The 57,671-nt window shown below is 30.1% G+C and carries 51 protein-coding genes (2 of these 51 cut by a window edge); 17 read left to right on the forward strand and 34 right to left on the reverse strand.

Annotated elements, in window-relative coordinates:
* Together JEY78_RS10720 and JEY78_RS10725 are read left to right on the forward strand one after the other, a co-directional pair.
* A protein-coding gene (locus JEY78_RS10720) for an acetyl/propionyl/methylcrotonyl-CoA carboxylase subunit alpha (protein ID WP_291850836.1) crosses the window boundary here: on the forward strand, window positions 1-362 show its end. It extends 1,081 nt beyond the left edge of the window; the window shows 362 of its 1,443 coding nt (coding positions 1,082-1,443); its start codon lies beyond the left edge, outside the window; the stop codon is at window positions 360-362.
* A gap of 18 nt (window positions 363-380) precedes the next feature.
* On the forward strand, window positions 381-1,922 hold the full coding sequence (locus tag JEY78_RS10725; protein WP_291850839.1) for an acyl-CoA carboxylase subunit beta: 1,542 nt from the start codon (window positions 381-383) through the stop codon (window positions 1,920-1,922).
* 175 nt (window positions 1,923-2,097) lie between these two features.
* Here the strand turns inward: JEY78_RS10725 and JEY78_RS10730 are convergent, their stop codons facing one another.
* The 4 genes from JEY78_RS10730 to JEY78_RS10745 all read right to left on the reverse strand — a co-directional run bounded on the left by JEY78_RS10730 (window position 2,098) and on the right by JEY78_RS10745 (window position 5,160).
* Window positions 2,098-2,373, reverse strand: coding sequence for an ATP-dependent Clp protease adaptor ClpS (locus JEY78_RS10730; RefSeq protein WP_291850842.1), 276 nt, complete (start codon window positions 2,371-2,373; stop codon window positions 2,098-2,100).
* A 16-nt stretch (window positions 2,374-2,389) separates the two neighbouring features.
* Window positions 2,390-3,223 carry a 50S ribosomal protein L11 methyltransferase gene (gene prmA / locus JEY78_RS10735; RefSeq protein WP_291850845.1) on the reverse strand — a complete coding sequence of 278 codons (834 nt, stop codon included), beginning with the start codon at window positions 3,221-3,223 and terminating at the stop codon, window positions 2,390-2,392.
* On the reverse strand, window positions 3,223-3,981 hold the full coding sequence (gene tpiA, locus JEY78_RS10740) for a triose-phosphate isomerase (protein WP_291850847.1): 759 nt from the start codon (window positions 3,979-3,981) through the stop codon (window positions 3,223-3,225). Before tpiA ends, prmA begins: the two co-directional genes overlap by 1 nt.
* A 102-nt stretch (window positions 3,982-4,083) precedes the next feature.
* Window positions 4,084-5,160, reverse strand: a complete 1,077-nt coding sequence (locus tag JEY78_RS10745; protein ID WP_291850850.1) for an ABC transporter permease — start codon at window positions 5,158-5,160, stop codon at window positions 4,084-4,086.
* A 75-nt stretch (window positions 5,161-5,235) separates the two neighbouring features.
* On the opposite strand from JEY78_RS10745, the gene pyrF reads away from it, so the two are divergent.
* Window positions 5,236-6,057 (forward strand): orotidine-5'-phosphate decarboxylase, encoded by an 822-nt coding sequence (pyrF, locus tag JEY78_RS10750; RefSeq protein WP_291850852.1) that lies wholly within the window; start codon window positions 5,236-5,238, stop codon window positions 6,055-6,057.
* A complete protein-coding gene (locus tag JEY78_RS10755; RefSeq protein WP_291850855.1) occupies window positions 6,044-6,850 on the forward strand; it encodes an ABC transporter substrate-binding protein in 807 nt (268 codons plus the stop codon). Before pyrF ends, JEY78_RS10755 begins: the two co-directional genes overlap by 14 nt.
* 153 nt (window positions 6,851-7,003) lie before the next feature.
* Here JEY78_RS10755 and JEY78_RS10760 read toward each other — a convergent pair whose 3' ends face one another.
* The 5 genes from JEY78_RS10760 to purU all read right to left on the reverse strand — a co-directional run bounded on the left by JEY78_RS10760 (window position 7,004) and on the right by purU (window position 11,869).
* Window positions 7,004-7,705 carry a DUF4197 domain-containing protein gene (locus tag JEY78_RS10760; protein WP_291850858.1) on the reverse strand — a complete coding sequence of 234 codons (702 nt, stop codon included), beginning with the start codon at window positions 7,703-7,705 and terminating at the stop codon, window positions 7,004-7,006.
* 10 nt (window positions 7,706-7,715) lie between these two features.
* Complete coding sequence (locus tag JEY78_RS10765; protein ID WP_291851003.1) at window positions 7,716-7,883, reverse strand: DUF5522 domain-containing protein; 168 nt, start codon at window positions 7,881-7,883, stop codon at window positions 7,716-7,718.
* Window positions 7,884-7,949: 66 nt separating this feature from the next.
* Window positions 7,950-8,480, reverse strand: a complete 531-nt coding sequence (locus tag JEY78_RS10770; protein WP_291850861.1) for a DUF4136 domain-containing protein — start codon at window positions 8,478-8,480, stop codon at window positions 7,950-7,952.
* Between the two features lie 15 nt (window positions 8,481-8,495).
* Window positions 8,496-10,499 (reverse strand): urocanate hydratase, encoded by a 2,004-nt coding sequence (locus JEY78_RS10775; protein WP_291850864.1) that lies wholly within the window; start codon window positions 10,497-10,499, stop codon window positions 8,496-8,498.
* Between the two features lie 515 nt (window positions 10,500-11,014).
* Window positions 11,015-11,869, reverse strand: coding sequence for a formyltetrahydrofolate deformylase (gene purU, locus JEY78_RS10785; RefSeq protein WP_291850869.1), 855 nt, complete (start codon window positions 11,867-11,869; stop codon window positions 11,015-11,017).
* Between the two features lie 143 nt (window positions 11,870-12,012).
* Here purU and JEY78_RS10790 point away from each other — a divergent pair, with 143 nt between their 5' ends.
* Window positions 12,013-15,447: a methylmalonyl-CoA mutase family protein gene (locus tag JEY78_RS10790; RefSeq protein WP_291850872.1), complete on the forward strand. Its 3,435-nt coding sequence runs from the start codon at window positions 12,013-12,015 to the stop codon at window positions 15,445-15,447.
* 3 nt (window positions 15,448-15,450) lie between these two features.
* On the opposite strand, the gene JEY78_RS10795 is transcribed toward JEY78_RS10790, so the two are convergent.
* Entirely contained in the window at window positions 15,451-15,849 is a 399-nt protein-coding gene (locus JEY78_RS10795) for a hypothetical protein (protein WP_291850875.1), read from the reverse strand.
* 119 nt (window positions 15,850-15,968) lie between these two features.
* On the opposite strand from JEY78_RS10795, the gene JEY78_RS10800 reads away from it, so the two are divergent.
* Window positions 15,969-16,424 (forward strand): Lrp/AsnC family transcriptional regulator, encoded by a 456-nt coding sequence (locus JEY78_RS10800; RefSeq protein ID WP_291850879.1) that lies wholly within the window; start codon window positions 15,969-15,971, stop codon window positions 16,422-16,424.
* On the opposite strand, the gene recQ is transcribed toward JEY78_RS10800, so the two are convergent.
* Window positions 16,425-18,539, reverse strand: a complete 2,115-nt coding sequence (gene recQ / locus JEY78_RS10805) for a DNA helicase RecQ (RefSeq protein WP_291850882.1) — start codon at window positions 18,537-18,539, stop codon at window positions 16,425-16,427.
* 257 nt (window positions 18,540-18,796) lie between these two features.
* Here recQ and JEY78_RS10810 point away from each other — a divergent pair, with 257 nt between their 5' ends.
* From JEY78_RS10810 to gatB/aspS, 3 genes are read left to right on the forward strand one after another with little or no spacing between them, the layout of a single operon-like run.
* Window positions 18,797-19,063: a hypothetical protein gene (locus JEY78_RS10810; RefSeq protein WP_291850884.1), complete on the forward strand. Its 267-nt coding sequence runs from the start codon at window positions 18,797-18,799 to the stop codon at window positions 19,061-19,063.
* 2 nt (window positions 19,064-19,065) lie between these two features.
* Window positions 19,066-20,463, forward strand: coding sequence for an amidase (locus JEY78_RS10815; RefSeq protein ID WP_291850887.1), 1,398 nt, complete (start codon window positions 19,066-19,068; stop codon window positions 20,461-20,463).
* The gene (gene gatB/aspS / locus JEY78_RS10820; RefSeq protein ID WP_291850889.1) at window positions 20,463-23,795 is read left to right on the forward strand and encodes a bifunctional amidotransferase subunit GatB/aspartate--tRNA ligase AspS; all 3,333 of its coding nucleotides are present in this window, start codon (window positions 20,463-20,465) and stop codon (window positions 23,793-23,795) included. Before JEY78_RS10815 ends, gatB/aspS begins: the two co-directional genes overlap by 1 nt.
* Window positions 23,796-23,944: 149 nt before the next feature.
* On the opposite strand, the gene JEY78_RS10825 is transcribed toward gatB/aspS, so the two are convergent.
* From JEY78_RS10825 to JEY78_RS10870, 10 genes are all read right to left on the reverse strand, one after another.
* Window positions 23,945-26,608 carry a carboxypeptidase-like regulatory domain-containing protein gene (locus JEY78_RS10825; RefSeq protein ID WP_291850892.1) on the reverse strand — a complete coding sequence of 888 codons (2,664 nt, stop codon included), beginning with the start codon at window positions 26,606-26,608 and terminating at the stop codon, window positions 23,945-23,947.
* A gap of 57 nt (window positions 26,609-26,665) precedes the next feature.
* Window positions 26,666-27,418 carry a GLPGLI family protein gene (locus JEY78_RS10830; RefSeq protein WP_291850895.1) on the reverse strand — a complete coding sequence of 251 codons (753 nt, stop codon included), beginning with the start codon at window positions 27,416-27,418 and terminating at the stop codon, window positions 26,666-26,668.
* A 12-nt stretch (window positions 27,419-27,430) separates the two neighbouring features.
* Window positions 27,431-28,159: a GLPGLI family protein gene (locus JEY78_RS10835; RefSeq protein ID WP_291850897.1), complete on the reverse strand. Its 729-nt coding sequence runs from the start codon at window positions 28,157-28,159 to the stop codon at window positions 27,431-27,433.
* An 85-nt stretch (window positions 28,160-28,244) separates the two neighbouring features.
* A complete protein-coding gene (locus JEY78_RS10840) occupies window positions 28,245-28,568 on the reverse strand; it encodes a hypothetical protein (RefSeq protein ID WP_291850900.1) in 324 nt (107 codons plus the stop codon).
* Between the two features lie 213 nt (window positions 28,569-28,781).
* Entirely contained in the window at window positions 28,782-29,525 is a 744-nt protein-coding gene (locus tag JEY78_RS10845; protein ID WP_291850903.1) for a GLPGLI family protein, read from the reverse strand.
* 24 nt (window positions 29,526-29,549) lie between these two features.
* Window positions 29,550-29,846, reverse strand: coding sequence for a hypothetical protein (locus JEY78_RS10850; RefSeq protein WP_291850906.1), 297 nt, complete (start codon window positions 29,844-29,846; stop codon window positions 29,550-29,552).
* Between the two features lie 478 nt (window positions 29,847-30,324).
* A complete protein-coding gene (locus JEY78_RS10855; protein ID WP_291850909.1) occupies window positions 30,325-31,071 on the reverse strand; it encodes a GLPGLI family protein in 747 nt (248 codons plus the stop codon).
* Between the two features lie 69 nt (window positions 31,072-31,140).
* The gene (locus tag JEY78_RS10860) at window positions 31,141-31,440 is read right to left on the reverse strand and encodes a hypothetical protein (RefSeq protein WP_291850914.1); all 300 of its coding nucleotides are present in this window, start codon (window positions 31,438-31,440) and stop codon (window positions 31,141-31,143) included.
* A gap of 227 nt (window positions 31,441-31,667) precedes the next feature.
* Complete coding sequence (locus JEY78_RS10865) at window positions 31,668-32,402, reverse strand: GLPGLI family protein (RefSeq protein WP_291850917.1); 735 nt, start codon at window positions 32,400-32,402, stop codon at window positions 31,668-31,670.
* A gap of 79 nt (window positions 32,403-32,481) precedes the next feature.
* Window positions 32,482-32,691 (reverse strand): hypothetical protein, encoded by a 210-nt coding sequence (locus JEY78_RS10870; RefSeq protein ID WP_291850920.1) that lies wholly within the window; start codon window positions 32,689-32,691, stop codon window positions 32,482-32,484.
* A gap of 491 nt (window positions 32,692-33,182) precedes the next feature.
* Between JEY78_RS10870 and JEY78_RS10875 the strand changes: the two genes are divergently transcribed.
* On the forward strand, window positions 33,183-33,563 hold the full coding sequence (locus JEY78_RS10875) for a DUF423 domain-containing protein (protein ID WP_291850923.1): 381 nt from the start codon (window positions 33,183-33,185) through the stop codon (window positions 33,561-33,563).
* Window positions 33,564-33,738: 175 nt separating this feature from the next.
* On the opposite strand, the gene JEY78_RS10880 is transcribed toward JEY78_RS10875, so the two are convergent.
* The 11 genes from JEY78_RS10880 to JEY78_RS10930 all read right to left on the reverse strand — a co-directional run bounded on the left by JEY78_RS10880 (window position 33,739) and on the right by JEY78_RS10930 (window position 44,187).
* The gene (locus tag JEY78_RS10880) at window positions 33,739-34,989 is read right to left on the reverse strand and encodes an alginate export family protein (protein WP_291850926.1); all 1,251 of its coding nucleotides are present in this window, start codon (window positions 34,987-34,989) and stop codon (window positions 33,739-33,741) included.
* Window positions 34,990-35,099: 110 nt separating this feature from the next.
* On the reverse strand, window positions 35,100-35,348 hold the full coding sequence (locus JEY78_RS10885; RefSeq protein ID WP_291850929.1) for a cytochrome C oxidase subunit IV family protein: 249 nt from the start codon (window positions 35,346-35,348) through the stop codon (window positions 35,100-35,102).
* 1 nt (window position 35,349) lies between these two features.
* The gene (locus tag JEY78_RS10890) at window positions 35,350-35,928 is read right to left on the reverse strand and encodes a cytochrome c oxidase subunit 3 (protein ID WP_291850932.1); all 579 of its coding nucleotides are present in this window, start codon (window positions 35,926-35,928) and stop codon (window positions 35,350-35,352) included.
* Window positions 35,929-35,931: 3 nt separating this feature from the next.
* Window positions 35,932-36,909: a PAS domain-containing protein gene (locus JEY78_RS10895; RefSeq protein ID WP_291850936.1), complete on the reverse strand. Its 978-nt coding sequence runs from the start codon at window positions 36,907-36,909 to the stop codon at window positions 35,932-35,934.
* An 18-nt stretch (window positions 36,910-36,927) separates the two neighbouring features.
* A complete protein-coding gene (locus tag JEY78_RS10900) occupies window positions 36,928-37,638 on the reverse strand; it encodes a DUF542 domain-containing protein (RefSeq protein WP_291850938.1) in 711 nt (236 codons plus the stop codon).
* A gap of 10 nt (window positions 37,639-37,648) precedes the next feature.
* Window positions 37,649-39,418, reverse strand: coding sequence for a VWA domain-containing protein (locus JEY78_RS10905; protein ID WP_291850941.1), 1,770 nt, complete (start codon window positions 39,416-39,418; stop codon window positions 37,649-37,651).
* Between the two features lie 27 nt (window positions 39,419-39,445).
* Window positions 39,446-40,225 (reverse strand): CbbQ/NirQ/NorQ/GpvN family protein, encoded by a 780-nt coding sequence (locus JEY78_RS10910; RefSeq protein ID WP_291850944.1) that lies wholly within the window; start codon window positions 40,223-40,225, stop codon window positions 39,446-39,448.
* 132 nt (window positions 40,226-40,357) lie between these two features.
* A complete protein-coding gene (locus JEY78_RS10915) occupies window positions 40,358-41,695 on the reverse strand; it encodes a cbb3-type cytochrome c oxidase subunit I (protein WP_291850947.1) in 1,338 nt (445 codons plus the stop codon).
* An 11-nt stretch (window positions 41,696-41,706) separates the two neighbouring features.
* Window positions 41,707-42,168: a cytochrome c gene (locus JEY78_RS10920; RefSeq protein WP_291850950.1), complete on the reverse strand. Its 462-nt coding sequence runs from the start codon at window positions 42,166-42,168 to the stop codon at window positions 41,707-41,709.
* A 116-nt stretch (window positions 42,169-42,284) separates the two neighbouring features.
* On the reverse strand, window positions 42,285-42,749 hold the full coding sequence (locus tag JEY78_RS10925; RefSeq protein ID WP_291850952.1) for an Rrf2 family transcriptional regulator: 465 nt from the start codon (window positions 42,747-42,749) through the stop codon (window positions 42,285-42,287).
* 61 nt (window positions 42,750-42,810) lie between these two features.
* Entirely contained in the window at window positions 42,811-44,187 is a 1,377-nt protein-coding gene (locus JEY78_RS10930; protein ID WP_291850954.1) for a tryptophanase, read from the reverse strand.
* Between the two features lie 382 nt (window positions 44,188-44,569).
* Between JEY78_RS10930 and ccsA the strand changes: the two genes are divergently transcribed.
* Both ccsA and JEY78_RS10940 read left to right on the forward strand, forming a co-directional pair.
* Window positions 44,570-47,689 carry a cytochrome c biogenesis protein gene (gene ccsA, locus JEY78_RS10935; RefSeq protein WP_291850956.1) on the forward strand — a complete coding sequence of 1,040 codons (3,120 nt, stop codon included), beginning with the start codon at window positions 44,570-44,572 and terminating at the stop codon, window positions 47,687-47,689.
* Between the two features lie 51 nt (window positions 47,690-47,740).
* Complete coding sequence (locus JEY78_RS10940; RefSeq protein ID WP_291850958.1) at window positions 47,741-48,256, forward strand: DUF2892 domain-containing protein; 516 nt, start codon at window positions 47,741-47,743, stop codon at window positions 48,254-48,256.
* A gap of 64 nt (window positions 48,257-48,320) precedes the next feature.
* Here JEY78_RS10940 and JEY78_RS10945 read toward each other — a convergent pair whose 3' ends face one another.
* Window positions 48,321-50,075 carry a LysM peptidoglycan-binding domain-containing protein gene (locus tag JEY78_RS10945; RefSeq protein WP_291850960.1) on the reverse strand — a complete coding sequence of 585 codons (1,755 nt, stop codon included), beginning with the start codon at window positions 50,073-50,075 and terminating at the stop codon, window positions 48,321-48,323.
* Window positions 50,076-50,102: 27 nt separating this feature from the next.
* Complete coding sequence (gene guaA, locus JEY78_RS10950; protein ID WP_291850962.1) at window positions 50,103-51,635, reverse strand: glutamine-hydrolyzing GMP synthase; 1,533 nt, start codon at window positions 51,633-51,635, stop codon at window positions 50,103-50,105.
* Window positions 51,636-52,022: 387 nt separating this feature from the next.
* Between guaA and gyrB the strand changes: the two genes are divergently transcribed.
* The 5 genes from gyrB to JEY78_RS10975 form a co-directional block, all read left to right on the forward strand.
* Complete coding sequence (gene gyrB, locus JEY78_RS10955) at window positions 52,023-53,963, forward strand: DNA topoisomerase (ATP-hydrolyzing) subunit B (protein WP_291850963.1); 1,941 nt, start codon at window positions 52,023-52,025, stop codon at window positions 53,961-53,963.
* Between the two features lie 110 nt (window positions 53,964-54,073).
* Window positions 54,074-55,102 (forward strand): DUF6588 family protein, encoded by a 1,029-nt coding sequence (locus JEY78_RS10960; protein ID WP_291850964.1) that lies wholly within the window; start codon window positions 54,074-54,076, stop codon window positions 55,100-55,102.
* Window positions 55,103-55,232: 130 nt separating this feature from the next.
* Window positions 55,233-56,153 (forward strand): malate dehydrogenase, encoded by a 921-nt coding sequence (locus JEY78_RS10965; RefSeq protein ID WP_291850966.1) that lies wholly within the window; start codon window positions 55,233-55,235, stop codon window positions 56,151-56,153.
* 293 nt (window positions 56,154-56,446) lie between these two features.
* Window positions 56,447-56,875: a hypothetical protein gene (locus tag JEY78_RS10970; protein WP_291850967.1), complete on the forward strand. Its 429-nt coding sequence runs from the start codon at window positions 56,447-56,449 to the stop codon at window positions 56,873-56,875.
* Between the two features lie 27 nt (window positions 56,876-56,902).
* Window positions 56,903-57,671, forward strand: the 5' portion of a protein-coding gene (locus JEY78_RS10975) for a sulfurtransferase (RefSeq protein ID WP_291850969.1). The gene runs 71 nt beyond the window's last position; only the first 769 of its 840 coding nucleotides appear in the window; it begins with the start codon at window positions 56,903-56,905; its stop codon lies beyond the right edge, outside the window.

The following is a 57,671-nucleotide window of genomic DNA, read 5'->3' on the forward strand; positions in this document are numbered from 1 at the left end:
TTGGCAAAGGAATTAGAGTAGATAATGGGTTTGAAGCAGGAATGGACATTCCTATTTATTACGATCCAATGCTTTCAAAATTAATAACATACGGAAAAACAAGAAAGGAAGCAATTGAACTAATGATTGATGCAATTGATAATTACAAAATTGTTGGTGCTAAAACTACACTTCCGTTTGGAAAATTTGTATGCAACCATGAAGCTTTTAGATCTGGAAATTTTGATACTCATTTTGTTAAAAATTATTATTCAGCAGCTAAACTTCAAAAAGAAATTGAAGCAGAAGCTAAAATTGCAGCATCTGTTGCTCTTAAACTATACCTTGATGAGCAAAAATTACTAAAAACACCATTAACCTAATTAAAAAATTGCAGTAATATGGAATCAAAAATTGATAAATTAAACAATAAAATTGCATTGGCATATTTAGGCGGTGGAGAAGAAAGAATAAAAAAACAACACGCAAAATATAAATTAACTGCCAGAGAACGTATCAATTATTTATTAGATGAAAATTCGTTTGAAGAAATGGGTGCTTTAGCAACTCATAGATGTACTGATTTTGGTATGGAGAATCAACTTTTTTTTGGTGACGGTGTTGTAACTGGTTATGGCACAATTAATGGCCGATTAATTTATGTATTTGCACAAGATTTTACTGTATTTGGTGGCGCATTATCAAAATCTCATGCTGAAAAAATTTGCAACATTATGGACCAAGCAGTTAAAGTAGGAGCTCCCGTAATTGGCTTGAACGATTCGGGTGGTGCAAGAATTCAAGAAGGTGTGAGTTCTCTTGGTGGTTATGCAGATATTTTCTTTAGAAATGTACAAGCTTCAGGTGTAATTCCACAACTTTCAGCAATAATGGGACCTTGTGCCGGCGGTGCAGTTTATTCACCAGCTATGACCGATTTTACCATTATGGTTGAAGAAACAAGCTATATGTTTGTCACGGGGCCGAACGTTGTAAAAACAGTAACAAATGAAGAAGTTACATCAGAAGAATTAGGCGGGGCAAGTACACATTCAACAAAATCTGGAGTAACCCATTTAACAGCTGCTAACGATATAGAATGTTTAAATGATTTAAAAAAACTACTTAGTTATATTCCTCAAAATAATAAAGAAACTACACGTAAAATTCCTTATCAATTAAATGAAGAACTTCGTGAAGGACTGGAAAATATAGTTCCAGAAGACACTCATAAACCTTATGATATGCATCTTGTTATTAAAGGAATTATTGATGAAGATTCCCTTTTTGAAATTCATAAAGATTTTGCGGAAAATATAATTGTTGGATTTGCAAGGCTTGCTGGAAGAAGTATTGGAATAGTCGCAAATCAACCATTACAATTGGCAGGATGTTTAGATGTAAACAGTTCTATTAAAGCTGCGCGTTTTACTCGTTTTTGCGATTGTTTTAATATTCCTCTTTTAGTTTTAGTTGATGTTCCTGGATTTTTACCTGGAACAGACCAAGAATGGAATGGCATTATAAAAAATGGCGCAAAATTATTATATGCATTAAGTGAAGCAACTGTGCCAAGAATTACTGTTATAACCAGAAAAGCTTATGGTGGTGCTTATGATGTTATGAATTCTAAACACATTGGTGCAGACATGAATTTTGCTTGGCCAACTGCTGAAATTGCAGTAATGGGAGCTAAAGGAGCCGCTGAAATTATCTTTAAAAAAGAAATAAAAGAAGCAGAAAATCCTGAAGAAAAATTGAAAGAAAAAGAAGCAGAATATGCGGATAAATTTGCTGATCCTTACAGGGCGGCACGACGTGGTTTTATTGATGAAGTAATTCATCCAAAAAATACTCGAAGAAAATTAATAAAAGCCTTTCAGATGCTGGAAGGTAAAGATATTGTTCGCCCAAACAGAAAACACGGAAATATTCCTTTATAAATTATGTTTAAAACAAAAAAATCTCAAATTAAATTTGAGATTTTTTTTGTTTGTAAGTATTATTACCTTTTTTCGTCTAAAATTGAAAGAGTTACATCTTTTTCATTTTTAATTTACAATGTTCTTTTGGTTAGGTAACTCTTTGGAAAAGTCGGTATGTAAATACTGACTTTTTTTATACTATTTCCGCTGATAATCCTTTTGTTAAAAGCTGGGAACAACGTGGTTTTAAATCGTTATATTCACCTGTTTTAACAGTACATTTACCTTTATAATGAACCAATATAGCGCATTGTTCTGCTTGTTCTAAAGTATGATCACAAATTTCTATTAACGAATCTATCACGTGGTCAAATGTATTCACGTCATCATTAAACAAAACAATTTCATTTTGATTTGTTTCTTGTTCTAAAACATCAACCTCTTCCTGTATTTTTCTTTGTGTACTCATTTTGCTAAGCTAAAAATTATTTTTGATACTTCAAAGCAACCCAATTATTTCGCTCAATAATTTTATCTATTTTAAATTGATATTTTGATACTTCTGCGTCAATAATTGGAATATCTTCTTGGTAAAAACCACTTAATAATAATGTACCATCATCGTTTAAACAGTTCATATATGCTTGCATATCATTCAATAAAATATTTCTATTGATGTTAGCAATAATTACATCGTACTTTTTGTTTATTAACAATGAAGCATCACCTTCATAAACATCAATATTTGAGCAATTATTACGCTCTACATTTTCAACAGAATTTTGGTAACACCAATTGTCAATATCAATAGCATCAATTGGTTTAGCGCCTTTCATTTCAGCAAAAATGGCTAAAATTCCGGTTCCACAACCCATATCTAACACTTTTTTATTTGTTAAATCTAAGTCTAACAAATGTTGAACCATCATATGAGTTGTTTCGTGGTGCCCAGTTCCAAAACTCATTTTTGGCTCAATTACAATATCATATTTTAAATTTGGATTTTCGTGAAATGGTGCTCGAATACTCACCAAATCATCAACCTGAATTGGATTGAAATTTTTCTCCCACTCACTATTCCAATTGGTTTGTTCAATAACTTCCATTTCAAAAGAAATAGAAAATTCATCAGAATTTAAAATAAAAACATCGGCTAAAATATTTTCATTCCAATCTGTCTGTTGAATATAAGCAACCAAACCGTCTTCATTTTCAACAAAACTTTCGAAACCAATTTCACCCAACTCAGCAACTAAAATTTCAGTTGCTGGTTCTTTTGGGTGTATTTTAAAAGTATATGATATGTAAATATTATCCATTAAATTGCGTCAATTATCGCTTTAAAATCATCTTTATTAAGTGCAGCTCCACCTATTAATCCTCCATCAACATCTGGCTTTCCAAAAATTTCTTGTGCGTTGTTTGGCTTCACACTTCCACCGTATAAAATAGATACGTTTTCAGAAACATCATCATTGTATTCATCAGCTACAATTTTTCTAATAAAAGCGTGCATTTCTTGTGCTTGTTCAGGCGAAGCAGTTTCACCAGTTCCAATTGCCCAAACTGGCTCGTATGCTAAAATAATGTTTTTCCAATCTTTAGCTTCTAAATGGTACAAACCGTTTTTAATTTGACTTTCAACAACATTAAAATGATTTCCAGATTTTCTATCTTCTAAAACTTCTCCAAAACAGAAAATTACTTCCATTTTATTTTCTAATGCTGCGTCCACTTTTTTAGCTAACATTTCATCTGTTTCTCCAAAGTATTCTCTTCTTTCTGAGTGTCCTAAAATAACAATTTCGACACCAACAGATTTCAACATTTCTGCAGAAATTTCACCTGTAAAAGCACCGTTTTTAGCAAAATGCATATTTTGTGCAGCAACTTCAACCTTCGTTCCTTTTGCTTTATTAGCCACTTTTTCTAAACTTACAAAGGTAGGAGCAACTATTACTCTAGTATTTTTAAGTTTATTCTTTTTAATACTTTTTGCTACTTTTTTAACTAACGATTTAGATTCATCTAAATTATTATTCATTTTCCAGTTTCCTGCTACTATTTTTTGTCTCATTTTTACTATTATATTAAATTATAACTACAAAATTAATCAATAATGCAGTCCTTAAAAAACTTCCTTTCAATATACTACGAATTCGTTTTCGATTTCAATTATTTATTTTAATCTGATTTTAGGATCTAACATTCCGTAAATAATATCTACAAAAATATTAATTAAAATAAACAATGTTGCAATGATTAACACGCTCCCCATTATTATTGGCAAATCTAAGGTATTTAACGCATTTACAATTTCTCTGCCTAAACCATTCCAATTAAAAATATATTCTACAAACACCGCACCTGCTAACATAGATGCAAACCAACCAGAAACTGCAGTTACAACAGGGTTCAATGCGTTTTTTAACGCATGAGTTTTAATTACTTTATAGGTTGAAAGACCTTTTGCTTTGGCAGTTCTTATGTAATCTTGCGTTAAAACTTCTAACAAAGAATTTCGCATTAATTGAATTACAACCGCTAATGGTCTAATTCCTAAAACAACTGCTGGAAGCAATAAATTTTTCCATTGAATGTAAATCTTTTCACCAAAATCATCTACTTCAAATAAACTTCCTGTCATATTTAAATGGGTGTATTTATGCCATACAAAACCAAATAACCATGCAAATAAAATGGCGCTAAAAAATGACGGAACGCTCATTCCTAAAGTGCTAATTATGGATATAATTCTGTCAAATAGTGAATCTTTAAAAAGTGCCGATAAAATACCAAAAAACACGCCCACCAAAATTGCAATTGTAATAGCTGAAACTGCTAAAATTGCTGTATTAGGCATTGTTTCACTAATAACATCAGATACATTTTTATCATTTTTTTGAAACGATTTTCGCAAATATGGATATTTTAAAACTACTGATTTTTGACCAAACGCAAACAATTGAACATACGAATATTTATTTTTGCTCAAAAAAGTATAATCATCACTATTTTTTGAATGCACAGAAATTGGAGATAAATCGTTCAAATAATAAAAATATTGTGTACTTAACGGCTGGTCAAAACCATATTTTTTTCTAATATTTTGAAGCTGCTCTGTATCTTCTCGTTGATCTAACATCATACGAGCAGGATCGCCCGGAAGCACATTAAACAAAAAGAAAATAACAGTAATCACTCCTAAAAGTGTTACTATTCCGTATCCTATTTTATTTAAAATATAATTAAACAAATTGTATTATTTGGTGAACAAATATAACTTAAAGTATTAAAATTACTACTTTTGCACAACTCTTTATTTGAACTTATGAACAAACAAGAACTCATTTCACAAATTCAACAAAAAAAATCATTTTTATGTATTGGATTAGATGTTGATATTACTAAAATTCCAAAACATTTATTAACTTGTGAAGATCCTATTTTTGAATTCAACAAACAAATTATTGATGCCACGCATCATTTAGCTATAGCCTACAAACCAAATACAGCTTTTTACGAAGCTTACGGAATAAAAGGTTGGCAAGCTTTGGAAAAAACCATTAATTATATAAATAAAAATTATCCGGAACTTTTTACCATTGCAGATGCTAAACGTGGCGACATTGGAAATACTTCCACCATGTATGCCAAAGCTTTTTTTGAAGATTTAAATTTTGATTCTGTAACTGTTGCGCCTTATATGGGAAGCGATTCTGTAGAACCTTTTTTAGCTTTTAAAAATAAAATAACCATTTTATTAGCATTAACATCTAACAAAGGAGGTTTAGATTTCCAAGGTTTGAAAACTGAAAATAATGAATTATATAAAGAGGTTTTAAAAACCGCGTTGACTTGGCAAAATGCTGAAAATTTAATGTTTGTAGTTGGAGCAACAAAAGCTGAATATTTTTCTGAAATACGAAAAATTGTACCAAATCATTTTTTATTAGTTCCTGGAGTTGGTGCTCAAGGGGGAAATTTACAAGATGTTTGCAAATATGGATTAACTAAAAATTGTGGCTTGTTAATTAACTCATCCCGTGGAATTATTTACGCTGGAAACGATAAAAACTTTGCTGAAACTGCAAAAAAAGAAGCGTTTAAATTACAACAGGAAATGGAACAAATTTTAAATGAAAACAATTAAAGATCAAATTGGTAGAGAAATTACCTTAAAAAATACTCCAATAAGAATTGTATCACTAGTTCCGTCACAAACCGAATTACTATGCGATTTAGCTTTGGAAAATGAATTGGTTGGGATCACTAAATTTTGTGTTCATCCATATCATTTAAAATCTACAAAAGAAATAGTTGGAGGAACCAAAAAAGTGGATTACGAAAAAATTAAAGCATTAAATCCTGATTTTATTTTGTGCAACAAAGAGGAAAACGCTTATGATATGTTGCCTGATTTGGAAAAAATTGCTCCAACATATTTTTCTGATGTTAATACACTGAATGATTCTATAGATTTAATTTTACACTTAGGCTCCATTTTTAACAGACGCACAGAAGCAGATAATTTAGCGCACAAAATAGAATACAAACTAGCAGATTTTAAGCAATTTACAAAAGATAAACCCATTAGAAAAGTGGCCTATTTTATTTGGGCAAAACCTTGGATGGTGGCCGGAAATGATACTTATATAAATGAAATGTTGCAACTAAATAAGTTTGAAAACATTTATGATACAATGAGTCGTTACCCGAAAGTTGAAATAAATAAAATTAGATATGATGGCGACCCAGATGTGGTAATTTTATCATCTGAACCATTTCCTTTTAAAGATGAACATGCAATGGAAATTGCATCCTTTACTAACAGATCTATTACTGTTTTTGGTGATGGAGAAATGTTTAGTTGGGCAGGCTCTAGAACACTTTTAGCTTTTGATTATTTTAAAAAACTACACGAAAAACTAGAAAGTCATTTTTAAATGTGAATCATGTTGAACTTGTTTCAGCATCTCATATTACATTCGCAAAATATGGATAAGATGCTGAAACAAGTTCAGCATAACGGAAAACAAACTAAAAAAGCCTTTCAAAAATTTTGAAAGGCTTTTTAAATTAAATTATTTACAACTATTTTATTTATCCTGCAAAGCAAAAACTTTCTTTAATAAATCTGAAGTTCTGCTACTTATTTTAGTTCTAATATCGTTTTCTTCAACTGCTACCATTGTAAAAACTCCTTTTAAAGCTTCTTCAGTAACATAATTGGTTAAATCAGGATTTACTTTATTAACCAAAGGAATATTGTTGTATTTAGTAATTAAATCTGACCAAATTTTATCAGCACCTACTTTTTGAAAAGAATTGGCTATAATTGGATTAAATTTTTGATACAAAGCATCTGAAGTAGTATTTTGTAAATACATGGTTGCTGCATTATTTTCTCCTAACAAAATATTCTTTGCATCGCTAAAAGACATTCCTTTTATAGCATCAACAAAAATTGGAGTAGCCTCACCTACTGCATCTTCTGCCGCTCTGTTTAAAACTTTTAAACCTTCATCAGCTAATTTTGATAAACCAATTTTACGCAATGTATTGTCAACTTTTTGTAATTCCTCAGGTAATAAAATTCTGGTCAATTCATTTTTAAAAAAACCGTCTTCAACAGCTAATTTACTCACCTGATTTGTAATTCCGTTGTTTAATGCTTCTTTTAATCCGTTTCCAATTTGATCATTTGTAATCATTCCGTTAGGTAATTGATTCACAACTTGCTGTAATTCAGCACAAGCTGATAATTGAAACACTACAATTAATAGTAGTAATTTTTTCATCTTTATAGTATTATTTAAATTTTCCTGTTTTAAAATCATATCCATATGGGCAATGCTTACAGCCATTTTTACAGCAATAACCTCTTTTTAAATGGTATTGCTCAGTAAAAACTTTGTAACCTTGCTCGTTTACATAAAAATCTCCTTCTTCCAAAGTTGTGATATTGTTAAAAGTCATAGCTGCAAAAATAGTCAAAAAAAAACGCTCTGAAAATTCAGAACGTCTTTAGGTTTCCTTTTTCAATTATTTCTCAATTCCAGGAGGATATTTCGCCATTATTTCACCAACAAACTCCTTTATTCTTTCTTCTTTTTTAGTAACGTTTCCAGAAGTATTTAAAGCGCCGCTTCCAATACCTTGCCAAGCTAATTCTTTGCTTTTAGCATCAATTAAATCCACAAACAACGTGCCTTCTGTATATTTTGAAATATGCATACCAAAGTTTGGTCCGTAATACCAAGGATGCCAACCCATGTACATATTATTGTTATATACATCTACTTTTTGACGTGATTTTGTAAAAATATTGACTAAAATATCAGGATTTTCAGAAATAGTTAATCCTTTTGCCAACAATTCATTCTCAATAGCTTTTAAAATTCTACGTTTATCTAAATCTGAAATTTCTACTTTATCAATTCCCTTTTTGTAAAACGCAAATGTTTTAAATTTTGAAAAATCTGTTGCGGTATCATAATCAGAAGTTACTCGAACCGAACTACAAGATGCTACTATAAAAAGTAGGGCTAATGGTAATAATTTGAAGACTTTCATATAAATAATTTTTAACTAATTGAACAAATCATGTAATAATGATTCATCTACTAAATTAGGCACAGTAACTTTTAATTTTGGTTCAATTTCCATTGCTCTTTTAATTGCAAAAGTTGCCCCTTCATTACGCGCCCAATTTCTTCTAGAAATTCCATTATTTACATCCCAAAAAAGCATACTTTTCAAACGCTTTTCTGCTTCTACACTACCATCAAGAACCATACCAAAACCGCCATTTATAACTTCTCCCCATCCAACTCCACCACCATTATGTATTGAAACCCAGGTTGCTCCTCTAAAACTATCGCCAATTACATTTTGAATAGCCATATCTGCCGTAAATTTAGACCCATCGTAAATATTTGAAGTTTCTCTATATGGAGAATCTGTTCCCGAAACATCATGATGATCTCTTCCTAATACAATTGGTGCTAAAATTTCACCATTTTTTATGGCGTTATTAAATGCTTCAGCAATTTTCATTCTTCCTTCAGCATCAGCATATAAAATCCGTGCTTGTGATCCAACTACTAATTTATTTTCCTGAGCACCTTTAATCCACTGAATATTATCCGCCATTTGTTGTTGTATTTCTTCCGGTGAATTCTTTTTTATTTTTTCTAAAACTGAACAAGCAATAGCATCGGTTTTTTCTAAATCTGTTGGATTTGCTGAAGTGCAAACCCAACGAAACGGACCAAAACCATAATCAAAACACATAGGCCCCATAATATCTTGCACATAAGATGAATATTTAAAATCGATTCCGTTTTCAGCCATCACACCAGCTCCTGCTCTACTAGATTCCAGTAAAAAAGCATTTCCATAATCAAAAAAGTAAGTTCCTTTTATAGTGTGTTTATTAATTGCATTTACTTGTCTCCTTAAACTTTCCTGTACTTTTTCTTTAAACAAATCTGGATTTGAGGACATCATTTCATTAGCTTCATCAAAAGAAATTCCTACTGGATAATAACCTCCAGCCCACGGATTATGTAAGGATGTTTGATCGGAACCTAAATCTACGTATATATTTTCATCTGCAAATTTTTCCCAAACCTCCACAATATTACCTAAATAGGCTATTGAAACCACCTCTTTTGCCGCTTTTGCTTTTTTAACTCTTTCAACCAGTTGAGTTAAATCTGAAATTTTCTCGTCAATCCAACCTTGAGACAATCGAATTTCAGTAATTTTTGGATTCACTTCTGCACAAACCGTAATACAACCAGCAATATTTCCAGCTTTTGGCTGTGCTCCACTCATTCCTCCTAAACCTGATGTTAAAAATAATTTCCCTGATAAATCTTCCTTATTTTTTGCAATTTTCCGACCAGCATTTAACACTGTAATGGTTGTACCATGAACAATTCCTTGTGGACCAATATACATATAACTTCCTGCAGTCATTTGTCCATATTGCGTAACTCCTAAAGCATTATATTTTTCCCAATCATCTTGTTTGCTATAATTAGGAATCATCATTCCGTTAGTAACCACTACTCTTGGCGCATTTTTATGTGAAGGAAATAATCCCATTGGATGCCCAGAATACATAGTCAATGTTTGCTCATCCGTCATTTCAGACAAGTATTTCATGGTAATTAAATACTGTGCCCAGTTTTGAAAAACAGCACCATTTCCACCATAAGTAATTAATTCATGAGGATGTTGCGCAACAGCATAATCCAAATTATTTTGAATCATATGCATAATTGCTTTTGCTTGTTCGCACTTTCCTGGGTATTCGTTTATTGGACGTGCATACATTTTATAATCTGGACGAAAACGATACATGTAAATTCTTCCAAATTCTTTTAATTCATCAGCAAATTCCTTTGCTAAAATAGCATGATGCTTTTTATCAAAATATCGTAACGCATTTTTTATTGCCAATTCTTTTTCTTCTTTTGAAAGAATTTCTTTTCGCTTTGGCGCGTGATTTATAGTTGTATCGTAGGCTTTAATTGAAGGTAATTCAGCTGGAATTCCTTGTAGAATATTTTCTTGAAATGTCATATTGTAAGGTTTATTTTTAATAATTTCTACTATTGAAAAAACTAAAAAACTAAGGATAACGTATACCAACTCTAGAATGAGTTAATGCAATACATTTTTTATATTTAAAGTGCAAAACGTCCAAAATAATTTCTTTTATTTGGTGTTTTACAAATATAGTTCAATTTGGATTGATTTTTGAATAAGTTACCATGTAATGATTATAATTATTAAACATATATTTCCTAAAAAATATTGTGGCTTAAGTATTTATCCGTTCATATTTTTGAAAAATAAATATTTAAGAACAAATAAAATTCTTTTGAATCACGAAAAAATTCACTTAAAACAACAAGTTGAATTGATTTGGGTTTTCTTTTTTGTGTGGTATTTTATTGAATATTTAATTCGCCTTTTTCAATATAAAAATCATAACAAAGCTTATAAAAACATAAGCTTCGAAAGAGAAGCTTATACAAACGAAAATAACTTATACTATTTAAAAACCAGGAAATACTTTTCGTTTTTAAAATACCTTAAATAAAGACTACTGTTTTATTTTTATATACCATTACTTTTCGTTTGGTATGTAATTTAATGGCTCTGGAAAGCACAATTTTCTCCAAATCTTTTCCTTTTAAAATAAAATCTTTAATAGTATTGGTATGCGTAACACGCGTAATATCTTGCTCAATAATTGGTCCTTCATCTAAATCTTCTGTCACATAATGACTAGTCGCTCCAATAATTTTAACGCCTCTTGCAAATGCTGAATGATATGGTTTTGCACCTGGAAACGCAGGTAAAAATGAATGATGAATATTTATAATTTGGTTGGTGTACTTTTCAATTAATTTACTGGAAACTATTTGCATATACCTAGCCAACACAATAAAATCTATTTCATACTCTTGCAACAGTTTTAATTGTAAATCTTCAGCGGCTTCTTTGGTGTCTTTTGTAATCTTAATATAATAATATGGAATATTAAAACTATTAGCAATATACTCTAAATCAGGATGATTACTAATAATTAACGGGATTTCAACATCTAGTTCATTAGAACTATATCTACTTAAAATATCATACAAACAATGCTCATATTTTGAAACAAACAATGCCATTTTCGGCTTTATATCAGCATCAAATAATTGCCAATTCATATTAAATTTTTCAGAAAACGTTTCAGCAAAATTTTCTTCAAATATTTCAACAGAAAACGTAGCTTTTGAAAACTCACATTCCAAACGCATAAAAAACATTAAATTTTCCCTATCTACGTGCTGATCTATATATACAATATTACCATTTTGTTGTTGAATAAAATTTGTAACAGAGGCAATTATACCTTGTCTATCGTTACAATTTATAAGTACTATTATTCGTTTCATTTATAGCGTTTATTAAGTGTCAAAATTATGCAAAATAAGTTTAGCCTATACCGAAATTATAAAAGTTAGATAAATGATAATTTTAACGTTATAATTTTAAAAAAATCATAAATTGCAGTTTAAATACTAGCTAATTTTACAGAATGAAAAAAATATCAGTTTATAAACCAATCAATAAAATTCGAATTGTAACTGCCGCATCACTGTTTGATGGTCACGATGCTGCTATAAATATTATGCGAAGAATTATTCAGGCAACCGGTGTAGAGGTAATTCATTTAGGTCATGATAGAAGTGTTGAAGAAGTTGTAAACTGTGCAATTCAGGAAGATGCAAATGCAATTGCAATGACTTCTTACCAAGGAGGACATATGGAGTATTTTAAATTTATGCACGATTTACTGCAAGAAAAAGGAGCTTCACAAATTAAAATATTTGGCGGCGGCGGCGGTGTTATTCTTCCTTCTGAAATAAAAGAATTAATGGCGCATGGAATTACAAAAATTTATACTCCAGATGATGGCAGAGAAATGGGATTGCAAGGAATGATTAATGATATGATTGAAAAAAGCGATTTTCCAACCGGTGAAATTATCGATTTTTCAATAGATGATTTGTCTAAAAAAAATAACACACAAATAGCTCAGTCAATATCAGGAGCTGAAAATTTTTCTGAAAAACATGCGAAATTTATTGACGAAATTAGACAGAAAGCCGCAACGTCTAAAATTCCAGTTTTAGGAATTACAGGGACAGGAGGCTCTGGAAAATCTTCAACTGTTGACGAATTAGTTAGAAGATTTTTATACGATTTCCCAGATAAAACCATTGGAATTATATCTGTAGATCCTTCAAAAAGAAAAACTGGAGGTGCACTTTTAGGCGATAGAATTAGGATGAATTCTATTAAAAACAGCAGGGTTTATATGCGTTCTTTAGCTACCAGACAAGCAAATTTAGCGCTTTCTAAACACGTAAGTGATGCGGTTGCAATTTTAAAAATTGCTGGTTTTGATTTAGTGATTTTAGAAACTTCTGGAATTGGACAAAGTGATACCGAAATTTTAGACCACTCTGATGTTTCCCTATATGTTATGACTCCAGAATATGGGGCTGCAACACAATTAGAAAAAATTGACATGCTAGATTTTGCTGATGTTATTGCACTCAATAAATTTGACAAACGCGGTTCTTTAGATGCCTTGCGTGATGTAAAAAAACAATACCAACGCAATCATAATTTATGGGATAAAAATGTTGATGAAATGCCAGTTTACGGCACAATTGCATCGCAGTTTAACGATCCCGGAACTAACGAATTATATAGTGTACTTATTCAAAAAATAACCGAAAAAACTGCTGCAACTTTTGAAAGTTCTTTTGAATTAAAAAACAACACCAAAGAAAAGCAATTTATAATTCCACCAAGTAGAACTCGTTATTTATCCGAAATAACCGAAAACAACAGAGCTTACACAAAGGCTAGTTTTCAACAAAAAGAAATTGCTCAGAAATTATTTGGGATTTATAAAACTATTGAAGCAGTTTCATCAAAATTACCAGAATTAACTAAAATTGGGTTGAATGAGGATGGGATTCTGAAACAAGTTCAGAATGACGATAATAAAATATTGACATCACTGCTTTTTAAAGAATTTTCACGTGTTAAAATGGATTTAAACCCTCATAATTGGAACATCATTTTAAACTGGGAAACTAAAAAGCAATCGTACAAAAATGATATTTATTCTTATAAAGTTAGAGATAAAGAAATTTGTATAAAAACACACAGCGAATCCCTTTCCCACATAGAAATCCCCAAAATAGCATTACCAAAATATGAAGCTTGGGGAGATATTTTATTTTGGAGTTTAGAAGAAAACGTTCCAGGTGAATTTCCATATACAGCAGGACTTTTTCCGTTTAAAAGAACCGGTGAAGATCCAACAAGAATGTTTGCTGGTGAAGGTGGTCCGGAACGTACAAATAGAAGATTTCATTATGTAAGCTTAGGATTGCCCGCAAAACGCTTATCAACTGCCTTTGACTCGGTAACTTTATATGGAAATGACCCAGATGTTCGTCCAGATATTTACGGTAAAATTGGAAATGCAGGAGTTTCTATTTGTTGCTTAGATGATGCTAAAAAATTGTATTCTGGTTTTGAACTAACCAATGCAATGACATCCGTTTCTATGACAATTAACGGCCCCGCACCAATGATGTTGGCATTTTTTATGAATGCTGCTATTGATCAGGAATGTGAAAAATATATTATTAAAAATGGTTTAAAAGCTGAAATTGAAGAAAAAATAGTTGCTATTTACAAGAAAAAAGGAACCGAAAGACCAAAATACCAAGGAGATTTACCTGAAGGAAATAACGGTTTAGGATTGTTATTATTAGGTGTTACTGGGGATGAAGTATTACCAAATGATGTGTATAAAAAAATAAAAACCGAAACTATTTCAACGGTTAGAGGAACTGTTCAAGCAGATATTTTAAAAGAAGATCAGGCACAAAACACGTGTATTTTTTCCACAGAATTTGCCTTGCGATTAATGGGTGATGTTCAGGAATATTTCATAAAAAATAATGTACGTAATTTTTATTCGGTTTCTATTTCTGGCTACCATATTGCAGAAGCTGGAGCGAATCCAATTTCACAATTAGCGTTTACCTTAGCAAACGGATTTACCTATGTTGAATATTATTTATCGAGAGGAATGGATATTAACAAATTTGGTCCAAATTTATCCTTTTTCTTCTCCAACGGTGTAGATCCAGAATATGCTGTAATTGGCAGAGTTGCCCGTAAAATTTGGGCAAAAGCACTAAAAAATAAGTACGGAGCAAACGCCAGAGCACAAATGCTGAAATATCATATTCAAACATCTGGAAGAAGTTTACACGCTCAAGAAATAGATTTTAATGATATCCGAACAACGCTGCAAGCATTGTATGCTATTTATGATAATTGCAATAGCTTACACACCAATGCGTACGATGAAGCGATCACTACACCAACCGAAGAAAGCGTAAGAAGAGCAATGGCAATTCAGCTAATTATCAACAAAGAATTAGGGTTAACAAAAAATGAAAATCCGATTCAAGGGGCTTTTATTATTGAAGAATTAACTGATTTGGTTGAAGAAGCTGTATATAAAGAATTTGATAGAATTACCGAACGCGGTGGTGTTTTAGGCGCTATGGAAACCATGTACCAAAGAGGGAAAATTCAAGAAGAAAGTTTGTATTATGAAACGTTAAAACACAATGGTGAATTTCCAATTATTGGTGTAAACACCTTTTTAAGTAGTAAAGGCTCTCCAACTGTTTTACCCCAGGAAGTTATTAGAGCTACGGAAGAAGAAAAACAATATCAAATTACTGTTGTTAAAAATTTAAATAAAGGAAATGCAACTAAAACTTCAGTCCAAATTGAAATGTTGAAACAAAAATCTATCACTAACGAAAATATTTTTGAACAACTCATGGAAGCTTGTAAAGTTTGCTCAATTGGTGAAATAACAGAAGCTTTATTTGAAGTTGGCGGACAATATAGACGAAATATGTAAACTTTATAATAAAGATTTTACATAACTTCTATACATTCTTTTTAAAAGAATAAGTTCTTTGCGAAGCATTCTCACAAAGTCTTTACCACTAATTTTAGAACTTTCAAGGTTTAAACAATCTTCATACAAACAATCAATAAAATAATGAAGTGACTTTGCGTATTTTAATTTTAAAACTGGGTTTTCCTGCGTTTCTGTTTCTGCAATTTTAGGAACCAAACCCAAAGAATTCATTACCAAACTATCTGCATACAAATCATAATTTTTCACCGAAGAACACATAGATAAAATAGTTTTATCATTGGTAACATACGAAGCAATTTGACGCGACAATTTAAAAATCTCTAATGATTTTTTATATAAATTTAAATGACTTAACCTATGTTCTTGATAATTTTTCATTTCCCCTTTAAAATAGCAACACAAATCTACCAACATTTTAAAATTTTTATATTTAATAATTAAAGTGTAAATTTATTTTACTTTAATTATTAATGCTTTTATAAGTTAAAACTTTAATTATGAAACTAGATGATATCAGTTGGAAAATATTAAAATGCTTGCAAAAAAATGCCAGACAGTCTAATACTGAAATTTCAAAACAAGTAAACATTTCTTCTCCAGCCGTTGCAGAACGCATCCGGAAAATGGAAGATATTGGTATAATACAAGGGTATTATGCTAAAGTTTCTCATTATGAAACTGGCCATCAATTAAAAGCAATTATAACTTTAAGAGCCTTTATGGGCAGGCTAAAACCTTTTTTAGAAATAGTTAAAAATTTTGATGAAGTTGTAAACTGTTATAGAATTACAGGAAATGAAAATATTGTAATGGAAGTAGTTTTTAACAACCAAAAACATTTAGAAAAATTTATTGATCAACTAATTACGTATGGCGAAACCAGAACCCATATTGTACTTACTAATGTTGTTGAAAATAATCCAATTATAAAAAGAACAAATCTTAATTTATAACTAACTATTACTATCAATAATTGTAAGCGCTAACCGAATTTTAAAATACTCAATTTCACTGTTAAAATATTCAAAATAGGGTCTTAATGCTTGCGGGCTTTCTAACTCTTTCTTTGCTTCTCTAACTTTTTCAACTTCTTCTTTAGTAACAAAATTGTAAATATCAATCGCTTTTCCGTCGGAATATAATTTTGCTAAATGAGAAAAAATAGTAGTTGATTTTAAATTTCTATTTTCAGCAATTTCATCAATTGTAAAACCTTCTTTATACAATTCATACGTAATTAAATTAGTGTCTTTTTTCTTAGGTTTTCTCTTTTTCTCACCCATAAAACTGATAATTTCGGCAATAAATTCATCACCATAAACTTCCAATTTTCGTTGTCCAACACCGCTAATTTCTAACAAATCGCTTTCACTCATTGGTCTAGCGCGTTCCATTTCTTTTAAAGTAGCATCACTAAATACTAAATACGCAGGAATATTTTCATCTAAAGCTATTTGATGACGCAATTTCCTCAATCTTTCAAACAACGTATCTTTTTTAGCTTTGGCTACTTTTGGTTCTTTTTGCAAAACTTGTTGTTCTTTAACCTCAACAGCACGTGTTAGGTTTACAATTTCCTTTTCAAACAATACTTTTTTTGAAAATTCTGTTAAACGCAAGGCATTATTTTTATGAAAAGCTATTTCACAATAGCCTTGATTTATTAATTGAATAATATATTGTTGCCAATCGCGCCAAGAAATATCTTTACCAACTCCGTGAGATTTCAACGTATCGTATCCTCTATCTAAAATAGTTGCATTATGTGCGCCTCTTAACACATCAATTACAGTTCCTATGGCTTCTGTTTCATTTAATCTGGAGACAACAGAAAGTGCTTTTTGGGCAATTATTGTTCCGTTAAAAACTTGTGGTGGATTTTTGCATACATCACAATTTCCACAATTTTCAGATAATAATTCTCCAAAATAACTCAATAAAATTTTTCTTCGGCAAGTAGTTGCTTCAGAAAATTGTTTCATTCGTTCTAATTTTGCAACCTGAACTTCTTCATTACTTGCACCACTCATAAACTTCCGTAACTGAATTACATCTGAATAACTATGAAAAAGTAACGCTTTTGCATCCAATCCGTCACGTCCACATCTTCCAATTTCCTGATAATAGCCTTCAATATTTTTAGGCATATTATAATGAATTACCCAACGAACATTGGATTTATCAATTCCCATTCCAAAGGCAATAGTAGCACAAACAACTTGCGTTTTATCGTAAATAAAATCTTCTTGCGCTTTGGTTCGTTCTAAAAAATTTAATCCGGCGTGATACGATTTTGCATTAATACCATTTTGCCTTAATTTTTCAGCTAATTGCTCGGTAGATTTTCTACTTAAACAGTAAATAATTCCTGCTTCCGAAGGTTTTTTCTTAATAAATTTTATAATTTGACTTACTCTATCATTTGCTGGACGAACTTCCAACTCAATATTCTTTCTATCAAACGATGATAAAAACTGAATGGCTTTTGGAATACTTAATTGCTCTAAAATATCTTTTCTTGTTGCTTTATCAGCCGTTGCAGTTAAAGCAATAATTGGTGTGTTTGGCAATAATTTTTTAAAAAAATTAAGCTGCTGATACGAAGGCCTAAAATCGTGTCCCCAAGAAGAAATACAATGCGCTTCATCAATAGCAATGCAACTTATATAGTTTTCATTTAAAATATTTTCTAAAAAACTTAAACTTTCTGGAGCAACATATAGTAACTTAATTTCTTTAGCAACAACCTTATCAAAAATGGCTTCTTGTTCAAATTTTTCCTGACTGCTGTTATAAAAATCTGCAGCAATTCCGTTCGCATTTAATCCATCAACTTGATCTTTCATTAATGCTATTAATGGTGAAATTACCAAGGTTACTCCTTCAAATAATAATGCTGGCAATTGAAAACAAATAGATTTTCCACCACCAGTTGGCATAATTACTAAATTATCTTTTTTCAATAAAACAGATTCAACAATGGCTTGTTGTTGATCACGAAAGCTATCGTAACCAAAATATTTTTTTAATGTAGGAAGTATTTTTTCTTGTGTTTCTTTTAATAGCATTCAGTGTAATTTTTTACAAAAATACATTTAATTAACAAATTAGAAGAAATTGAAATAAACTAGCTTATTTTTATCTTTAATTCAAAATACCTACTGCTGAATGCATAGCATTTAATATTATAGTAAAAATTGCTACAAATGTTTATTCTAAAGGCAATAAACACAAGGTTAACAACAAAAAAAAAGTGCATCCCAATTAAAACTTTCGTAATTTCGCACACTTGACGTTTAATTATAATAAACAAAAAAATAAAGACATGAGTAAAATAATGACAGTCGACATATTGTCGAGTATTAAAGGAGCGCAACCCTCAGAGGCTGTGAATAAATTATTTGATGTGATTAAAAATGCACATACCAATAATAATTCTTTAAATAATGTCAATTATAATTGCGTGTCTGTAAACGACCTTAGAGAAGATATTGTAGTAGAAAGTTCGGCTATTGAAAAAGAATTAATTATAGAAAACTTTCCGAACAAAAAAAACGGTTATCTAGTAGTTGCTAAAATTATAGAAGACTAGTTATGGAATCTCAAATAAAAGCATTGCACCAACAATTGGTGACAAAACAGATTACTTGTACTGCTTTGGTACAAGAAAAATTAGACCTACTTAAAAAGAACACACACCATACTGTTAATTCTTTATTAGATACTTTAGCATTAGATTTAGCTAAAAAAGTGGATGAAAAAATTGCAAAAGGTGAAGAAATTGGCTTGTTAGAAGGCATTCCGTTTGGAATTAAAGATGTATATATGTTGCAAGGAACTTTTGCAACTGCAAGTTCAGATTTATTAAAAAATTACAAATCGGCTTATACTGCAACAGCCATTCAAAAGTTGTTAGACGCTGGAGCAATTCCGTTGGTTAAAGAAAACTGCGATAGTTTTGGACACGGTTCCTCTAGTGAAAATACTATTTTTGGCGCTGTAAAAAATGCAGTAAACACCAACTTAGTTGCTGGTGGTTCTAGTGGTGGATCTGCAGTAAATGTTGCTTTAGATTACACTGTTTTTTCTATTGGTGGAGATACTGGAGGGTCCATTCGTCAGCCTGCAGGTTACAACAATATTTATGGTTTAAAACCTACTTACGGACGTATTTCTAGATACGGTTTAATGGCGTACGCATCAAGTACAGATTGCGTTGGACCTTTAGCAAAATCTATTGAAGATATTAGAATTGTGTTAAATGTAATGAGTGGAAAAGATGCTAAAGATCAAACATCCATCAACTCATCTGAAATAACTGAAGATGCTATTTTAAAAAACACTGTTAAAACTGTTGGTTATTTCAAAAACTTTATTGAAAATGACGCTATTGACCCTAAAGTTAAAGCCGCTTTTTTACAAAGTATTGAAAAAATTAAGTCAAAAGGAATTAAGGTAAAAGAATTAGATTTCTTCCCATCGGATATTTTGGTTTCAACATATTACACCTTGGCAATGGCGGAAACTGCTTCAAACTTATCTCGATTAGATGGAACAAATTATGGAAATAGAATTGAATCGGAAAACTTAAAAGAAACGTATTCGGTAACACGCTCAGAAAACTTTTCAGAAGAAACTAAACGAAGAATTGTTGGTGGAAATCAAGTTTTATCACAAGGTTTTTCTGATGAAATTTATTTAAAAGGATTGGCTATTCGCGATCAAATTTCTGCAAATTTCACCAAAGATTTTGAAGAAGTTGATATTATTTTATCGCCAGTTACACCAAGCTCTCCACCAAAAATTGGTGATAGCTTAAAAGATCCTTTGGCTATGTATTTATCCGATGCTTATACTGTTGGGTTTAGTTTAGGACAATTACCAACCTTAACTGTGCCGCAAGGAACTGCAACCGGCTTACAAATTACCGCAGCAAAAAATAATGAAGAATTGATATTGAAGTTTGCTAACTTCTTAAAAGATACAATATAATGGAATTGGAGCAATTACAGGCGGCTATTAAAGCCCACGATTTAGAATTGGTTATTGGACTGGAAACTCACGTTCGATTAAATACTAAAACCAAGTTATTTTGTTCTTGTCCAAATCAAGAAATTGAAACACCAAACCAAAACATTTGTTCGGTTTGTACTGGTCAAATGGGCGTTTTACCAGCATTAAATAAAGAAGCTATAACCAAAGCTATCTATTTTGGAAAAGCGGTAGATTCTTCATTTTCTAATGAAGTAATCTCTTGGGATAGAAAACATTACGAATATCCAGACAACCCGAAAAATATACAAATAACACAATATCATAATCCAATTATTCCGGACGGACAAGTTTCTTGTTACCGAAATGATGGTTCTCAGTTTACTGTTAATTTAACGCAAGTTCATATAGAAGAAGATGCCGCCAAATTAATGCACGAGAAAAAAGTTTCGTTGGTAGATTTCAACAAAGCCGGAGTTCCGCTTATTGAAATAGTAACTGAACCTTGCATTAGAAATATTGAAGATGCCTCTATTTACGCGCAATACATTCAACGTATAGTTCAAAACTTAGGAATTTCTGAAGCTAACCTAGAAAAAGGCGAATTTAAATCGGATGTTTCGGTTTCTCTCCGTAAAAAAAGAAGCTACGATTTAAATCCACGTACAGAAATTAAAAACTTAAACTCTTTTAAGTTTATGGTGGAAGCTTTAAAAGAAGAAATTGAAAAACAGTTTAATTATTATATTGAACATAAAGAGTTTAGACCTGATCAAACCACTGTTTTATGGGATGCCGATTTAAAGCAAACCAAAACAATGCGTAAAAAGGAGTTTGAAGCCGATTATCGTTTTATTTCAGAGCCAGATTTACCTTTTGTAAATATAAAAGACCTCATAAACACTATTAAGGTTGATAACAGCTCATTACCTTATGCAGTGGAATCCATTTTAATACAAGGTGGCGTTTTACCACAAGATGCTAAGTTTTTTACTGCAGATGCTGATCGTTCTAAAACGTTTATGGCGATAAATAATGTGCTAAAAGATCCTTCTTTTGTTGCCAAAACATTGGTAAATAATTTAAGCGCTGATGAATATTCAAAAATTAAAAATATTGAACATTTAATTGAAATTTTCCAATTATTTAAAGCTGAAAAAATTACAGTTGTATTGGTTCAAAATGCTATAACTTCTTATTTAAAAGATAGAACTTTTGATTACAATAAATACTTTGAAGAAAATACTATTTCAGATGCTCAAATTAAAAATGCTATTGATAAAGTAATTTCAGAAAACGAAGCAATCGCCAATGAAATTAAAGCAGGAAATAGTGGAAAATCAGGTATTTTAGTTGGGAAAATTATTTCAATTATTGGAAAAGGCGCTTCAGGAAAAGTAATCAGAGAAGGTATTTTAGCTGCTTTAGGTGCTGATGAAATACAAGGCTCAAAAAATGAGCTTCAAAAATCAAAAATAGAAGGCGCAACTACTTCATCAAAAGAACAAGAAGAAGTATTGCCAGAAATTCCTATTGTAATAAAAGAAAATTATAGAACACATTTAATTACTAGTTTAACTGAAGAAAATATCAACGATAAAATTTCTTTGGCAGGTTGGGTTTCTAGTGTTCGTGACCACGGAGAATTAATTTTTATTGACTTACGTGATTCAAGTACTGAAATTTTTCAAGTGCGATTAAGTAGAGAATCGTTTCCAAATTTAGATGAATTGGTAAAGTTAAAACCAGAATCTGTAATTATGGTTACCGGAGTTGTAGTACAACGTAATGCCGATGATTACAATGCTGCTTTAAGAACTGGTGAAATTGAATTAGAAACTTCAGAATTAGAAATATTAAATCTTTCTAAAACATTGCCTTTTGAAATAAAAAGAGCCACAAAAACAAATGAAAATGTTCGTTTTCAATACAAGTTTTTAGATCATAGAAATGATGATGTTAGAAGAGTTATTGTAAACCGCCATAAGGTTATAAAATTATTACGTGACATTTTAGATGAAGAAAATTTCTTAGAAATTGAGACACCAATTTTAAGTGCCGGAACCGATGAAGGAGCACGTGAGTTTATTGTTCCAACACGTAAACAACCTGGTTTCTTTTATACCTTACCGCAAGCGCCTCAGCAATTTAAACAAATGTTAATGGTAAGTGGTTATGAAAAGTATTTTCAAATTGCACGTTGTTTTAGAGATGAAGATTCTCGTGGAGATCGTCAGCCAGAATTTACGCAATTAGATTTAGAAATGGCTTTTGCCAGTATGCAACAAATTATAGATTTAAACACTAAAATGTTTAATGAAGTAGTGAAGAAAATATACGGCAACAAATGGATTTTACGTCCGTTTGAAGTAATTACTTACCAAGATGCTATGGACAAATACGGTTGTGACCGACCAGATTTACGTTTCGGATTACAATTACAAGACATTACAACTATTGTTAAAGACACAACTTTTCAGGTATTTAGCAAACCAATTGAAGATGGCGGAATTGTAAAATGTATTAAAGTTTCTGCAAAAGAACAAGGAAGCAAACGCTTATCTAAAGGACAAATAGAAAATTTAACTTCTATTGCCCAACAACACGGTTTAGGTGGTTTGGCTTATATTATTGTAAATGAAGATGAATTACAATCGCCAATTATTAAATTTTTAGGTGAAGATATTGCAGCAGGAATTATAAAAGTTACCAATGCACAAATTGGTGATATTGTATTTTTCTCAGCAGCAGATTATGCAACTGCCAATAAGGCTTTAGACGCTGTTCGTCAGGAATTAGGTAAAATATTACATTTAATAAATCCAAAGGAATTACGCCCAGCTTGGGTAATAGATTTTCCAATGTTTGAAAGAACTGATGAAGGAAGATGGACATTTACCCACAACCCTTTTTCTATGCCAGCTGTGTACGATTTAGAAAAACATATGAAAGGTATTGATGCTGAAATTGGAACCATTATAGCCCAACAATACGATTTAATTTTAAACGGTTACGAAATTGGTGGAGGATCGGTTCGAGCACATAAATCTGAAATTTTAGAAGCAACCTATAGAAATATGGGTTACAATAAAGAAGAAATGATTAAAAGTGTGGGAACTATGTACAAAGCTTTTCAATACGGAGCGCCGCCACACGGTGGAATTGCTTGGGGAGTTGACCGTTTAATGATGATTTTAGAGAAAAAAGCTTCTATTAGAGAAGTAATGGCTTTCCCAAAAACTGGAACTAGTGAAGATTTATTATTCGGAGCGCCATCGCTTTTATCTGATAAAAAGGTAGAAGAAATGAATGTGAAGATTATTAGAAAATAAATAAAATTTAAAAGAGGCCGTCTAAATAGTTGGTTTTGGTCAACCTGAACTTGTTTCAGGTTCTCATTCTGATGAATAATCAAGTATGTTAAGATTCTGAAACAAGTTAAAAATGAAGACTTTTAACTCTGTTTAGACAGCCGCTTTCTTTATAAATTATAGCCCACAGTAAACATTACAATTCTTGGTAAAATATATGTTTTTTGATCAGAAATTATATAGGATGAAAAGCTATTTGAACTTTTATATTTTACCTTTAATAAATTTTGTGCATCTATTTTAAAACTCCAAGCACTGTCTTCATTTTTATAAGAAAGCGTTGTGTTTGCTAATTGGTACTTATTTTTTTGATTTGAAGTTTTATTAATGTAGTTATAATTTTCGTACTCAAAAGAAAAAATAAACCCTTTTAAAAAATCATAATCTATAGTTAAATAAGGCTGATTGGTAACAAATTTTGATGTTTGATTACTCGATGTGTAATTACCAAAATCTTGTTTAAAACCTACTTCAACTGTTGGAAATTTATCAAACAATGTTTTTGCTGACAAGTTATAGCCAACACTATTATTTTTATTTGTAACCACTTTAGTATCTATATTTTGAATATAGGACAACCTAGAAGCTTGTGTATTGATTCCGTATTTTATTTTCTTTATTTTTTTATCAATAGTTACACTAAAATTTAATCGCTCCTCAGGATTATTTATAAGTATTGGTGAAATAAATTGATTGGTTTCTTCAAACTGAACAGTGTTTTGAATTCCTTTTACTTTTTTACTATAATTAATAGCACTAAACAACATTAACCCTCTGTACAAACTAAATCTGTTATAATAAATACGAGCTGTGTGAAATAGTTCATTTTCTAAGTTTTCATTTCCTTTAAATACTGAATTGTACGAACGTAAATAAAAACGGTTTGCCAATTTTGACGCATCTGAAAAGGCGGTTTTTAACTGATAATTTATTTTTATTTTTTTAGAGTTACTAAACTCTATTTTTGCTGAAAAATCTGGCAAAAGTACTGTTTTTTGATGATTTTCAGTTGTAACTTGTTGTGTTTCCCAATTATAATTGTGCAAAAAAGCACCTTGCTTTAATTCAAAAATACCTGCTTTAAATTTGTAATGAACACCAACAAATAAATCGTTGAGCGTTAAATCTATAGCATTTCCAAAACCTGAGTTATCAAAACTGTTCACAGAACCATCCGCTAACAACTGACTATCTTCCGTTACAAAAGAGTCTTTAGTATAGTTATTTCCAATAGTGGTATATATGTGATTAAAATTATTGAGCACCCAATAATGCTTAAAAATAGCATTAATTGTTGTAGTAGTTGTTTCTTTTAACTGTTTAATACTATACTGATCCGATTCTTCTACGGGAATTAAACCTTGTAAAATTGGTTGATTTGTTTCCCATAAAGTCATTGGATTATTTTCATCTAAAACAGCATCAACAGCAAATGAAAAGGAATGCTTTTGGTTCATTTTTTTATGCCATTCTATATTTTGATTTAGATACTTTGAAACAGCTTCATTCTTTTCTGAAATATGGTTTTGTTCATTTTCAATAACTGATAAAATGGTGTTATTTTTATTATTATCGGTTTTTTTGAACTGTGATTTAAAATACCATTGTTCATTTTTATTGGGTGCATATTCAATGTTTAACTTCCCAATACCCAGTATATTTCTTGTCGCAGAATTATGGGCTGTTTCTTCGGTAAATGCAGTATATTGATTGATGGATTCTTGATATGTTTCATTTTTTGAATGTGAAAAAATAGCATATCCAGAAATGTCTAATTTACTATTCACTACTTTGGTAATGTTTAATGCGCCAAATTTATTGTTACTAGTTACAATATCTTGGGTTTCTAAAAATTGAGAAAAATCACTAGCTGAAATATTGTAAATTGAACCATCGCTTTTTAAAAATGCACTAACGCCACCTTGAAAATTCATATAATCTTTAAACGTAAAAGTTTTCTCTCCTGTATTATTTAAATTTCCAATAAAATTAACATTGGTTTTTGGACTGTAATAGAACAAATTACTGTGGGTTCGGAAAAAATCTTTATTTCCTTTTCCAACTTCAATATCGCCAAAGGCAAATTGCTTTTTATCTTTTTTTAAGAGTATGTTCATTGCTACATCTTCAGAATCTGACACGTTTTTTAAAAAGGCAATTTCATTATAATTATCAATTACCTGAACTTTATCAATAGCATTTGCAGGAATATTTTCAACGGCTAGTTTGGTGCCTCCATTAAAAAACTTTTTACCTTCCACTAACATTTTGGTTACTTTTTTACCTTGTACTGTAACACTTCCATTTTTATCTACCTCAACACCTGGCAGTTTTTTAAGTACATTTTTTAGTTTACGTTCATCGCCAGTAACAAATTTACTGGTATTGTAGGTTATAGTATCTTCTTTTACAGTAACTGGCAACTCAATAATAACTTCTTGCAATTGATTTGGTGCATCTTTTAAAACAATGTTTTTTAGTGCATTTTCGGAAGCTACCAATTTAAAATTAGTGGTTTTAAAACCCATATAACTCACAGAAATAGTATAGGTATCATTTTTTGTGAGTTCTAATTTGTACAAACCAGCATCATCTGTAATTGCAAATTGTAAATTTTTTGTAAGGTCTGCAGGTTTGGCAATAACATTGGCATAGCTTAGCGGATTTTGTAAACTATCGTTTACACTTCCTTTTAAAGTAATGGTTTGGGCGTTTGAATACAACGCCCCAACAAGAACACAACATATTATAGCAATTTGTTTTTTTAAAATCATTTAAACCTATTTAATGTTTTCCGAAAAGATGCTTCATTAATTTCAAGATTTTTGGCTTTAATTTCGTTTTATACTCTTTAAAAAATCATACGCCCTTTTTTTGCTTATTTCATTGTATTCATCCTTTGTTACCTCTTTCCCTTTAGTTGGCTTTATTATTTTAGTGTCTTTTTTGGTATTTAACTCGATTGTTGAGGCATAAAAACGAACGTTTTGATATTGTATTTCTATAATTAAACCCGGTAAACCACCAAAACCTACAGGACCAAAACCAAATGGAATTTCAGGTGCATACCAAGCTTCAACAGGATGATTAAATATACCTACATTATTTTCAACAACTTTTGTAGTGAGCGCCTTATAACATTTATAGTTACCTATTAATTTACTCTCACTGGTAAGTTGCCATTTTATGGAGTCTAAGTTTGAAACTATATTAAAAATTTCTCCTGACATCTCAACACTTCTTATAGCCTCTTTTGTTTTTAAATTCACATAAAAATCACCACTTGCATCTCCTGCACCTACAATAAATTTTAGTGATTTTTCATCTGTTTCAATTGCTAAATTTTCTTCAAATGAAAATAATGATTCATTATTATTAATAATCAGATTGTACCGTAAACTATTGCTACTCTCTTTTAAACCATCTTGTATGGTATTCAATATTTTTTGCTTCTCTGGATTGCTATTATTTATTGGGTAGTAGTTTATTATATCTTTTTTATACATAACAAAAACTTTCCCATTCTGAGAAAAACTTAGTATTGTAAATAATAATAGTGTTGATAAAAGAATTATTTTTTTCATAAAATCTATTTTTTATCTCTTCATAAAACCACCCATCATTTCCCTAATTCTTTCTTTATATTTTTCTTCTGAAATAATTCTACCTTTAAATAGTTTAATTACAGGTTTCTCTTTAGGATACAATTCAATTTTATCTGCGTAAAAAGTAAAATGTGTATCCTTCAACTCAAGTATCAATCCAGGTAAACTATTAAATTGTTTGGGTCCAAACGGAACTGAAATTTCAGGTGTATACCACGCTACTATTTCAAATGTATATTCTCCTGTTGAATTTGTATTTGTTACACTTGTAGTAGCCTTATAACATTTATAGTTTTTTATAAACTTTTTTTCCTGTGAAAGTACCCATTTTATTTTTGAGGGTTGTGATTCGATTAAAAAATCTTCTCCATTAACCTTTCTATATTGTATATCATTTTCTAAATCAGAAAAATAACTACCATTACTTATTAATTTATCTGCAAATACTCCTGCGTTTAAGTTAATATCACTATCCATTTTATTGCTGACAGAAAAAAATGATGTTTGGTTGAAAAACTCCAATTTAAATATTACTTCTGCCATATATTCATTTATCCCATTAAAATGATCCTTTACAATTTGTTTCGTTTTTACACCATTTAATACTTCATTTGGATTAGAACTATGTTTATAATAAGCAAAGCCATAAACATCTTTGCTTTGGGAATAACTATTTATTATTTGAAAAAGTAGGAATGCAATTACTATAATTTTTTTCATTTTAATTTAATTTATTTATCTAAAATATTATGAAGGAGAAAATTTGATGATCAAATTTTCTCCTTTAATAAAATTCTAATTGAATTTATCCCATATTACCTGCTTCAACAATTTCTTGATAGGTATATCCCTCACAAAGAGCATAAGCTACATTCATATTAAAAAATATTTGTTCATCACTCATACCAGCTATATGGGAAGATTCTCCAACCGCTAAGGCTTGTTCTTCGCAAAATCTATCTGATTCAGCTATTTGGCTTAGCTTTAGATTTTTGAAATTCTCAACATTTGAATTAGCATTCACCATTGATAAACTTGCAAAAACAAATACTACACTTAAAATTATTTTTTTACTCACCATTTTTAAATTTACAACTTTGTGTTCGTGATTTTTCTTTGAAAAGTTCATTTTATTAAAATTTAAATTTGTTAATTGCACATAAATGTGCCTTTTTATTTTGTTCACACTGCGAGGAGTTTTAGTTTTGCAACACTTCCTTTGTTTGTATATATTAGCTATGTCATAGTCAATAGTTTTAGGTTAAACATTTTATTAGCGTATTGTGTTCTTAAAATTTTTACCAGCAGAGGATTTTTATTTTATTATTGAATACAATTATTTTTAATATTCCTCTCTTTCTAATTGATCCTTTTTTTTATATAATATTCTATAAATGGAATCATATTCAATTTTATTGACCTCCTTACCTGTTCTAGGTTCATCTATCTCAATTTTATTTATTGAATTTAAATTTAGCTTTTCTAAATAATATGTAAAGATGTCTACTTTAAGTACAACTATTAACCCTGGTAAACCTCCACTGCCCATTGGTCCAGTGTTAACAGGAATTTCAGGAGTATACCAAGCTTCTATAATTTTATTATTCCTCTTCGTTGAATCAACCGATATGGCCTTATAACAAATATATTTATCCATTCTAATTTTTTCATTTGTTAATTTCCAATTATAATCATCAAAGTTTTTAATAATTCTAAAGACCTCCCCTAAACTTTCCTTTTGTTGAATGACTTTTTTTGAAATCAGATTTGAATAAATTTTTCCTGTTATTTTTGCTTTAACACTTGCCATATCAATTTTAGAAGAACTCACATTTAAATTGGATTCATAATAAAAAAGCGAGCTATAATTGTTGAAGATTAATTTAAATTTAGTACTACTTGGACCACTCGAATCATCTATAGTATTCTTTAAAATATTAATATCTTTTGCAGTACTATTTTCAATTTTATTGAAATCAATAGTTGTTTTTAAACCATAAATAGCAACACCATTTATGTTTTGTGAGCATATTTCATTGAATATTAAAAATAAAATTATTGATAAAATCTTTATTTTATTAAACATACCAGTCCTCTATTTATTAAGTATTTATATCCACCCCAAATCATTAGCTATTTCACATAACTGCTTTAGTGAATCAGCAGTTTCATTAATAAGCTCTTCATCATCACTTACTTCTTTTAATTTTGCTTTTATCCAAATTTTAAAAGCCCAACATTTCGCACTTTCAATCCCATTTAAATCATAATTAATATATTCAATCATATTTAATTGATTTATTTGGAATTGTAATTTCATTGGATTTGGAATCTCCTTTATATTTTCCGCATTAACCATTGCAAAACTTGCAAAAACAAATACTATACTTAAAATTATTTTTTTCATTTTATTAAAATTTAAATTAGTTAATAGCGCATAATTGCGCTTTAATATTTTGTTAGTTCTGCGTGGTGTATTACTTTTGCAACACTTCCTCTGTTTGTATTAATTAGCTATGTCATAGTTGGTTGGTTTTAGGTTAAACATTTTATTAGCGTATTGTGTTCTTAAAATTTTACAAACAGAGGATTTTTATTTTACTCCGCTTAATAACAATAGATAAATTACCTTTTTTAAGCTTTATTAAAACTTAAAGGCAGCAAAAAAAATCTCATTACGAGTTTATTCTTTTTTCTTAAAAATATGTAGTAAATAGCAATTTACAGCAGTATTCTTTTTCATATAACAATTTTGTATTCGGTTTTAAATCTTTCTTCAGGTTAAATGTATAAAAAAAAAAAAAAGACTTGGAAAAATATTTTCACTAATTATCTAAATTTAAAATCAGTTTAAATAATAATATTTATCTTATTTTTAAAAAAAGTTAATTTCTTCTACTTTTATCAATTTCTTTATATTTATTTAATAATTGTTCATGAGTTATAATTTTACCTTTTTCAGGCTTTTTAATTTTAGGCTCATTTTTAGAATTTAATTTTATTGAAGTTGCATAATATGTTATACCTCCTTCTGTTAATTCTAAAATAAGACCTGGCAAACCTGCATAATATTTTGGACCAAAACCATTTGAAATTTGAGGAGTATACCAAGCTTCAACTACTATCCTTTTTTTAGGGTTTACTTTTATTGCTGTTGCTTTAAAACAAGTATAAACTCCTATTTGTTTGGATTCGTTTGATAATTTCCAACCTATTTCATTTAAAATTCTTTTTATAATCATTCCTTTATCAAAAGAGCCTAATTCCTCTAATGAGACACTATCTTTCAGGCTTGTGTAAAATTTACTATCACTAGCCGTAAAAATCTTAGCATAATCTATACTGGCATAATTATTTTCTGAACCCAAAATTTCTTTCCAAAAATAATTAGAGCTATCTTTATTAAAAACCAAATTAAATTCAAATGAATCTTGGTATTCCTTTAAGCTTTCATTTATATTATAAAGGGTTTCAGCTTCTCCTGGTTTTCCAAATTGTTTTAATGAATCAATATTAAACATATCTGTAGCTCTATATTTATAAACTACTTCACCTGTAAATTTCTGAGCATACATTGAGTTGTTAATTGTGATTAACAATATTGTCAAATAAATGTATTTGATTAAATCCATATCTATTGTATTTAAAAGTTAAGCCACAGATTTTTGCAAAACTGTGGCTTTGTTAATATTAAAAATCATTTATTGTGGCTCACTTTCTTCCAAACACAATTCTTCAGCTCGAATAGCTATTTTAATTGCCTCAATAAAATCACCCGTTGTTTCGTATGCCGCATCACGAGTAAATTCGTACACTCTATCGCAAAAATCATCATAAACAACAATTCTTTCAATTTGCTTATTGATAACATCATTCTTTATATTTTCCGCATTCACCATTGCTAAACTTGCAAAAACAAATACTATACTTAAAATTATTTTTTTACTCACCATTTTTAAATTTACAACTTTGTGTTCGTGATTTTTCTTTGAAAAGTTCATTTTATTAAAATTTAAATTTGTTAGTAACGCATAATTGTGCTTTTATATTTTGTTTGTACTGCGAGGTGTATTACTTTTGCAACACTTTCCTCTGTTTGTATTAATTAGCTATGTCATAGTTGGTTGGTTTTAGGTTAAACATTTTATTAGCGTATTGTGTTCTTAAAATTTTACAAACAGAGGATTTTTATTTTATTCAACTCTTGTTTATTTATTCCTACTCAAATCTATTTTTTAAAACCATTAAACATTCTCTTACTTAAATCATTGAATTCCTTTTGAGTTATACTTCTACCGCGCATGGGTTCGTTTATTTCAAGATGATCAAATATTTCAATACTTTTTAGTTTAAACAAAATATTTCCTTCTTCAAGTTGAACTATAAGACCAGGAAGCCCATTGTATTCCTTTGGTCCATAATTAAAAGGTAATTCCTTTGAATACCAAGCTACTACTAATTGTTCTTCGACTCCTCTTGAACCTTCAATATATTTTTTTGTTGTAGCTTTATAACAATTATAAATCCCTATCTTCTTAACATCTTTATAAATTATCCATTCAAATTTAGGAACTTCTAACAAAAAATCTTGACCAAAAGAGTTCTTACTTTGTATAGTTTTTTTATTATTGAAATAATATGATCCTTTAAACCTGCCGATTCTTTTCAGAATTTTTATACTATTCTTATTAATTTCAAGTTGGTTTGGAAGATAAAACAAGGAATTTTTTTTATCAAAATCTAAAACAAAATTTACAGATTCAGAATAAGAAAGGCTTTTTTTGTAATCAGCTCTCATTTTAAATAACATTTGCTTTTTTTTGGAATCCATTGAACTTTCATCAATTTTAGAAATACTATCATTATTGTAAAAATGGATATTATATAATGCTTTGTATGAATTTTGGCTATTTACACTTTTACTTATTAAAAATAAAAGAAATAATATTTTAATATATTTCATTGTAATAAAGATTATCCCTCCATAATTTATTTGGAGGGAATTAAATTATATGGTATATTAATTGATTAATTTTTTCAACTTAATTACCCATACATTCTTCATAGGCTTCTTCAAAGACATAATATTCTTCCTCATATGATAACCAACCTGTTCCATACCAAGTTCTGGAATCTTCATTAGCCATATAAACGGCTATTTCGGCTGACTCATAACAATCTACACTATTTTGAGCTGATCCAATCGTAGTAACCCCAAGAACAAAAACTAGTCCTAATATTATTTTTTTCATTTTAGTAAAATTTAAATTTGTTAGTAGCGCATAAATGCGCTTTAATATTTTGTTAGTACTTCGAGGTGTATTACTTTTGCAACACTTTCCTCTGTTTGTATTAATTAGCTATGTCATAGTTGGTTGGTTTTAGGTTAAACATTTTATTAGCGTATTGTGTTCTTAAAATTTTACAAACAGAGGATTTTTATTTTACTCCGCTTAATAACAATAGATAAATTACCTTTTTTAAGCTTTATTAAAACTTAAAGGCAGCAAAAAAAATCTCATTACGAGTTTATTCTTTTTTCTTAAAAATATGTAGTAAATAGCAATTTACAGCAGTATTCTTTTTCATATAACAATTTTGTATTCGGTTTTAAATCTTTCTTCAGGTTAAATGTATAAAAAAAAAAAAAAAGACTTGGCAAAATAATTTTATTATTAAGCCATATTTAAAATCAGTTTAAATAAGAACATTATTTATCCTATTTTTACACCAAATTAATTTTATGTCACAATTCACATTATTATTTGCCAGTATTTTAGGAGGTTTAGCCGTTATTTTTGGCGCATTTGGAGCGCACTCGTTGAAAAAACTCTTAAATGAAGATCAATTAAAAAGTTTTGAAACTGCTGTAAAATACCAACTATATCATGCTATTGTTTTATTAGTTATTGGGTTTAATTTAAGTTTAGAAACTTCACTAGAAAAATATATGGTGTACAGTTTTATAATTGGGATTTTGCTGTTTTCATTTAGTATTTATGGCTTGGTTATTTCTTCAGCAAACAATAAAAAATTAAAATTTTTAGGCCCAATTACGCCACTTGGAGGGTTGTTTTTGGTGTGTGGTTGGATTTTGTTATGTTTTTCAATATTGAATTTATAACATAAAAGAGGCTGTATAGAAAGTGAAGTTTTCGTCAACCTGAACTTATTTCAGGTTCTCATAATGATTGAAAATCAGAATATTGAGATTTTGAAACAAGTTCAGAATGACGGCTTTTAACTCTTTTTATACAGCCTCTAATAAAAATCTACTAACTAAAGTTTTTGTCTATAATTTATTTTGAAGAAAATAATTTAGGGTTAAAAGTAAACATAATCCAACTCCAAGAACTGTTCTCATCTTTATCACCTCCTTTTAATACTTCCATAGAATTTGTTCCGTACATTTTAGAATAACCTGCGCTAAATGCAATATTATTAGCTACTTTATAACCAATTGTAAAATCAATTTCAGTTCCTAATTTACTATCCATTTTAGTACCTCCACTATAAATATCTGCAGCAGAAGAGAAGAAATGAGGAATAACCTTTGCTGAAAACTTGTCTTTATTATAACCAACAAAAGCATTAATATCCACTAAACCAACAGAACCTCCGTGGTTTCCAACATAAAAATAATCCATCCAACCATTAAATTTGTGGTTTGTACCATATAACGGATTGAAGGATTTTACGTCTAAACTTGAATCATTCATATCTTTACCGGATAAATATTCAGCACCTAATCCAAAAGAAAATAATTCTGAAGCTTTATAACTTAAATTTCCTGAAAAGTTTGATGCAGAAACATCTTTATCTGAAATTTTTCCAGTTTGAACATATATAGAAAAATCTGAAGCAAATTTTCCTTCTTTATACGTAATATATGTACCCAAAGTTTGAGAATAATCTACTTTTTGATCTCCAGAATTTAAATATTCAACACCATTATTTAAAGCTAATAAGCTTAAACCTACTTTATCAATTGCTGTGTGATAATACGCATATTGAAATGTTTTGTAACCAGCAATATTGCTATATAAATTATCTACACCAGCTTGGCTATCTGCATTTAAAGCAAATCCTACATCTAAATTACTTTTTTCTGAAGTCTTAAATTTGACAATCATAGCATCATGGCTTCTAGCTTGTTGTGCCCAACCTACATTTCCAAAAATTCTACTGTCATCATATACAATTTCTTGACGACCAAATTTTAATGAAAATTTATCAGATAATAAAGCCTCAGCCCAAGCTTCGTGTAACATAGTTGCGTTGTCATCAGCTCCTAAAGTGCTAATATCTCCCCAAACTCTTACGTTTTGTAAAGAAACTCCTAACTTAATTTTGTCTTGACTAAAATTAAAATTTAAACGTGAACGTTGTGAAATAAAGTTTGCTCCATCTGCATTTGTAGCTGATAAGGATCCATAGCCATGTTTGTTCTCAAAACGTGGTCTAATTTCAGCAGAAAGATCAAATTGTTGTGCATAATTTGTTGTTACCATTAATGTAACTAAAAGTGTAAAATAAAAATACTTTCTCATTGGTATTTGTTTTAATTATTTTTCGATTTAATATATAAAGACCTTCTTGTCTTTATATGGCGAAAATACAAGCTATAAAGCAACTAAATACTGATTTTTATCAACTTTAGTTATTTTAGAATAAAAATTATAATTCCAATTACCACAAACAAATAAATGAAAATTGAATATTTCCAAAAAATATGGGCGCTTCTCATTTCCATAAAATAAAATGAAACACCTAAAAATTTAATTGCAGAAAGCACTAAAATAATAATTGTAGAAACTGTTGTTGCTATTGTTAAATTTGAAACCAACGCAGTACTTATTGTTAGCAAAATAAGAACTATCCATACTGTTAAAAGAAGGTTTTTTTTCATTTTAAAAAAGTAAATAAATTACGGGAAACAATAACAGCCAAATTAAATCGCACATATGCCAAAAAGCGGCACTCGCTTCAAAATCTTCTAAAATAATTGTTGCTTTTCTCTTTAAACTAATGTAGTTGAACATTAAAATCACCAATCCAACCAGCACATGAATCACATGAAACAAGGTTAACATCCAATAAAATGAGAAAAATGTATTGTATCCAATTGTGATACCTAATTCCAGTTTAAAATAATATTCTACACTTTTTAAAAGTAAAAATAGCACACCACCAAACATTGTAAATTTTAAAAAGCGTGTTGCTTTTTTTAAATCATTTTCTTTGAAACTCTCAACAGATTTAGCCATAAAAAAACCGCTTGTTAATAAAAACACAGTGTTTATGGCTCCAAAACCTGTATTCAATAACAGTTTAGAGGTATGAAAAACTTCGGGCTCATCTTTGCTGTATAAAACCATGGCTATTAAAGCTGCACCAAAAGTGAATAATTCTAGGAAAATAATAATCCATAATAAAATACCTCCTGGTGGATATGCAATATTTTTAGTGTTTATTTGTGCTGTTTTCATACATTAATCCCAATCTAATAAACGTTTTTCGCCTTCTAACTTTTGAATATCGGTTACATCTTGAGACATTTCAATTACACCTCTATATTTTTTGTTATTATCACGAATAGCAAAATAACGGATATGAATTTGGCGTCCTCTAAAATTGAACCAAAACTCGGCAACATCTTTTGTGCCTGATTTAAATTCTTCCACAATTCGTAATACCATATCCACACTTTTTGGTGGGTGACAAAAACGAACTTCACGACCAATAATTCCTTTGCTACGAGGAAAAACACGATCTTCTCCTCTATTGTAAAAAATTACTTTATCGTTTTCATCCACAAAAGTGATGTCAACTGGTAAAAAACGAAGCAATAAATTTACTTGTTCAGGTGTCATATAACCTTCATCATAATGAAATGTGTTTTCTAAAGAAAAAGACAAATCTCTTTTAGAAAAATCTTCACTTGGGTGCACATATGTTTCTTGCTCAATTGCAGGATATGGTAATGGTTTTTCTAACAACATCCAACCAATTTCCTCATCGCCTTGGTAAAATTCTTTCCATTCGTCTTCCGATAATAATTCCATTGAATTTGGAAACAACTTCATATCTTCAATAGATAATAATCGTTTAATTCCTTCAATTAAATACGGAACATTATCAATTATTTTTGCTGTATTCTTTTCCGTATTATAGGTGTTTAACAAACGTATTTGATCTCGTAAATTATCATGAAAAGACCACATTCCTTGACTTGGACCTTCCCAACCGTGTTTTTCTAAATACGGAAATAATTGATTTTCTTTTCTTGAAAATCGTTTTTCAATAGTTGTTAACTGATTGAAAACATTAAAATATTTTTGAAAATCGGCAACAGGATTAGCATCGTATAATTCTGATAATAAATTTTGAATTAGTTCGCTTTCTTGGTAATATACTTTTACTGGATGCCCAATTGGTAATTTTTCTACAGTTGATAAAAATGAATTCATTGTACTATTTTTATATGTTTATGCAACAATTTTTAAAATTTTTGGAATAAATACATGAGTATTAAAATGCATGTATTTTTGAAGTTTATGATCTAATTCTTGTAATTTTTCATATAAAAATCGGTACGAATTACAAGCTTCATTTGGCGCAGCGTAATGTGATGATAGTTTTGAAATTTCTTTAAATGTATCACTCACCAAATGTTGCGCAATTTCGCTTTTGTTCAAAGCTTTTTTAACACTTTCAATTTGAGTTGTTGAAATATCCGCTGTACTATTATTTAATGCTAAAACACTTTCTATAGCAGGAAACAAACTAGTTTCAGTATTTTTAACCATTTCAACTAACACAATTTCAACGGCTTGCATTAAGTTGTTTATTTCCAAAACTTCTTTATGGTCACTTCCATGAACCTCAGCAACTTTAGCTGACAAAGGCATTATTTGAGGAAGTGTTTCATAAATATATTGATGAAAATCTTCCGTTGCTTGTTCCATTAAAGTTGTAATATCTAAATCGTTCAGATTTTGTTCACCTGAAATTTTGTTATTAATAGCATCTATTTCTTGCTTTAATATTTCAAAATCTACTCCAATTTTTTTACAAGCGTTTTCTAAAGTTACGCCTCCTCCACAGCAAAAATCGATATTGTATTTACTAAAAATGTGATCTGATCCTAATTTTTTTGATACAACTTCTGCAACTGTATTTTCTTTAGTAATTGTCATAATTAATAATTTATGATTGATGTTTTATTTTCTCATATAGTTGAACCATAGACTTTAACAATTCAACTGGTGTTGTTAATATTTGATAATGATTTTGCCCAAACATTTGTGGCAAATAATATTTTGCTTGCGCCTCAATTGCCAAAGCATACGAATTAATATTGCGTTCATTTAATTCTCTTAATGCTTGTTTTACATCATTTACGCCGTATTTTCCTTCGTATTTATCGTAATCGTTTGGTTTTCCATCCGACAATAAAATCACCCATTTATTTTTTGTGCTTCTTTTGTCAAGCATTGCACCTGAATGTCGTAATGCGGCTCCAATTCTGGTATATCCGCTTGGTTCAACAGCACCCACTTTAAATTTTGCTTTATTCCAATCTTCATCAAAATCTTTTATGGTGATGTACGAAGAATGATTTCTTGTTTTTGAATAAAAACAGTCGATTGAAAAATCGATATTAAATTCATTTAAAATTTCTCCAAATAAAATTGAAACCTGCTTTTCCACATCAATAACTCTGTTTCCTGCAGCATAACCATCGCTTGATAAACTGATGTCTAACAATAATAAAATGGATAAATCTTTCTCTTTTTTTCGTTTTGAAATGTATATATTTTCTGATGGTGTGTGTTTTGAATGCACATCTACAAATAAATCTGTAATAGCATCAATATCAAACTCTTCTCCTTGTAATTGTCTTTTTTGTTGTTGGTATTTATTGTTTACAGAAGTCAGCATTTTTCGCAAACCCATTAAAGTACTATTGTTTTCTTTTATCGTTTTTTTATAGTAATTCACATTATTTTTTACCAATGTTTTTGGGTACACTTTACAAAAATCTTCTTTGTACACTCGTTTTGTATAATCCCATTCGTCGTATTTAATGTGATAGCCATTTGCATCAAAATCAGCACTTTCAGAAACTGTTGTATTTTCAATAAAATCGGCCTGATACACAGAATGTGCCGTATCATCAACACGCACCGTGTATTTCATATTCACATCTTCCAACGCATTTGAATGGTCGTCTAATTCGTCTTCACCATCAAAATCTCTAAAATTTCCACCAAATTCTTCAGCAGTTTCAACCTTTTCAAATTGATGTTGCAATACTGCATCTTCTTGCTGTTTTATATCTACTTGAACCGAAATAATTTCTTCAACCGCTTTCGATTTTAAAATAGTTTTTGGCTGTTCTTCAGCTGCCTTTTTTACTTTGTCTGAAAAATTGTTTAAACTATTTTCTGAATCTTCTTCAGGATTATTTCGCATCCATTTTCCGTAGATAAATGAAAAATCTGCCAACGTTTCTTCTTTTACTTTTGAAGTATAAAACGTTTTTAAATTGGTATAATATTTTTCTGTAATTGGAAACTGTTCAAACAACAAATCCAATATTTCTTTTGAAGTTTCTTGTGCTTTTTGTTGAGATTCTAATAACTCATGTTCCTGATTATCATTCCAATTTAAGTTTAAATTCTTTTGAACTGATAAATACAAAACTCTAAATAAATAATAGGCAATATTTTCATCGGTTGAAGGAAAATCTGTAAACTTTGTTGGTAAAAAGAAGTTATTATTTTTAAAACCACCTTCACGTTCTGCTTCGTAAATCTCAATAGATTCGCCAGTAATTGCACGCGCCAATAGTACTAAACGAGGTTTAATATCTGCTAAATTTACCGCAGCTATATTTTCCGCTAATTTTGCCTTCTTTTTTCTTTTGAAATAGTAGGCTAGTTTAGTAAATATGTATTCATCTGGCTCGAACATTTTTTTTGGCTTTTGGCTATTGGCTAATTATATCATTAAATTACATAAATCTTTTAAGGCTTCTATCACTTCTAAATCGTCTGTTAAAGGTTCTACAACAGCAACTTCAACTGATAATCTTTTTGGTAATCCACTATGAATTAATTTAGCTGCATCCACCAACAAACGTGTTGAAACAGTTTCTGCCAAACCTAGTTCGGTTAAATTTCTAATTTTAGTAGCAATATTTACCAATTTTTTAGCCATTGAACTATCAATTCCTGTTTCATTCACTAAAATTTCAGCTTCAATTTTCTCTTCAGGATATGCAAATGAAGTAGCTATAAAACGCTGACGAGTAGATGGTTTTAACTCTTTAAATCCTTTTTGATAACCTGGATTAAAAGATGCTACCAACATAAAATCTTCGTGAGCTTTCACTGTAATTCCTAACTTATCAATAAACAATTCACGACGGTGATCTGTTAAAGAGTGAATTGCTACAATTACATCTGGTCTGGCTTCCGCAATTTCATCTAAATAAATAATGGCGCCTTGCTTAATTGCAGTTGTTAATGGTCCGTCCGACCAAATTGTTTCGGCTCCTTTTATAATATATCTACCAACTAAATCTGTTGATGAAGTTTCTTCATGGCAACTTATTGTAATTAGCTTTTTGTTTAATTTTGAAGCCATAAACTCTACAAACCTAGATTTTCCAGTACCTGTTGGCCCTTTTAATAAAAACGGTATTTTGTTTTTATAAGCGTGTTCAAATACCTCAACTTCTTTGCCTATTTGATGGTAATATGGTAATTGAGTGTTCATTTTTATTTTTTATTGATTTATTAGATTAAAAACCAGAGTTTTGGAATTTTCAGAAAACAAGTTTGGTCGTTTGCTTATTATCTCAAACTCTGGCATCAATCTAAAAAACTACAATTTTATATTTTTTGCTAACTATTCATTAATTTCTAAAGCTTCATCGGTTGGTTTACCGTGCTTATAAAAATCAATAATATATAATCCAATTCCTGTTGTAAACATAGTTGCACATAATATCAACACAACAAAATGAATGCTAATTTCCTTTTGAACTTGCATAAAGTCCATTCCAAACTTACGTTCTAAATAAACCTGAGCAACTCCTGCAACTCCAAAAGCAACTGTCATTCCAATCATACCAATATTAGCTAACCAAAAAGCCATTCTACCAGTTGCGCTATCATATAATTTTCTACCTGTCATATTTGGCAAAGCATAACTTATAATTGCTAAAACAATCATAGCATACGCTCCCCAGAATGCTAAATGTCCGTGCATTGCAGTTACTAAAGTTCCGTGTGTATATAAATTTGTTTGTGGTAACGTATGTGCAAAACCTAATAAACCTGCTCCAACAAAGGAAACAATTGCAGAACCTAATGTCCAGTATAATGCTAATTTGTTTGGATGTTTTTTCTCTCCTTTTCTATACATATTTACGGCAAATAATGCCATTGCTAAAAATGCTAAAGGCTCTAATGCTGAGAAAATTCCACCAACAACTAACCAAATTTTATTTACACCTATGTAGTAGTAATGGTGACCAGTTCCTAAAACTCCTGATAAAAAAGTTAATCCAACAATTACATAAAGCCATTTTTCAATAACTTCTCTGTCAACACCAGTTAATTTGATTAATAAGAATGATAAAATACCACCCATAATTAATTCCCAAACTCCTTCTACCCATAAATGAACAACCCACCAACGGAAAAATGAATCAGTAACTTGGCTATCAAAAGGTAACATTCCTGGTAAATACAGCAACGCAGCAAATAATAATCCCATTGAAAGCACTAGTGCTGTAGTTGTACGTCTTTTAGATTTAAATAATGTAGTTAAAATTAATCCTAAGAATAATAGTACATTAACTACTACCAAATAATCTAAAGGGCGAGGAATTTCTAAAAATTTACGTCCTTCCCAAATATTGAAATGGAATCCAACAACTGCTACAACACCAACAACTGCTAAACTTATTAATTGTACATATGCCAATTTTACGTTTACCAATTCTCTTTGAGCCTCTTCAGGAATAATATAGTACGCTGCTCCCATAAAACCAGACAACAACCAAACTACTAATAAGTTGGTATGTACTGCTCTTGCGGTATTAAATGGAATAAATTCGTGTAAATTATCAAATCCTATTCGGGCAAAACCCATAATAAAACCGTAGGTAATTTGTAATACTAACAATAGCATAGAAAGGGCAAAAAACCAATATGCTACTTTTTGTGATTTATATTTCATGATGCTTTTGTTTAGTTGTTAATTTTATCTTTTGCTAAAGGCGAAACAATTCTATCGAAACCATTTAAATCAATTTTTCCAATCCATTTAAAGAAAGCTACCACATCGCTAGCTTCTTGTTCGGTCATTCCATATGCAACCATTTTTCTTCCGTTTGGCTGCCAAGGTCCTTTAGACATTAAAATACTTTTTATTACTTCCTCACCATTTCCATCATAACGAACGTTTAATCTATCTACTACTTTAGTAAGTTCTGGCGCATAATAAGCACCTTCTCCCAGAATAGTATGACAGCCCATACAGTTATTAGATTCCCAAATTTCTTTCCCTCTAACTACTTCCGCAGTAAGGTTTTCATGATTTGTTTGGTCTGCTCCTTCTGATAATGAATACACCGTAAGTCCTATAAATATTAGGAAGGTTACCAATGTACCACCAAGAAAGAACGCCCTTGCTTGTTTTTTAGATAACATGTTTTAAAAGAGTTTAATTTAGTTAAATTGATTATTATATTAAAGGACCTTTTTATCTTTTATTATTGCAAAAATATATAATTTTTTAATAAGAATTATGACGATTGTCATAATTCTTATTTTTTTTCAAAATCCGTAGAAATATCTTTTAGTGTTAGCTTTCTTCCTTGAGCAATAATTTCTTTGGAAAATTCCATGATACTTAAATCTCTGAATTTTCCTAAAATACCATTTTTAAAAGGTTCAACTATAAAATGAACTGGACAAGGATTTAAACCATCACATTCAGAAAGGCCTAAAAAACATTCGTTTAACCTAGATAATCCATCAATATTTTCAATAATATCCAATACTGTTCTTTTTCCATTTTTTTTAGTCAAATAAAAACCTCCATTTGGTCCTTTAGTTGAAGAAATGATCTTACCACGCACTAATTGCTGGAATAATTTAGCTAAAAAAGGATTAGGTACATCAATGCTTTCAGCGATTACTTTTACACTTATTTTATGGGTTTCACTTGAATGTTCTGCCAAAAACAATGTTGATAAAATGGCATACTTACTTGCACGAGATAACATCATAATAAATAATATTGTTTGATTTCTTTAGAATGCAAAATTAACAAAAAAAGAGTAACAAGTATTATATTTTTTTAAATTTAACCGTAAAGTGCCTCATAATAGGTGCTTCATCGCTAATTATGAATCCAGATTTTGCTTCATTTCTTGTATCAAAAATATTTTTTATAGAGGCTGCAATATAATCCATATGGTTATTTGTATACGTTCTTCTTGGAATTGCTAAACGCACTAATTCTAATTCTGGATATCTATTTTCTCTAGTTACAGGATCTCTATCCGCTAATACAGTTCCAATTTCAACACCTCGAATTCCACCTACAACATATAATTCAACAGCTAAAGCTTGTCCTCTATATTCATTACGAGGAATTGTTGGCACAAATTTATTGGCATCTAAATAAATAGCATGACCTCCAAACGGTTGTTGCACAGGAACACCATAATCAACTAATTTCTGCCCCAAATAATCTACTTGCTCCACCCTACTTTCTAGATAATTAAATTCAGTAGATTCATTTAAACCCACTGACAATGCACCCATATCTCTACCATTCATTCCACCATAAGTTATAAAACCTTCAAACATAATATTAAAAACAGTGGCTTGTTTAAAAACTTCTTTACTATTTAAAGCTATAAAACCTCCCATATTTACCAATCCATCTTTTTTAGCACTCATGGTCATTCCATCACCATAAGAAAACACTTCTTTTACAATTTCTTTAATAGTTTTATCAGCATAACCTTCTTCTCTTTTTTTGATGAAATACGCATTTTCAGAAAAACGAGCTGCATCAAAATATAATGGAATTCCATATTTTTTACAAAGTTCAGAAACCTCTTTTGTGTTTTTAACAGATACTGGTTGCCCGCCTGCACTATTGCAAGTAATAGTTAAAATTACAAACGGAATTTTTTCTTTTGGATGTTGTTTAAATACTAGTTCTAATTTTTTTAAATCTATATTTCCTTTAAATGGATGCACAACTGAAGTATCAAAAGCTTCATCAATAGTACAATCTATTGCAGATGCTTTTCTGAATTCAATATGTCCTTTTGTAGTATCAAAATGAGAATTTCCTGGCACAACATCTCCTTCTTTAACCAATGCAGAAAACAAAACATTCTCCGCTGCTCTACCTTGATGCGTTGGTAAAAAATATTTAAACCCTGTAATCTTCTTTACTGTCTTTTTTAATTTTAAAAAAGAAGATGATCCTGCATAACTTTCATCACCAATCATCATTTCTGCCCACTGTTTATCGCTCATTGCGCCTGTTCCAGAGTCTGTAAGCAAATCAATAAAAACTTTATCAGATGATAGGTTAAATAAGTTATAATGTGCTTTTTTTATCCATTTTAAGCGTTGTTCTTTAGTTGATCTGTTAATAGATTCAACCATTTTAATTTTATACGGTTCAGCATATGGTAATTCCATAATAATAATTTTAAAAATTTACAATAAGATTCTTTAACTTGGTTTAAAACCAATTGACTGGAAGGAAAGGGTTTACTTAATAAAACACTCTGGGCGTTTTATATATAAATAATTACTATAAAATAATTTGAAAAAACTTAACGTATTCATGAAATTTATTTCTGATAACAAATTTACAAAATTTTAATTTTTAAAGCACTATTTTCAAATTTTTATAAAAAAATTTAGTGACAATAATCAGTAAATGTGATAAAAGTTACAGTTAACTTTACATTCGCAAAAAACTAGGTGATTTTTATCTTAAAATTATAATAATAAAGTAGTTTTATGACAATTATCATTAGTTTTGCAAAACGTTATTTTTAATAATAAATTTAATAAAATGAATAAATTTTTATCTTTTATATATTCTACCAGAATTATGGCCGTTCTTTTTCTTGTATTTGCTGCAGCAATGGGTGTTGCAACCTTTATAGAAAATGATCACGGAACCGAAACAGCCAAAGCTTTAGTTTATAACGCTTGGTGGTTTGAAGGAATTATGATCTTTTTTGCTATTAACTTTTTTGGAAATATTTTTAAATATAAATTATTAAGAAAAGAAAAATTAGTTGTTTTAGCATTTCACTTAGCCTTCTTTTTAATAATTGTTGGCGCCGGGATAACAAGATATATAAGTTTTGAAGGTATTATGCCAATTAAAGAAGGTGCTGTTAGTAATACTTTTCTTTCTGAAAAAAATTATATAAGCATAGTAGTTAATGATGGGAATGAACAAAAAACTCCTTATCATAAGCCTGTTTTATTATCATCAATTAGTAAAAATAGTTTTAATTATACAACCGATTTTAAAGGAACGGATATTTCTGTAAAATTAACAAATTACACTCCAAATGCTGAAGAAGTTTTTGAGGAAACTGAAAATGGTGAAGAGTATTTATTATTTGTTGAATCTGGTGGAGGCGGAAGACACAACCATTATTTAAAAAAGGGAAATGCTGAAGTTGTTCACGGAGTACAGGTTGGTTTTGATTCTCCAACTAAAAATACTATCGATTTTAAAACTGTTGATGGTAGCTTAAAAATTGCATCAGCTGTTGAAGGTCAATTTTTTAGAATGGCCGATAATTTTGAAGGAAATATAGCAAAAGATTCATTACAAGATTTTTCACTTTTAGCAGTGCATTCTATTGCTGGTTTACAATTTGTTGTACCAAAAGGACCAATAAAAGGTTCCTATAAAACAGTTTCTGGAAATAAAGAAATGAATTCTTTAGCTCAATTAGAATTTGACGTAACAGTAGGAGGAGAAACAAAACATATTAAATTAAACGGAGGGAAATTTGCAATTCAACCTCCAACTCAATTTTCAATTGGAAATTTAAACTTTAGAATGAGTTATGGCGCTATGCAAATGCAATTGCCGTTTAGCATTAAATTAAACGATTTTCAATTAGATAAATACCCGGGATCTGAAAGCGCTATGTCATTTGCCAGTGAAATTACTGTAATTGATCCAAGTGAAACTTTTGATTTTAGAATTTTTATGAATCACATATTAAATTACAAAGGTTATAAATTTTTCCAATCTAGTTATAATATTACCCCAGAATATGAAGAAACACATTTATCCGTAAATCATGATTTTTGGGGAACTACAATTACGTACATAGGATATTTCTTATTATATGCAGGATTAATATTAATTATATTTATGCCAGGTACACGTTTTGATTTCTTAAGAAAAAGTTTACAAAAAATTAAAAAAACTAAAACAACACTTTCTGTTCTAGCGTTACTTTTATTTTCTGTCTTTTCCTTTGGACAAGAACACAATCATGCAATGTCTGAAAAGCAAATTGATTCTGCTTTGGTGGCTAATGAAATTAGTTTAGAACATGCAGAAAAATTTAGTAAGCTTATTATTCAAGATGCTGGAGGAAGAATGAAACCAGTACATACCTACGCATCAGAATTATTACGAAAAGTAAGTAAACACGATACATATAAAGATATGAATGCTACTCAAGTATTTCTATCTATTCAACAAAATCCAAGAGTTTGGTTTCAAATTCCAGTAATTTATATTGAAAAAGATAATACCAAACTAAGAGATATTGTTGGTATTCCACACGATCAAAAATATGCAGCATTGGCAAGCTTTTTTGATGAACAAGGAATGTATAAAATTTCTGAAATTCAGCAAGAAGCTCAAAAAAGTAATATAAAAAGTAAGTTTGAAAAAGATGTTATTAATGTAGACAGAAGAGTTAATTTATTATATTCTGCTATAACTGGTGATATTTTGCGAATATTCCCTATTCCAAATGATATTAATCATACGTGGGTATCACATAATAATATTCAACCAACAAATTTTAAAGGTCAAGATTCTTTATTTGTTCGTCAAATATTACCAATTTATTTACAAACATTATCCGAATCCAAAACAACAAAAGACTACTCTCAATCTGATGAAATTATTGAGGGTATTATAAAATTCCAAAAAAAATATGGTAGTGATGTTTATCCTTCAGACCATAAAATAGATTTAGAAATTGCCTATAATAAATATGATGTTTTTAGAACAATATATAGCTATTATATGTACATAGGAACGTTAATGTTCTTATTTGTAATATTTCAAATTTTCAATTCAAACAAAGTAATAAACTACTTAATAAAAGGAAGTATTGCCATTATTATACTACTATTTTTAATGCATACTGGAGGTTTAATTGCACGTTGGATTGTAAGTGGAAACGCTCCTTGGAGTAATGCGTATGAATCTATGATATATGTAGGTTGGGCCACCATGCTATTTGGGCTAATTTTTGGACGAAAATCATCTATGACCATTGCAGCAACAGCGTTTTTAACCGCATTTATTTTAATGGTTGCACATTGGAACTGGATGGATCCTGAAATTGCAAACCTTCAACCTGTATTAAACTCATATTGGTTAATGATTCACGTTTCAATAATTGTTGCTAGTTACGGCCCATTTGCTTTAGGTATGATTTTAGGTTTAATTTCATTAATATTAATGGCTTTAACTACCCAAAAAAACAAAGCAAAAGTTGGCGCTATGATTAAAGAGTTGACCACTATTAATGAAATGTCTTTAACTGTAGGTTTAGTGATGTTATCAATAGGAAACTTTTTAGGAGGACAATGGGCCAATGAAAGTTGGGGACGCTACTGGGGATGGGATCCAAAAGAAACTTGGGCTTTAATTAGCATTATGATTTATGCTTTTGTATTGCATTTAAGATTAGTACCAGGTTTAAGAAGTAGATTTACGTTTAACGTATTTTCTGTTGCTGCTTTTGCTTCCATATTAATGACGTATTTTGGAGTTAACTTTTACCTATCCGGTTTACATTCTTATGCTAGTGGAGATAAAGTAATTACACCCGTATTTGTATACTATTCTATTGTAATTGTAGCTATTTTATCAATTTTCGCCTATTTTAAATTCAAAAAACATTATAAAAAATAATAATTACCAATGCAAAAATGTAACTTTGCAAACTATTAAAAAAATATAAAAATGTTTAATAAGTATATAAAATTAGTAATAGCAGGAGCAATTTTTATTTGGTCAATTTTTCAATTTGTTGAAGGGAATATAATGAATGGTATTTCATTAATTTTATTAGCTGGTATTTTTGTGTTGTTTTATTTTAAAAACGAATTTATTTTACTAGCCTTTTTACAATTAAGAAAACAAAATTTTGCTGGAGCAAGTAAATGGTTGTCATATATTAAAAATCCTAGCAGTGCTTTAATTAAAAAACAGGAAGGTTATTATAATTTTTTACAAGGAATTATGGTTTCACAAACCAACATAACACAGGCTGAAAAATATTTTAAAAAAGCGCTTAGTTTAGGTTTAAATATGAACCATGACATTGCAATGGCTAAATTACAACTAGCAGGAATTGCAATGACAAAAAGAAGAAAAAGAGAAGCTACACTGTTAATGAATGAAGCTAAAAAGCTGGATACTCAAAATATGTTAGCTGAACAAATAAAAATGTTAAAAGACCAATTAAAGAAAATTTAATTTTCTTTAATTTCATAAAAAAAGCGCAACAAATGTTGCGCTTTTTTTATGCTTAACCTTTAAATTATTGTAGAATTAATGGAACCAATTCTTTCGTATATTGAATTATGTAAATACCATTATTTTCAAAACTTCCGCTAGCTTTTTTAGCATAGTTAAAGGAAGATGAAACCCTAACAGATTTCCCAGCCTTTAAACCATCTTCTAATGAATCGTAACTAGCTAATCTAATTAATACATCATACGTAACATCAAACCCTCTAATAGCATAATCACTTGGGATTGTATTATTTTCTTTTTGAAATTTTGTGAAAAAGTTTTTTATCAACACGCTATCCATATTAAAAAACTCAGCCGTAGGATAAGTAAAATTCAATTGCCCCAAATAATTATTATCTACTCCCTCAAAGTTTTTACCTTTATCTAAAGATATTAAATGAATTACAAACTTATCTGCAAGTCCTTTTAAATTATTAATTGTAGAAGCAGTTGTTACATTATCTTCACTTATTAAAAATACCCAATTTTTAACACCTTCTTTTAATTTTTCTGAAATTCTACCACCGCCTACATAGCCTTTTTCAGGCTTAATTACCGATACATTTTTAATCCCTTCAAAAGAATTTAGTTTATTAACAACTCTCCAAAGCACACTTTGAGATTCAGTTTTACCATCATTAATAACAATAATGTTTTCGCCATTATAAGTTCGCTCTAAATAAGTTATTAATTTATCTTCTACCAATGCTTCTTTCGGAGAAGATTTTATTAAGTTCTCTGCACCATAAGAATCCTGACTTTTTGAGAAAAAAGGCGTAATAACAGGTGTTTTTATGTGTTTAGTTAACCATTCTGCTTTATCAAAAAACAACGGACCAATAACAATATCAGCTTCATTAAAATTCACCTTATTTACAAGACTTTGTAGCTTCGATAATGAATTTTCAGAATCAAAAAACTGAACTTTTAAAGGCACTCCTTTTTCTTTTAAAGAATCAATTGCCATTAAAGCTCCAATATGAAAATCCGCCGCAACATTAGTAATATTATTTCTACTAAAAATTGAACCTGAAATAGAATCGTTCACTTTATTTAATTGATAAGGCAGCAAAAAAATCACCTTTAATACTTTTCCAGAATTTATATGCTCTTTAAAAGTAACTCCATGAGATTCTCTTATAAGGTTTGAATTATAATCATTAAACAATGGTACCTTAACAACTACTTCTTCGCTTTTATTTTTCTCAATTTTTAAAACCATCCCTAATTTTAAACCATCTTTTAAATCTGGATTTAACTTTAGTAATTCAGCTTCTGTAACATCATATTTTCTGGTTAAATTATAAATAGTATTATCTTTAACAACGGTGTGTAAAATATATTCATTTTCTACTAATGTCACTTTTTGTCCATTCTCTGGAATGTTTAGTTTCATTCCAATTTTCAATCCATCTTCAAGTCCCGGATTTGCTTTAATTAAATCGTTAATAGAAACATTAAACTTTTTAGAAAGACCATAAACAGTATCCTTTGGTTGCACTTCATAAAGATTGGAATCTTTATTAATTACAGCGTTATTTTCGATAACATTATTTCCAAAATTTTTATTTGGAACAATTATAACTGTTTCGGCGTCTGGTTTTCTACTAACATCTGGATTTAATTTTAACAAATCTCTTGTTGAAAGATCAAAATCCTTGGCAATACTTTTTATGGTTTCACCATCTTTAACGGTATAAGTTATGTATTTTTTTTGCTGAGCAAAGGAAACTACAGAAACCAAAAAAAGAAATACTAAAAATAATTTAGATAAATTCATTTATGTTATTTTTTTAAAGAAGGAAAATTATTCCCACTCAATTGTTGCTGGTGGCTTAGAACTAATATCGTACACTACTCTATTAACGCCTTTTACACCGTTTATTATTTTATTAGAAGTTTTTTGTAAAAACTCATATGGTAAATTTACCCAGTCGGCTGTCATTCCATCCGTAGATTCAACGGCTCTTAAAACAACTGCTTTTTCATAAGTTCTTTCATCTCCCATAACACCTACAGAATTCACTGGTAATAACATTGCTCCTGCTTGCCAAACACTATTATACAAACCTGCATCTTTTAAACCTTGAATAAAAATAGCATCAACTTCTTGTAACATTCTTACTTTTTCAGCAGTAATATCACCTAAAATTCGAATTCCTAAACCTGGTCCTGGAAATGGATGTCTACCTAATAACTCATCATCAATTCCCATAGAACGTCCAACTCTCCTAACCTCATCTTTAAATAACATTTTTAAAGGTTCAACAATTTTCAACTTCATAAAGTCTGGCAAACCCCCAACATTATGATGTGATTTTATAGTTGCTGAAGGACCTCCAGAAACTGAAACTGACTCAATTACATCTGGATAAATAGTTCCTTGCGCTAACCATTTTACATCTTGAATTAAATGCGCCTCATCATCAAAAACTTCAATAAAAACTCTACCAATTATTTTGCGTTTACCTTCAGGATCCGATTCTCCAGCCAATTCTTTCAAAAAACGTGCCGAAGCATCCACTCCTTTCACATTCAAGCCCATATGCTTGTATTGATCCAATACATTTTCAAATTCATTTTTACGCAACAAACCGTTATTTACAAAAATGCAATATAAATTACTACCTATAGCTTTACTTAATAAGGTAGCGGCAACTGTAGAATCCACTCCTCCAGATAAACCTAAAACAACTTTATCATTTCCTATGGTTGCTCTTAATTTTTTAACAGTAGATTCCACAAAAGAGTCTGGTGTCCACGTTTGAGCAACCCCAGCAATTTTCACCAAAAAGTTTTCTAAAATTTTTAAACCATCTTTTGAATGATACACTTCTGGGTGAAATTGAATTCCGTATGAAACTTCATTTGTTAATTTAAAAGCGGCATTTTTAACATCATGCGTACTAGCAATTAACTCACTATGTTCTGGTAATTCAACAATAGTATCACTATGACTCATCCAAACCTGACTTCCCTCAGAAACTCCTTCAAAAAACAAATCGTTTGAATTTACAAAAGATAAATTTGCTCTACCATACTCTCTTGTATTTGAAGCAGCTACTTTTCCGCCAAAATTATGAGCCATAAATTGGGCTCCAAAACAAACACCTAACAATGGTAATTTGCCTTTAATTTGGGATAAATCTGGATGAGGAGCATCTTCTGCTCTCACTGAAAATGGACTTCCAGAAAGAATTATAGCTTTATAATCTTCAATTTTAAAATTTTTACTATTGTACGGAAATATTTCGCAAAAAATATTGAGTTCTCTAACTCTTCTGGCAATCAACTGTGTGTATTGCGAACCGAAATCTAAAATAAGTACCTTTTGTTGCATCCGCAAAAATAATATTATTATTACTATTTAAAATAATTTTAGATACTATTTATTAAAAAATAATGAGTTCATGAAATTTTGTTCAAATAATTATTTAACTACATAGGAATTCTCATCTTTTTTCAATTTATCAATTTTATTACAGAAAAACTCAACTTAATTACACTGCATTTAAACCATTTTTAATATGTTTTAACTTTTGAAAACATTGAAAATTTATGAAAATTAAAAATAAAACCATTTTAAAGCGTTTTAAGAGCGTTTTCAGTTATAAATAAATTGTTGATAACTTATTTTGCTCAACTGCTTAAAACAGCTGATTTACCATGGTGATTCCTTATATTTGTGTGTTACACAAAAAATGACTAATTAGTTAATTATAAAAATATGAGTGAAGAAATAAATAAGCAAAATTATACTGCTGATAGTATTCAAGCATTAGAAGGAATGGAGCATGTAAGAATGCGTCCATCTATGTATATTGGAGACGTAGGGATAAGAGGTTTACATCATTTAGTATATGAAGTTGTTGACAACTCTATTGATGAAGCAATGGCTGGGCATTGTGATACTATTGATGTAATTATCAATGAAAACAATTCAGTATCCGTAAAAGATAACGGTCGTGGTATTCCTGTTGGAATGCACAAAAAAGAAGGTGTTTCAGCGTTAGAGGTTGTAATGACTAAAATTGGTGCTGGAGGTAAATTTGACAAAGATTCTTACAAAGTTTCTGGTGGTTTGCACGGAGTTGGTGTTTCGGTAGTAAATGCATTATCAAATCATTTAAGAGCTACAGTTTATTTAGATGGTAAAATTTGGGAACAAGAATACGAAAAAGGTAAAGCTATGTACCCAGCTAAAACCATTGGAGAAACTACAGATAAAGGAACCATGGTTACTTTTTTACCTGATCCTTCTATTTTTACACAAACTATTGAGTTTAGTTATGAAACTTTAGCAACAAGATTGCGAGAACTTTCATTTTTAAATAAAAAAGTCACCTTAACATTAACTGACAAAAGAACAACAAACGATGAAGGTGAATTTTTAACTGAAACTTTTCATAGTGATGAAGGTTTACCTGAATTTATTAGATATTTAGATGCAACTAGAGAGCCTTTAACAGCTAATGTAATTTCTATTGAAGGTGAAAAAAATGGTGTACCTGTTGAAGTAGCAATGGTTTACAACACTTCATATTCAGAGAATTTACACTCGTATGTTAATAATATTAACACGCACGAAGGAGGAACACATTTAGCTGGTTTTAGACGTGGACTTACTGCTACTCTAAAAAAGTATGCTGATGATTCTGGAATGTTAAAAAATCTTAAATTTGAAATAGCTGGTGATGATTTCCGTGAAGGATTAACCGCAATTATTTCAGTAAAAGTTGCAGAACCTCAGTTTGAAGGTCAAACAAAAACAAAATTAGGTAACCGTGAAGTTACAGCAGCCGTTAGTCAAGCAGTATCTGAAATGTTACAAGATTATTTGGAAGAAAATCCAAATGACGCAAAAATAATTGTTCAGAAAGTAATTTTAGCAGCAACTGCCCGTCACGCAGCTCGTAAAGCACGCGAAATGGTGCAACGTAAAACTGTAATGTCCATTGGTGGTTTACCTGGTAAATTAAGTGACTGTTCTGAAACTGATCCAGAAAAATGTGAAATTTTCTTAGTTGAGGGAGATTCCGCAGGTGGAACGGCAAAACAAGGACGTGATAGAGCATTTCAAGCTATTTTACCATTAAGAGGTAAAATATTAAACGTTGAAAAGGCAATGCAGCATAAAGTTTTTGAAAACGAAGAAATCAGAAATATGTACACTGCGTTAGGCGTGTCTATTGGAACGGAAGAAGATCCAAGAGCTTTAAACCTATCAAAATTACGTTACAATAAAGTAGTTATTATGTGTGATGCCGATGTTGATGGTAGCCACATTGCTACCTTAATTCTAACATTCTTCTTTAGATATATGAAGGAATTAATTGAAAACGGACATATTTTTATTGCAACTCCTCCTCTTTACTTAGTTAAAAAAGGGCAAAAAAGAGAATATGCTTGGAACGACAACCAACGTGATATGATTGCTTTAAATATGGGTGGTAGTGCTAGTATTCAACGATACAAAGGTCTTGGAGAAATGAATGCTGAGCAACTTTGGGATACAACAATGAATCCTGAATACAGAACATTAAGACAAGTAACAATTGATAACTTGACGGAGGCTGATAGAGTTTTCTCAATGTTAATGGGTGATGAAGTTCCCCCACGTAGAGAATTTATTGAAAAAAATGCAGTTTACGCAAAGATTGACGCTTAATCTGATACATTTAACACTCTTAAATTAATAAAAAGACTGCTTTTTCAAGCAGTCTTTTTATTTTATACACATAATTTATTTATATTTACTTAAATAAAACCCCCTAAATTATGAAAAAAATTATTCTTGTTTTTCTAACCATTTCAATCAACTTAACTATAAAAGCACAAGATGGAATGGAGGCAATCTTACTTTCTGGAGTAAGCGACGCAAATAAATTAACCGAAGCATATATTAATCCTTCTATGAAAGGATTAATTTATAGTATGAATGGAGGCTGGTACCATACCGCAAAAACTCATCAAACATTGGGTTTTGATATTAGTATTGGATTGAATGCATCCGTAATTCCATCATCAGAGGAAATTTTTAATTTTTCTGATTTAGGATTATCATCAAATACAACCTCTACTTCTTTAACAGGAGCAACTGTTGCAGGACCAAATTCTTTAGAAGCACCTGTGAAGGTTTCTACAACAATTAATGGACAAAATGTTACTGCAAATTACACAATGCCAGGCGGAGTAAAAGATGATTTACCTTTAAATGCAATGCCTGCTCCATCGGTTCAATTAACTTTAGGATTACCCCACAATTTTGATATTATGCTTAGAGGCGTTCCTAGTGTTGGATCAAATGATGTAAAAGGAAACTTATTAGGAGTTGGAGTTAAAAAAGAAATTACAAGTTTATTTGGACCTATAGATAAACTACCCCTACACGTTTCTTTATTAGGGACATACACAACAATGGATGTTAATTATGATTTACAAAATGATAGTTCTATCCAAGGAGTTAATCAAGAAGCAACTTTTAATTTAAACGCATATTCTGTTCAAGCAATTGCATCCATTAATTTTCCAATTATCAATTTTTATGGAGGAATTGGCTATAGCGGAGGATCTTCAAAATTTAAAATGAAAGGAACTTATAATTTAGAATACAATACTGGCTATCCCGCGCCAAATGATACAGCCGAAGTTACAGTGACTGATCCTATAAATTTAAATTTTGATACCAAAGCTTTGAAAACAACTTTAGGCACAAGAATTAGTTTAGGCTTTTTCAAATTATTTGCAGATTACACCTTGCAAGAATACAACACTATAACTGCTGGTATAGCTTTTAGTTTTAGATAGTTAAAACCCATTTAATTTTTTGAATAATAACTACAAACGATTTCGTAGATTCAAGCTGAATAAGCCTATATTTTAGTTAAATTTTGCTATTTTTACATCAAAATAAATTATAAACATAACAAATAAAAATATGAAAGTAACAGTAGTAGGAGCTGGTGCTGTTGGTGCAAGTTGCGCTGAGTACATAGCTATTAAAGATTTCGCTTCAGAAGTTGTTTTAATTGATATTAAAGAAGGATTTGCTGAAGGAAAAGCAATGGACTTAATGCAAACAGCCTCATTAATGGGCTTTGACACCCAAATTACTGGTGTAACAAATGATTACTCTAAAACTGCAGGAAGTGATGTTGCAGTAATTACAAGTGGTATTCCTAGAAAACCAGGAATGACACGTGAAGAATTAATTGGAATTAACGCTGGTATTGTAAAAGCTGTATCTGCAAGTTTAGTTCAATATTCTCCAAACGTAATTATCATTGTTGTAAGTAACCCAATGGATACTATGGCTTATTTAGCTCATAAATCTACAGGATTACCAAAAAACAGAATTATTGGTATGGGTGGAGCTTTAGATAGCGCTCGTTTTAAATTTAGATTGGCAGAAGCTTTAGGTTGTCCTCAATCTGATGTTGATGGAATGGTAATTGCTGGTCACAGTGATACTGGAATGCTACCTTTAACACGTTTAGCTGTTAGAAATAGCGTTTCTGTTTCTGAATTTTTATCAGAAGAAAAATTAGCAGAAGTTGCTGAAGCTACTAAAGTTGGTGGAGCTACTTTAACTAAATTATTAGGAACAAGTGCTTGGTATGCACCAGGTGCAGCAGTTTCTTCAATGGTTCAAGCTATTGCTTGTGATACTAAAAAAATGTTCCCTTGTTCAGCTTTATTAGAAGGTGAATATGGCTTAAAAGACATTTCAATTGGTGTGCCTTGTATTATTGGTAAAAACGGAATTGAAAAAATTGTTGAAATTGATTTAACTGATGCTGAAAAAGCGAAATTAGCAGAAAGTGCTGATGGAGTTAGAGCAGTAAACGATTTATTGTAAATTTCAATAGTTTCAAATAAAAAAAACTCCTCAGATACTTTGTATTTGAGGAGTTTTTAATTTTTAGAATCAAAATATTTTTTACAACGGACATGTATATTAGGTAAATTTCATATTCTCATTCTAAAATTTAGCTATCTTTATTTCCAGTTAACTTTCAGCAGTCATCAATCTTTTGTTTATAAAAATTAATTATATTTACCTCCATACGTTATCATTAAGCTATTCAACGTTTATATAAAGGGCTAAATGTGGCGTTTACTTCAACCATCAATTTTAAAATTTAGTAAATTATGAAAAAAGCACTCCTTATATTTATAACCTTTTTAAGCATTAATACTATAAATGCTCAAGAAAAAATTGAAAAATACTATAATTACGCAAAAGGAAATATAAAAGAAGCTGGTGCAATTGATAAAAATGGTTTTCCTATAGGTGAATGGAACTATTATTTAGAAAGTGGTGCGCTAGGTTACATAATTAATTGGGAAACTAATTTTTCAAAAGAATTTTATGAAACTGGTGAATTAAAAGTAACCAGAACATTTAATCCAGATACTGGGGCAAGTATAGGAGAATCTACCACTTATTTTAAAAATGGAAAAATTGAACTTTCGGGAAACTATGATAAAAACGGTGATAAAAACGGTGTTTTTAAAACTTTTTTTAAAAATGGGACCCTCAAGAATATTCAAACTTATATAAATGGAAAATTACAATAAAATATTATAACCTATACTCTGAAGTAAATGATAAAACATCACATTTCACCTATTATAAATGTTACAGAATTAGTTGAACTTCACAAAGTTAATAACCCCATACTAATTGATGCTAGCAACGGAATAAACGCAAAAAAAAATTATGAAGCTAAACATTTGGATGGTGCACTTTTTGTTGATTTAAACTCCCAATTAGCAGCTATAAAAGAAAACCTAGCTGATGGTGGCAGACATCCCTTGCCTACATTAGAACAATTTTCAAACACATTAACCACTTTAGGAATTTCACCAGAAAGTCACGTTATAATTTATGATGATAAAAATGGCGCAAATGCTGCGGCACGTTTCTGGTGGATGTTAAAAGCCATTGATCATAAAAAAGTACAAGTATTAAATGGTGGAATACAAGAAGCTGAAAAATTAAACTTCCCTATAAATTCAAAAAAAGTAACAGCAAAAAAAAATACACCATATATTATTGATAATTGGAAACTTCCAACCATTAATTTAAATGACATTGAAAAAGTGGTTAAACTTAAATCTGCCACAATTATTGATGTTAGAGAAACAACAAGATACAATGGAGAGCATGAGCCTATAGATTTGGTTGCAGGGCATATTCCAACAGCACTAAATATTCCTTTTTCAGAGAATTTAAATAAAAACGGATTGTTTTTATCACCCTCAGAATTAAAGGACAAGTATTCAAAATTTAAAAACAACCACATTATTGTACATTGCGGATCTGGAGTTACAGCTTGCCATTCGCTTTTAGCTTTTGATTATGCCGGTTTAA

The organism is Lutibacter sp., from assembly GCF_016342705.1.
Taxonomy (GTDB): Bacteria; Bacteroidota; Bacteroidia; order Flavobacteriales; family Flavobacteriaceae; genus Lutibacter.

Coding starts and splice junctions, on each gene's coding strand:
- JEY78_RS10725 (WP_291850839.1), top strand. CDS start 381: ATGGAATCAAAAATTGATAAATTAAACAATAAAATTGCATTGGCATAT.
- JEY78_RS10730 (WP_291850842.1), bottom strand. CDS start 2,373: ATGAGTACACAAAGAAAAATACAGGAAGAGGTTGATGTTTTAGAACAA.
- prmA (WP_291850845.1), bottom strand. CDS start 3,223: ATGGATAATATTTACATATCATATACTTTTAAAATACACCCAAAAGAA.
- tpiA (WP_291850847.1), bottom strand. CDS start 3,981: ATGAGACAAAAAATAGTAGCAGGAAACTGGAAAATGAATAATAATTTA.
- pyrF (WP_291850852.1), top strand. CDS start 5,236: ATGAACAAACAAGAACTCATTTCACAAATTCAACAAAAAAAATCATTT.
- JEY78_RS10755 (WP_291850855.1), top strand. CDS start 6,044: ATGAAAACAATTAAAGATCAAATTGGTAGAGAAATTACCTTAAAAAAT.
- JEY78_RS10760 (WP_291850858.1), bottom strand. CDS start 7,705: ATGAAAAAATTACTACTATTAATTGTAGTGTTTCAATTATCAGCTTGT.
- JEY78_RS10765 (WP_291851003.1), bottom strand. CDS start 7,883: ATGACTTTTAACAATATCACAACTTTGGAAGAAGGAGATTTTTATGTA.
- JEY78_RS10770 (WP_291850861.1), bottom strand. CDS start 8,480: ATGAAAGTCTTCAAATTATTACCATTAGCCCTACTTTTTATAGTAGCA.
- JEY78_RS10775 (WP_291850864.1), bottom strand. CDS start 10,499: ATGACATTTCAAGAAAATATTCTACAAGGAATTCCAGCTGAATTACCT.
- purU (WP_291850869.1), bottom strand. CDS start 11,869: ATGAAACGAATAATAGTACTTATAAATTGTAACGATAGACAAGGTATA.
- JEY78_RS10790 (WP_291850872.1), top strand. CDS start 12,013: ATGAAAAAAATATCAGTTTATAAACCAATCAATAAAATTCGAATTGTA.
- JEY78_RS10795 (WP_291850875.1), bottom strand. CDS start 15,849: ATGAAAAATTATCAAGAACATAGGTTAAGTCATTTAAATTTATATAAA.
- JEY78_RS10800 (WP_291850879.1), top strand. CDS start 15,969: ATGAAACTAGATGATATCAGTTGGAAAATATTAAAATGCTTGCAAAAA.
- recQ (WP_291850882.1), bottom strand. CDS start 18,539: ATGCTATTAAAAGAAACACAAGAAAAAATACTTCCTACATTAAAAAAA.
- JEY78_RS10810 (WP_291850884.1), top strand. CDS start 18,797: ATGAGTAAAATAATGACAGTCGACATATTGTCGAGTATTAAAGGAGCG.
- JEY78_RS10815 (WP_291850887.1), top strand. CDS start 19,066: ATGGAATCTCAAATAAAAGCATTGCACCAACAATTGGTGACAAAACAG.
- gatB/aspS (WP_291850889.1), top strand. CDS start 20,463: ATGGAATTGGAGCAATTACAGGCGGCTATTAAAGCCCACGATTTAGAA.
- JEY78_RS10825 (WP_291850892.1), bottom strand. CDS start 26,608: ATGATTTTAAAAAAACAAATTGCTATAATATGTTGTGTTCTTGTTGGG.
- JEY78_RS10830 (WP_291850895.1), bottom strand. CDS start 27,418: ATGAAAAAAATAATTCTTTTATCAACACTATTATTATTTACAATACTA.
- JEY78_RS10835 (WP_291850897.1), bottom strand. CDS start 28,159: ATGAAAAAAATTATAGTAATTGCATTCCTACTTTTTCAAATAATAAAT.
- JEY78_RS10840 (WP_291850900.1), bottom strand. CDS start 28,568: ATGAACTTTTCAAAGAAAAATCACGAACACAAAGTTGTAAATTTAAAA.
- JEY78_RS10845 (WP_291850903.1), bottom strand. CDS start 29,525: ATGTTTAATAAAATAAAGATTTTATCAATAATTTTATTTTTAATATTC.
- JEY78_RS10850 (WP_291850906.1), bottom strand. CDS start 29,846: ATGAAAAAAATAATTTTAAGTATAGTATTTGTTTTTGCAAGTTTTGCA.
- JEY78_RS10855 (WP_291850909.1), bottom strand. CDS start 31,071: ATGGATTTAATCAAATACATTTATTTGACAATATTGTTAATCACAATT.
- JEY78_RS10860 (WP_291850914.1), bottom strand. CDS start 31,440: ATGAACTTTTCAAAGAAAAATCACGAACACAAAGTTGTAAATTTAAAA.
- JEY78_RS10865 (WP_291850917.1), bottom strand. CDS start 32,402: ATGAAATATATTAAAATATTATTTCTTTTATTTTTAATAAGTAAAAGT.
- JEY78_RS10870 (WP_291850920.1), bottom strand. CDS start 32,691: ATGAAAAAAATAATATTAGGACTAGTTTTTGTTCTTGGGGTTACTACG.
- JEY78_RS10875 (WP_291850923.1), top strand. CDS start 33,183: ATGTCACAATTCACATTATTATTTGCCAGTATTTTAGGAGGTTTAGCC.
- JEY78_RS10880 (WP_291850926.1), bottom strand. CDS start 34,989: ATGAGAAAGTATTTTTATTTTACACTTTTAGTTACATTAATGGTAACA.
- JEY78_RS10885 (WP_291850929.1), bottom strand. CDS start 35,348: ATGAAAAAAAACCTTCTTTTAACAGTATGGATAGTTCTTATTTTGCTA.
- JEY78_RS10890 (WP_291850932.1), bottom strand. CDS start 35,928: ATGAAAACAGCACAAATAAACACTAAAAATATTGCATATCCACCAGGA.
- JEY78_RS10895 (WP_291850936.1), bottom strand. CDS start 36,909: ATGAATTCATTTTTATCAACTGTAGAAAAATTACCAATTGGGCATCCA.
- JEY78_RS10900 (WP_291850938.1), bottom strand. CDS start 37,638: ATGACAATTACTAAAGAAAATACAGTTGCAGAAGTTGTATCAAAAAAA.
- JEY78_RS10905 (WP_291850941.1), bottom strand. CDS start 39,418: ATGTTCGAGCCAGATGAATACATATTTACTAAACTAGCCTACTATTTC.
- JEY78_RS10910 (WP_291850944.1), bottom strand. CDS start 40,225: ATGAACACTCAATTACCATATTACCATCAAATAGGCAAAGAAGTTGAG.
- JEY78_RS10915 (WP_291850947.1), bottom strand. CDS start 41,695: ATGAAATATAAATCACAAAAAGTAGCATATTGGTTTTTTGCCCTTTCT.
- JEY78_RS10920 (WP_291850950.1), bottom strand. CDS start 42,168: ATGTTATCTAAAAAACAAGCAAGGGCGTTCTTTCTTGGTGGTACATTG.
- JEY78_RS10925 (WP_291850952.1), bottom strand. CDS start 42,749: ATGATGTTATCTCGTGCAAGTAAGTATGCCATTTTATCAACATTGTTT.
- JEY78_RS10930 (WP_291850954.1), bottom strand. CDS start 44,187: ATGGAATTACCATATGCTGAACCGTATAAAATTAAAATGGTTGAATCT.
- ccsA (WP_291850956.1), top strand. CDS start 44,570: ATGAATAAATTTTTATCTTTTATATATTCTACCAGAATTATGGCCGTT.
- JEY78_RS10940 (WP_291850958.1), top strand. CDS start 47,741: ATGTTTAATAAGTATATAAAATTAGTAATAGCAGGAGCAATTTTTATT.
- JEY78_RS10945 (WP_291850960.1), bottom strand. CDS start 50,075: ATGAATTTATCTAAATTATTTTTAGTATTTCTTTTTTTGGTTTCTGTA.
- guaA (WP_291850962.1), bottom strand. CDS start 51,635: ATGCAACAAAAGGTACTTATTTTAGATTTCGGTTCGCAATACACACAG.
- gyrB (WP_291850963.1), top strand. CDS start 52,023: ATGAGTGAAGAAATAAATAAGCAAAATTATACTGCTGATAGTATTCAA.
- JEY78_RS10960 (WP_291850964.1), top strand. CDS start 54,074: ATGAAAAAAATTATTCTTGTTTTTCTAACCATTTCAATCAACTTAACT.
- JEY78_RS10965 (WP_291850966.1), top strand. CDS start 55,233: ATGAAAGTAACAGTAGTAGGAGCTGGTGCTGTTGGTGCAAGTTGCGCT.
- JEY78_RS10970 (WP_291850967.1), top strand. CDS start 56,447: ATGAAAAAAGCACTCCTTATATTTATAACCTTTTTAAGCATTAATACT.